This window comes from Legionella waltersii, assembly GCF_001468085.1.
GTDB lineage: Bacteria > Pseudomonadota > Gammaproteobacteria > Legionellales > Legionellaceae > Legionella > Legionella waltersii.
Genome location: NZ_LNZB01000041.1, coordinates 79,419 through 130,095 on the forward strand (window position 1 = coordinate 79,419; position 50,677 = coordinate 130,095).

A 50,677-nucleotide genomic window follows, 5' to 3' on the forward strand; every position below is an offset into this window, starting at 1 on the left:
TGGCAGATGACGATAATTCACAAGAAAAAACCGAACAACCCTCGGAGAAACGTTTAAAAGAATCGAGGGAGAAGGGCCAAGTTGCCCGATCAAAGGATTTTAATGCAACGGTTATTTTATTGATGACCACCCTCGGCCTTTTTATTTTTGGTAAACAACTTTCTATCCAGCTTGCATCAATGATGAAGTGGTCTTTTGAGTTCGATAGGTTGGTTTTATTAACGCCAACCATGGCCTTTGAGCGCTTGTTTTTTCTAGCTACTAAAGGATTCTTGGCACTGGTTCCTTTTTTAGTATTGGTATTTATTGTATCCCTTTTGGCACCTTTACTTGTAGGTGGTTGGATTTTTAGTGGTCAATCCTTGCAGCCTAAGTTTTCTCGCTTAAACCCTCTGAAAGGATTTAAGCGAATGGTATCGGTAAAGGGTTTTGTTGAAATGATTAAAGCGTTTCTCAAATTTGCCTTAGTCGCTGGAGTGTCAATTGTCGTATTGAGGATGCAAATTCCGCAATTGCTCTCTTTGGGCGGTGCATCTATAGAAACAGCAGTGGCATCAGGTGCTTTGATTCTCTTGAAGTCATTCCTATTTATCTGTTCAAGTTTAATTTTAATTGCTGTCATTGATGTGCCTTTTCAACTGTATGAGCACAGTAAGTCCATAAAAATGACTAAACAAGAATTAAAGGATGAATACAAGGAAACGGAAGGAAAACCAGAAGTTAAAAGTGCAATCCGTCGCGCTCAACATGAAGTTGCTAAACGACGAATGATGAGTGAAGTACCTAAGGCAGATGTTATTTTGACAAACCCTACTCATTATGCAGTTGCAATTAGTTATAAGAAAAATGGTAAGCGTGCTCCCGTTGTGCTTGCTAAGGGTAAAAATCTGGTGGCTTTTCAAATTTCTAAAGTTGCCAGCACTCATAAAATTCCGATTATCTCTGTACCTCCATTGGCACGCGCGGTTTATTTTTCTACAAAAATTAATGCTGAAATTCCAAGAGGACTTTATGTAGCAGTGGCTCAGGTACTGGCCTATATTTTTCAGCTACGCGATAAGCAAAGATACGATGCTAAACCGGAAATATTACAGAATGTACCAATTCCGCCTGATCTTATGCGCGAAGCAGAGGAGGATGAAGAATGAATAATGCACTCTATTATTTGCAGTTTTTAATGCGACAAGGGTTTGGAACTCCTTTGATGTTGATCGTGATGATCAGCATGATGATGTTGCCTTTGCCTCCTTTCTTGTTGGATATATTCTTTACTTTCAATATTGCTCTGTCTTTGGTCGTATTGTTGGCTGTCATTTATAGTGAACGTCCACTCGATTTTGCAGTATTCCCAACAGTGATTCTCATTGCAACCTTATTAAGATTAGCGTTGAACGTTGCTTCTACACGCGTTGTTTTGCTCAATGGCCATCAAGGCACTGATGCAGCTGGTCAAGTGATTAAATCGTTTGGCGAAGTTGTGATAGGGGGCAACTACACAGTTGGTATTGTGGTCTTCATTATTCTCGTGGTTATCAATTTTGTCGTGGTCACAAAAGGTGCTGGTCGTGTCTCAGAAGTAAGTGCTCGTTTTACATTAGATGCATTACCTGGAAAGCAAATGGCTATTGATGCGGATTTAAATGCCGGACTAATCAATCAAGAGCAAGCTATTAAACGCAGAACAGAAGTGGCTCAAGAGGCTGATTTTTATGGTTCCATGGATGGTGCGAGTAAATTCGTACGCGGAGATGCTATTGCGGGGATTTTGGTGCTCATTATTAATATTGTTGGTGGATTAATCATCGGTGTCTTTCAATTTAATATGAATTTGAATGATGCCTTACATAACTATGTGTTATTGACTGTAGGTGATGGCTTAGTAGCCCAAGTCCCCTCATTGCTCTTATCTACTGCAGCAGCAATTATTGTAACTAGAGTTTCTAGCGCGCAGAATATGGGCCAAGCAGTGATCAATCAAGTACTGGCGAATCCCCGATCTTTAATCATCGCTTCTTCTATTATTGGTTTGATCGGCATCATTCCAGGCATGCCGCATATTGCATTCATTATTTTGTCTGCTGGTCTTGCTGGAATCGCGTATTTGTTTATACGCAAAGAAAAAGAAAAGAAAAGAACTCAAGAAGTAACGCAGACTGAATCCATTCCAACTCCTGATCCAGCTGCTGCAGAATTATCTTGGGATGATGTAAATCCTGTAGACGTCATCAGTTTGGAAGTTGGCTATCGTCTAATTCCTATGGTTGATAGTGCACAAGGAGGTGTATTGTTAGCTCGAATTAAGGGAGTGCGTAAAAAGATCTCCCAGGAGCTCGGATTCTTAATCCCCACCGTCCATATTAGGGATAATTTAGATTTAAAACCAAATCATTACCGTTTGAGCTTGGCTGGGGTGGTGATGGGGGAGGCTGCAATTCACCCTGACAGGTGGTTGGCTATTAATCCTGGCCAAGTGTTTGGGGATTTGGATGGTATACATGATCATGATCCAGCATTTGGGATGGATGCCATTTGGATTATGGAAAACCAGAAAGAACAAGCAAATACTTTAGGATATACCGTTGTTGATGCATCAACGGTGATTGCTACTCATTTGAGTCAAATACTAGAACAAAATAGCCAACAATTACTTGGCTACGAAGAAACCCAGCAGCTTCTGGATAAGTTAGCAGTAAACTCACCTAAACTAGTGAAAGAACTCGTGCCTGATAATTTACCTTTAGGGGCAGTAAGCAAAGTGCTTCAGGGCTTGCTTTATGAACATATTCCTTTGACAGACATTCGTACTATAGTCGAAACATTGGCGGAATTTGCGCCAAAATCGAAGGATTCTGATTATTTAGTTAGCCAAGTCCGAATAGCTCTATCACGATTAATTACTCAAAAAATCAGTGGCTTGCATGAAGAGTTGCCAATCATTACCTTAAAACCAGAATTGGAACAATTATTGCACAATAGTATTCAGAATAGTGGACCAAGCGGTATCAGTTTTGAACCTGGTATGGCTGATAAGATTCAGCAATCTCTGATTCACTTCTCGCAGCAACAACAAGAGAAGCAAGAAAGCTCAGTCTTAGTGGTTCAGCCTGGGATTCGTTCGGTGTTGGCACGATTTGTGCGTACTATATCAAACGATTTCCATGTTTTGTCTTATCAGGAAATTCCTGATAACAAACAAATACGCATAGTTGGAACAGTCGGTTGAGGTGAAAAGAGTTCACTGAAAGTTAAAGAAATTGAGGACTGTAGGCAGGAGGCATTATGAAACTAAAACGTTTTGTCGCAGCAGATACACGCACTGCGATGCAACAAATTAAGGCCACTTTCGGTCCTGATGCCGTTATATTATCCAGCCATCATGTTGAGGGTGGAATCGAAATTGTTGCCGCCATTGATTTTGATGAAACCATATTGTCTGCTGAAGCGGCTGTTGCTGTTGCTGAACCCCCAAGCCAAGTGGATAAGAATGCAAACATGACTCCTTTGGACGATATGCGCCAAGAAATTTTGACATTAAGAGGAATGTTAGAGGCTCAGCTACGCGGAAATGTGGGAATAAATGAACCCTTGCATTCCGTTATGCTACAAAAATTGCTCTATTTAGGGGTAAGTCATAAAACAGGCAATTTATGGGCACGATCCGTTAAGCCTGATCTCAATGAACAAAGAGCATGGCAATCCATTTTAACATTAATGACAGAACAACTCCCTATCAAAGAATCCCAACGAATAGAGGAAGGTGGCGTATTTGCTTTTGTTGGCCCTACAGGTGTTGGTAAAACAACAACTCTAGCTAAGGTTGCGGCACGGTTTAGTTTGCGTTTTGGAGCAGATAAACTGGGTTTAGTCACTATGGATACCTACCGAATCGCAGCACAAGAACAGCTGGTTTTATATGGCAAAATTTTAGGTGTCAAAGTTTGTGTAGCCCAAGATGAAGTCGCTCTTGCTAGGGTTTTGCGTCAGTTAAGTGATAAAAAATTAATCCTAATTGATACAGCAGGGATGAATCCTTCGGATGAACGAGTGATTACACAAATGAATGCATTGAGTTCTCATTTGCAATCCATTACCAAAGTATTGGTTTTAGCTGCAACCAGTCATTATCAAGTATTGATTGATGCCGTTAAACGTTATCAGGCCAGTGAGGTGGATCAGTGCATAATCACCAAACTAGATGAGTCAATGGCTATAGGCGGAGTAATTAGTGCAGTCATTGAATCAGGATTGGCGGTGAGTTATTTAACCAACGGCCAACGAGTTCCTGAAGACATCAAAATTGCTACTCGTCACCAACTTGTTGAGGTGTTTGCTCAACAAGAGATTAAATTGTCCCAAGAAGAAAGGGACATTAGCAAGAGAAACCTGCTTGTTAGGAGAGATTATTATGTCGAAACTTAGCAATAGTATTAAAGATCAGGCTGCTGGATTAAGAAATTTAAACCGCACTAAGCCTGTCAAGGTGATTGCTGTGACCGCTGGAAAAGGCGGTGTAGGCAAAAGTAATGTCTCTGTGAATCTAGCAGTGGCACTATCTCAGCTCAATAAAAGCGTGATGCTTCTTGATGCAGATTTAGGCTTGGCCAACGTGGATATCATGTTAGGATTGCACACGAAGTACAATTTATCGCACGTGATTCAGGGACAGTGCCATCTTAGCGACATTATATTGCATGGTCCAAGCAATATTCGAGTAATACCGGCATCCTCCGGGACAGAGTTTATGACCCAATTAACCCCAACTGAACATGCAGGAATTATTGATGCGTTTAATGAGTTAACGGATGATTTAGATTATATGATCATCGATACTGCAGCAGGAATTTCTGAAACTGTACTGAGTTTTACTCGCTCTTCTCAAGAATTGATCGTAGTCGTTTGTGATGAACCTACTTCTCTGACCGATGCCTATGCTTTGATTAAAGTAATGAGTAAACGTTATGAATGGACTCATTTTCACATTTTGGTAAACATGGTGAGAAACCTGAAAGATGGAAGAGAGTTGTTTAATAAATTGTTTCGAGTATCTGAGCAATTTTTGGACGTTCAACTCAATTACTTAGGTACTATTCCATTTGATGAGCATATTCATAAAGCAGTAAAGCAACAAAAACCAGTATTATTGTCATATCCAGAATCACCTTCATCTCATGCTTTGAGGGAAGTAGCGGATACCATCAATCATTGGCCATATAAGCCAGCACTAGGCGGAAATACCAGTTTCTTTTTAGAAAGATTAGTGACAGGAGAATTTTAAAATTCTTCACTATACTTATTATGAAGCTGTAATGAGTTTGTTTTAGATTTACTACTTTAACAATAATAATTTTATGCTGTTATTCTTAGGAGAGTAACGTGGATGCTTTAGCGGCATACAGCAAAGTAAATCAACAAGCCCAAGAAGCCATGGTTAAAACTCATGCGATATTGGTTAAGAGAATTGCACATCATTTGATGGGTCGATTACCACAAAATGTGCAATTAGATGACTTAATTCAAGCAGGGATGCTAGGTTTGCTTGAGGCTGCGAAACATTATGACTCGAGTAAAGGAGCCTCGTTCGAAACCTATGCAGGGATTCGAATCAGAGGGTATATGCTCGATGAAGTCAGGCGCAATGATTGGGTTCCGCGCTCTGTCTATCGTAATTCCAGAATGATCAGTGAAGCTGTCAGGAATTTGGAAAATCGATATGGACGAGAAGCTAAAGATTCCGAAATTGCGGAAGAGCTTGGCCTTTCATTAACTGAATACCATAATATGTTGCAAGACTCAGTAGGTAGTCATTTGTATGGCTTTGATGACTTAGGCGTAACTGATGATGTTCTTTACGATGAAGATGTTGGCGCTGCCAATGAGCCGCATGTCAACGTTTTGCATTCAGACATGTTAAGTCATTTGACACAAGTCATTGATGGTCTACCACAGAAAGAGAAGCTGGTTCTTTCTTTGTATTATGAGCAGGATTTGAATTTAAAAGAAATAGGCGAAGTAATAGGGGTAAGTGAATCCAGAGTTTCACAAATTCTTACTCAAGCGACACACCGCATTAAATCGCGGTTACCGGAATAATAAGAAGAATGGATCCATTGAGTGTATTAGGACTATTATTGGGATTTGTGGCTATTATTGTCGGCCAAATGATTGAGGGTGGTGATATCCATTCCTTATTGAATTTCCCTGCCTTGCTTATTGTGCTGGGTGGAACTTTCGGGGCAGTTTTAGTCCAAACACCAATGCCTACCTTTAAGCGTGCATTCGTAATATTGCCTTGGGTCATTAAACCGCCTTATTACAATTACGATGAGTGCCGGGGTTACTTGGTTGAGTTATCTAAAAAAGCCAGACAGCTTGGCTTATTGTCATTAGAACACCAAATCGAAAAAGAAGAGAACCCATTAATCCAGAAAGGATTGGAGTTATTAGTTACTGGCGTTGATAAAGTCACCTTAAGGCAACTTTTAGAAGCAGAGCTCTCTCGGAATGAATCTTATGATATACATGCGGCAAAGGTATTTGAGAGCATGGGTGGATATAGTCCAACGATTGGCATTTTAGGCGCAGTTCTAGGTCTAATTCAGGTTATGCGTAATTTGGCTGATCCAAGCCAATTAGGTTTGGGCATTGCTGTAGCCTTTGTAGCTACCATCTATGGGGTAGGTTTTGCGAATCTTGTTTTTTTGCCAGTAGCCAATAAACTTAAAAGTTGCGTTTTGCAAAAATTGCATTTTGATGAAATGATTATTGAAGCGCTGGTTGGAATGGCAGGTGGTGAAAGCCCCAATATGCTAAAAATTAAATTAAATAATTTTGGGCACCATAAACAAAATGAAACACAAACCTCATAAAACAGAAGATCATGAGGACAGCCACCGCTGGGTTGTGTCTTATGCGGATTTTATTACCCTACTGTTTGCCTTTTTTGTTGTCATGTATGCCATTTCCTCAGTGAATGATTCAAAATACAAGTCCTTGTCTGAAGGAATGAAATCGGCCTTTAACCAAAAAGACAAGAACAAAGCCACCCAATCAACAGACAATAAAAAGGATGGTCCAGAAGTTCATAAAACAAAAGGCACCTACAAGGATGGTTTGGATGATCTCAACAAATCGTTATCGGATATAGAAGATGGTAGCTATAAAATTAATAGACAAGAGGGTTGGGTTGAAATCGATATTAAAGCTGAAGCTCTATTTGATTCTGGAAGTTCGGATATAAAAGCAGTCGCATTAATTAAATTAATGCAAGTAGCTGGTAAGATTAAAGAATTACCATTTCCTGTTGTAGTTGAAGGCTATACAGACAATATTCCAATTAACACGCCCCAATTTCCTTCTAATTGGGAACTGTCTGCTTCTCGAGCAGCAACTGTCGGGAGAATTTTAAATGGTTTTGGAATTACCGCTAATCGAATACTCGTAACCGGTTATGGCGATCAATACCCAATTGCTGATAACAGCACCGAGAGTGGACGAAACCAAAATAGGCGTGTCAGTATTCTTATTACTAAAAGTAAAAAGGTCGAGAGAATATTTAATCCAGATTTTAATCGTATTCGTGCAGCGGCTATTGTGATAAGTCATTAAAAGTCTGTATTATCAACTAATAAGGATTAAAAAGGACAATCCATGATTAATATCATTCTGAGTTTGAATGTCATTGTATTAGTGTTTGTAATCAATTTTTTACTTTTACACAGAAAGCGAATTATTGAGTTGCAGGAAAGGGCTAGTTCGTTAGAAAAAACGTCAAATCAAATCAACAAAGATCATCCGATGCTCATCAATGCGGATTTGTTTTTTTCAAAACAAATCAAAGAAATCACTCAACAATTAATTAGTATGGACAATCAGATTCAGGAATTAGCCAATGTAAGACAAAATGATGGGGCCTATGAACATGCTCTACGAATACTAGAGATGGGAGGATCCCGTGAAGAGATTGTTAACAGTTGCCATTTGTCGAACGCTGAAGCAGATTTGCTGATGAATCTGCAGGCTTATAGAACAGCCATCAATCAGCAAACCTAGCGTTTAAACTTAAATTTACCCTGGATACGAGCCTTGTTTCCTTGTAAAATCTCCTTTTTCATTTAAAAGTGATGCTTATGCTCGAAGTGAACCAAATTAATTTAAGCTTATTAGACCTTCATGATCGCATTAAAGCCCTTCGGGGGTATCTTTGACTTTGAAGGTAAAAGCGAGAAGTTAGAAGAAGTTGTTCGCGAATTAGAGTCCTCTAGTGTTTGGGACAATCCTGAAAGAGCTCAGGCATTAGGTAGAGAGCGTACCCAACTTGAAACAATAGTTCATAACTTAAGAGATTTAAGTCAATCTATAATTGATTTGCGTGACTTATTTGAAATGGCACGTGAAGAAGGCGATGAGCAAACCATCAATGATGTTGGGCAAGAGTTAAATACTATAGAACAAAAAGTAGCTGGTTTAGAGTTCAGGCGAATGTTCTCAGGAAAAATGGATGAATCCAGTGCCTATTTAGATATTCAATCGGGATCGGGTGGTACAGAGGCGCAAGATTGGGCTGAAATGCTTTTGCGTATGTATTTACGTTGGGGTGAACAACATGGTTTTACTACTGAACTGATTGAATGTTCGCCGGGAGAGGTTGCTGGAATTAAAAGTGCTACCATTCAATTTACAGGTGAATATGCTTTTGGATGGTTAAGGACCGAGACAGGTGTTCATCGCTTAGTCCGTAAATCGCCTTTCGATTCAGGAAATCGTCGACATACTTCATTTGCCGCAGTATTCGTTTCCCCTGAGATTGATGACGACATTGAGATTGAAATTAATCCTGCTGATTTGAGAATTGATACTTACAGAGCTTCAGGAGCAGGTGGACAACACGTTAATAGAACAGACTCAGCAGTGAGAATAACTCATGCTCCAAGTGGCATTGTTGTTCAATGCCAAAATGATCGAAGTCAGCATAAAAATAAAGATCAGGCGATGAAACAATTACGTGCAAAATTGTATGAGCTTGAAATGCAAAAGAAAAATGCAGAGCAACAGGCACTAGAAGCTACCAAATCGGATATTGGTTGGGGTTCACAGATTCGTTCCTATGTGTTGGATCAATCTAGAGTTAAAGATTTACGTACCGGTGTTGAAACCAGTAATACACAAGCTGTATTAGATGGGGCATTGGATCAATTTATTGTAGCCAGTTTAAAGGCAGGAGTAGGGCAACATGACTGAAGAACATTTGGATGAGAGTGAAGTTTATCATATCCGTAAACAAAAATTAGCTGAACTTAGGGAGAGTGGTTTCAATTTCCCAAATCAATTCAGACGGAATAATTTGGCAGAAGATTTAAACGAATCTTATTCTGAAACAGATAAGGAATCGTTGACCAATCAAAAGGTTAAAGTATCCGTGGCTGGACGAATTGTATTGCGTAGAATTATGGGTAAAGCTAGTTTTTTCCACATTCAAGACGTATCTGGAAGAATACAGGTTTATCTCCGTTCCAACGATTTACCTGAAATCTATGAACAATTTAAACATTGGGATCTAGGCGATATCGTCGGAGTTAAAGGTGAGTTATTTAAGACAAATACTGGCGAACTCACCATTAATGCAGAGGAAGTTGAGTTGTTAACAAAATCATTAAGACCATTGCCGGATAAATTCCATGGTTTGACTGATCAAGAGTTGAAATACCGCAAGCGTTATGTGGATTTAATTGCTAATGAAGAGAGCCGTAAAACTTTTTTAATTCGTTCACGGTTAATTCGTGCATTTAGAGAGTTCATGGACAGCAATCAATTTCTAGAAGTAGAAACGCCCATGATGCATCCTATTCCAGGCGGTGCAATCGCAAGACCCTTTATTACCCATCACAATACCCTCGACATGACGATGTATTTACGTATAGCCCCAGAACTTTATTTAAAGAGATTGGTAGTTGGTGGTTTTGAACGAGTGTATGAAATCAATAGAAATTTCCGTAATGAAGGAATCTCAACTCGCCATAATCCAGAATTTACGATGCTGGAGTTTTATATGGCTTATGCTGATTACAATGACCTCATGACTTTCACTGAAAAATTATTTCAGTACTTATGTGATCATGTTTTGGGCTCACGAAAAATGGAGTATCAGGGACAAGAGCTTGATTTTGATAAGCCGTTTGCTCGCCTCAGTGTTAGAGAAGCGATTTTAAAGCATCATCCTGAAATCAATGCAAAACAATTGGAATCCGTTGAAGATTGTAGAGCCATTCTTAGTAAATTAGGTTTACCTTATAAAGAGAGTGATGGCGTTGGCAAGCTGCAAATGACCCTATTTGAAGAAACGATCGAGCATCAATTGTTCCAGCCCACATTTGTTACAGAATACCCTACGGAAATATCACCGTTAGCAAGACGTAGTGATGATAATCCAGATGTAACGGATCGTTTTGAGTTCTTTATTGCTGGCCGAGAAATTGCTAATGGGTTTTCAGAGCTTAATGATGCGGAAGATCAAGCCGAGCGTTTTCGTAAACAGGTCGAGGATAAAGACGCAGGAGATATGGAAGCAATGCATTTCGACAGCGATTATATTGAAGCGCTGGAGTATGGTCTGCCTCCAACTGCAGGAGAGGGTATAGGAATTGATAGATTGGTCATGTTATTTACAGATTCCCAATCCATTAGAGATGTTATATTATTCCCTCAATTAAGGCAGTAGTCTTGGAGTGTCTGATCGGTAATATTTCTCTCAGGATGAGAGGCGAGGAGTAGACCGTTGATTGCCATTCGCAGGATTGTTTAAAAGGATGAGGACGGATGATTACAGGGATGTTGAGAAAGGGAATTCTCTATATTAAGGGGATCCAGGATGTAGGTTTATTTGCTACCATGGGCTATTCAAAGTGGTTTGCTGCATTTACTGGAACCCCATTGTTTTATGTCATGCTTCCATTTATTGGCGTATTGATGACCTTTTTAGCCATTATCAATGCGTATGAGTTAGCCACATCTAACAATAAAAACTTCGACGCTTGGTTCAATTTTATTTTTTCAGTGATAGCAGCAACGTGTGCGAGTGTCTCTTTGTATGGGACCGCGATAGCGACAGCGATGGGCATTACTTTTGCAGCGGGGCCATGGTTCTTTTTAGCCGGTGTATTATCTGGGGCAATCCACCAAAGTGTGATGTTAGCTCTCAATTTGTACAGGGCTTATGAATCTCGTGACGAATTAGCTCAGCGCTCTCATTTTATTCAGTCGGCATTGAATAATTTGTTTATCCTTGGGTTATTGTTGGCTATTACAGGAGCAATTACCTTTGTCCTGCTTACCCCAATAGCCCCTATTGTTGGTTCAATTTGTGCTTTTACGGCGGTTTCATTAACCACAGCTGATATTTTTTGGCATCTTACTCCTACGGTCTGGAAAAACTACATTAAAAATAAACTTGGTATTGTGCCTATAGATAGCAATATCTCCAATATCGGTCATGAAATGCATGCACCAGCAACAGAGCAAGCAACAATAAAGACAGCAAATGATACTACAAAACCATCTATTGCTAATCACCAGCAAAGATTGTTTTCCTATCCTGATTTGAGTGAAATAATTAAAGGTATGGATCAAAAAAGGGCTGAACAATATATTCGTAAATTGATAACGAATAAAATACAAGCATTAACGAGTAGAACTGCAGAAAGTGATAAGAATGCCCAAAAATTCTGTTTACTAACAGACGTGTTAGTGGGCTTGGATAATCATCAAATGATGAGTAAAGATCATGCCTTAGAGAATTATCCAGAAGCATTTCAGAGTTTTTGGGCTGAAGTTGGTGAAGTAGAGCAATTATTTAATGCCACTATGAAGTGCATTGGAAACAAATCTTTTGACTCAGAAGAGCAATTGGACATTGGACTAGCATAAACACGGCTGCAGTTTATACGCAGCCGTCATGATAAGTCATAGAGATTATTTGAGCTTAATTATGGACATGGGTGTGGCTATTGTGGCTATTGTGGCTATTGTCCATCCCCATTCCCGTTGGGTTAGTATGAACTCTTGTTGATGGGGGATGTTCGTGTTGACGACCGCTACTGGGATAGCCATGGACGTTACCTGATATAACAACTCTTTCTGAAGGGAAAAACGTAGGGAAAGGCGTGTATGAAGGTGGATAATGCGCACCAGTATATACCGATGTAGTTCTAGGGTAGGTGTAACCGCTACTACTCCCCGTACAAAATATAAATGGGAGTAAACAAACTGCCCCTAGAGCAATTAACAGCATAGGGCCAAGTATAAATGGAGCGATAGGTGCACTAGCTGTTGCACCAACAGCAAAACCTACAGCCGTAGCTGCGCTAGCTTTATACATAACTGCACCGACTATACCAGCGGTAATAACTGCTGCGGCGGTTAAGGCACCTAGGCATTTTAATAAAAAGTAATAATTAGTATTTTCGTTCTCTTTTTCAACTCTTGACTTCATGGTCTACCTCATTTGGTTTATGTATCTCCTAAAATCATACAAACTCAATGCAACAATGAATTCGATATGATTTACATCCTCAGGATAAAATTTGAGCGATGGCATTGTACCTGATCAATTTTGAATGTGGTATCAATTTTTATTCAAAGCGAATGTAACAGGACTTACGAAAAACCCCAAGGTCGAGGCAAAAGAACTTTTTAATGAGGGAGTTTAGATGGACTAAATGACCGAATTAAAAAGTTCTTTTAACAAAGAGATTGGGGTTTTTCGTAAGTCCTGTGGAAATGAAGTACAGGAAAAAGACCTAAGTCTTACTGTGAATAGAGCTAGTTATCCGCTCCCTCACGGTCTCGGCGCTGATTATTTTCATGGATCCAACCGAGGCGCGACCGTGAGGGAGTGGATAAGGAAGCGCGAACAACACACAGCATCCAACAATAAATAGCGATAAATCTAGCGAGAGCTTATACTATTTAAATATTCATTAAAACTCTTAAGCGACTGATTTATTTGAACTAATACATAATTTGCATGAGCTATAAATAACTGGGCAGAGCTATTCTCTCTTATGTGTGTTATTCGTATATCTTCGAGGAAGGGTAAAGTGGATTTTTCTGTTGTGGATAATTGTTCAATTAAGCGATTTATATTCACTTCAGTTTGTTTGATTTTTAACATAAAATCAGTTTTTTGATGCTCTGAAAACTCATTATTTCGGAAAGAGTAAATATTTATTAGAGCCAGTAACTGATGGCTGGAGATACGTAACAGTTCAATCAGGTGCTTGAATTGCTTATTTCTTTTGTGGTGTAAAATGAGAGAGTAGCTAATGTGGATCGATTGATTTAATAGTAGGTCTAACTCCATCATTATTTGAGTCATTAAGCTGGGCATAAGGTGTGGTGTTTCAAGAAAAGCTTGCATATAGGATCTAAGTTTTTCGAAGTAATTTATCAACAGTTGATTAGTATCAGGTTTCCTGGAAAAGAAAAAATAGCCGATAACTAAAGCTACAGTAGCTCCTAAAATGGTATCAGCAATTCGCTCCTCTAAGAGTTCTGAAGTCCAACCACTAAGCAAACCAAACAAAAAAACCACAAAAGCAGTCATTGAAAATAGTGATAGAAGCTGGGAGCTGATTGTAAAGAGTAACGAGAAATAAAGAAATGAAATTAGGCAGATAAAATAATACACTGGCATGGGGGGTAAGACAAAATAGAGTAAGGTCGCTGTCACTCCTCCAAGAATAGTCATGCTTATTCGCTCAATTGACCTTTTAATACTTTCACCCCAAGTTAATGAAGTTAGGCCCATAGCTGTTAGCGTAGCCCAATAACCTTTCTCAACTTTAAACAAATAACAAAGTGTTTCTGTGATAAATAGGGCTAGTGCTGTTTGTAAGGCGAGCTTTGTGTTTTCACGCATCAACAAAGCCCCCTCTTAATAACTGTTCGATTTGACTTTTCATCAATTCAAAACAATGGCTTACTTGGATTAAAGGACTAATCATTTCAGTCTGATCCATTTTTTGATGAACAATCATTGGCATCATGTTTATCAAAGTCATTGAATCCATTGTAGATTTAAATGCGATGTTTCGTTTCGATGATAAATAAGATAATGCATTCAGAATCTGGATGCTGTTGGCATGCACTGCTTCATTCATATCAGGTGACAAGTGGACTGTATTGATTCTATTTAAACTGTGTACCAGCATTGCATAAACATTAACTAGTGCATAAGAAATTTGCAGCACTTTTAACTGATGTGGTTTATTCCTATTCAATTGAATCGAATCGAGCAGGCGTTGATTTAAGGATAATAACGAATACATACGTTTTTCCAATCGCTGGCAAATCCTATAAACATCCTTTTTCATGTTTTGCTTTTCGAAATTCGGAGACATGAGTTCACTTATTCCCTGTCCTAGCAATAGGAAAAGTTTTTTCTTATTGTTTTGAAAAAGGGTCAAAGGATCAGGAGGTGGAAACAGAAAAAGAATGAAGGGAATTGATACACCAAATCCGTATAAAAATGATAATAGGGGTGTTGTAAAATTGGAAAAATCTTGAGTTGGTAGTAGAGTAGCTATAAACCCCAATAACCAGATCATAAAAGGAGCTGGGCTTCTTTCTAAGACATAAGATTTACAATAATTTACTGTAAATCCTAGTCCGGTCAAAAAGACTATGGTCAATAGCTCTGAGTTTTTAACAAAATATCCGAGATAAAATACACTAATAAAGAGTAAATCATAAATGATCATCTGATACAAACGTAACAAAAAAGGAGTCGCTGAAACGGTTTGTATCGACATACCAGTGCATATAGCTGCTAATAATTGCAAGCCAAGAGTTTCATTTCTCAATAAAAATAAAGTAATGAGAATCCCTAAAATTGTTTTAGATGCCTGCTTGAAGGCAGGGATTCCTGGTGAGAGATCTAGAAGATAATGCCTTAAGTTGAGTATGATATTCAAATGAAATTCCTTATCATCATTATCACAAGCCAAATTTTTCTATTTATAAATTAATTACTTATACGATTAAATTTCTAAGCAATGACCTCTGCTCCCTTCAGTCGCGGTTCAGTTTTGAGCTCTATTCACCGAGCCGCGACTGTGAGAGAGTGGATAACATCGCTAGGTAAAAGACTAAAATTAACCATCCATCTAAAAGCGGTATCTCCGACTCAAAACGGTTTCATAACCATCAGATAAAACACGACTATCAAGCTAATAAAGGCTGGCCATCCTAAAATAAACCACCATTTAAAGTAAACATGATACATTTCAGGTAATTCTGAATCGGTTTGAACAGCGACCATGGAAAGATCCCTAAGTTTTATCTGCAAATACACAACAACAAACCAACATATTGCTGCTATTAAATAACCTAGGATGCTTCCTAATATCCATAATGAACCTAAGGGATATCCTGCAATATACACCATGAGCAGACCGCTTATGGGTTGTATTGCTCCTGATGTACCAGTAAATATCCAGTCCACTATAACCACGTATCGATTGATAATGGCCATTGCTGAAATGTTGTTGCTGTAATAGCCATATAGCATTACCGTAGCAGTGCCTAAACCTGTTCCGAATAGAATTGTGGAACTAATAATATGAACTAATTTAAGCCACAAATACGCCATGAACTTACTCTTAAATACTGGGTAAATACTGGGGACGGACCCTACTGGGGTCCGTCCCCGTCCTGTACAGTCAGCTAAATGCTGCTAAATAAATGCTGGGGACGGACCCCAGTGGGGTCCGTCCCCATCCTGAGCTCTCCATCCTGAGCTCTGAGCTGTCCCCATCCTGAGATGTCACTTGTAAAAGACCATAAAAGCAAAAATACCCTTATCTACTAAAACTTCAAAGGCTTTCCAACCGCTTTTAGTTGCTCTATTTCGAAAGGAGTCGATGGTTTCAGGGAAGTCTCCAGATCGCGGATGTTCCATGCGTGTTGCCAGTTCCTCATCCGTCATGTCTGGGTGAGTAAAGTGAATACGGGCTTCTAGTTTATCCAACCATTCGTCTCTACTTTGATTGACTTCCAATACGCCATCTATCATTAACAGTTGACCATTGGTATTTAATTTGCTTTTGCAAACGTCAATAAACTCAGATTTTTCTTTTTCTGATAAATGATGTATGGCATAACTGGTATAAATCAAATCAACGGGTGTATTGATTGTCTTTATCGCATCCATCATATCATTGCAAATATACTCTTTTTCACAAGGTATACTTATTGCATTTAATTTTGATAGCTCTAGAACATCAGGAGCAGCATCAATACCGATGTATTTCTTGATGGAGCTATTTTTCAGTACAGGAGATATAGCACTACTATCTCCACAACCGACATCGACTAAAGTAAAGCTGCGGTTGTGATAATGCGTAGTTAAAAACTCATTAAGGCTCGACATCATTTCTTGATGGCAAAGTAAATTTTTATTAATGGAATTTTTGTATTTTTGCCAGTTTGCATTGAAATACATACTGGCTTCATTCTGTTTAAAATCGGTCATCTAATTATTCATCCCAGGTTAAAGTGCCTCCTGCTTGATATTCAATGACGCGTGTTTCAAAAAAGTTCTTTTCCTTTTTAAGATCAAGCATTTCGCTCATCCAAGGGAAAGGATTTGCTGCGCCAGGGAATTGATCAGCTAAACCGATTTGGTTGAGGCGGCGGTTAGCTATAAAATGCAGATATTCTTCGAACATATCGGCGTTCATCCCGAGTATACCATGAGGCATGGTGTCTTTTGCATATTGATATTCCAATGCAACACCCTCTAAGATGAGATGAATGATTTCATTTTTGAACTCAGGCGTCCATAAATCTGGATTTTCAATTTTAATTTGATTGATGACGTCAATTCCAAAATTCATATGCATAGACTCATCACGCAAAATATATTGAAATTGTTCTGAAGTACCGACCATCTTATTGCGTCGGCCCATCGATAAAATCTGTGTAAACCCGACGTAGAAAAAGATCCCTTCAAAAACAACATAAAATGCAATGAGATCGCGCAGTAAGCGCTGATCATTTTCAGGTGTACCGGTATGGAAGGTTTCATCACCGAGGCTTTGTGTAAAGGGTAAAGCCCAGGCTGCTTTAGTAGAAACAGAGGGTACTTCTCTGTACATATTAAAAACTTCGGCTTCATCCAGTCCTAAGCTTTCGATAACGTATTGATAGGCATGGGTATGTAACGCCTCTTCGAAAGCTTGACGCAATAAATACTGTCTGCATTCAGGATTGGTAATATGCCTATAAACTGCCAATACTAGGTTATTGGCTACTAATGAGTCTGCTGTAGAGAAAAACCCTAAATTACGTTTAATAATGAGGCGCTCATCTTCAGTGAGGCCATTGGGATCTTTCCATAATGCAACATCGGCACTCATGCTTATTTCATTCGGCATCCAGTGATTTGCGCAGGCTGTTAGGTATTTATCCCATGCCCATTTGTATTTAAAGGGGACAAGCTGGTTCAAATCAGCCCTACAGTTAATAATTTGTTTATCGTCTACATGTATTCTTGCTGCACCCATTTCCAGTGCTTCGAGACCTGTCGCTCCCACTCTTGTGGCAGCGACTTGCTCTAGAGAATTATAAGTTGACATAGGATTCTCCTTTTATTGGCATGCTTCGCAGTCAGGGTCAGTGATCAAACATGCTTTTGGTTCTGTATCAACAATTTTGACCGCATTGAGTGCACCATCAGTAACCGTTGATTTTTCAGCATTACTTGCACCTAAACTTCTCAAGTAATAAGTGGTTTTTAAACCGCGAGTCCACGCATGCATGTAGAGCTGATCTAGTTTTTTACCAGATGGTTGAGCCATGTATATGTTGAGTGATTGGGCTTGGTCAATCCATTTTTGACGTCGAGATGCTGCTTCTACAAGCCAAATAGGATCAATTTCAAAGGATGTTGCGTATCTGTTTTTCAATTCAGCAGGGATACGACTGATTGGTTGAACGCTACCGTTGAAATATTTCAGATCATTGACCATCACTTCGTCCCATAGATTCAGTGCTTTTAAATCAGCAACTAAATAGGGGTTTATCACTGTAAACTCACCAGATAGGTTCGACTTTACATACAGGTTTTGATAAGTGGGTTCAATAGACTGTGCTACGCCGCAAATATTGGAAATCGTTGCAGTAGGCGCAATAGCCATTACGTTTGAGTTACGCATACCTTGGGTTCGCACTTTAACTCGTAAAGGTTCCCAATCCAATTTTTGTGATCTATCTTGTTCTAAGTACTTATTTCTAGATTGTTGCAGTAAATTAATAGAATCGATAGGTAGTATGCCTTTGCTCCATAATGATCCTTCATAAGTCGAGTAGCTGCCTCTTTCTTTCGCTAAATCACAAGAAGCCTCGATAGCATAATAGCTGACTAGTTCCATGGAGGTGTCTGCAAATTCAACAGCCTCTTTGGAAGCATAATCCATTTTCAATTCATACAATGCATCTTGGAAGCCCATTATACCTAGACCGACTGGTCTATGTTGAAGGTTAGAGTGGCGAGCTTGTGGTACTGAATAATAGTTAATGTCTATGACATTATCCAGCATGCGAACAGCCGTTCTAATCGTTTGTTTGAGTTTCTCTTTATCCAACTTGCCATTTTTAATATGCGCAGGAAGATTGATACTACCCAAATTACATACTGCGATTTCTTCATTGGAGGTATTCAGAGTGATCTCTGTGCATAAGTTAGAACTATGTACTACTCCAACGTGTTGTTGAGGAGAGCGCAAATTACATGGATCTTTGAACGTCATCCAAGGATGTCCAGTTTCAAACAGCATGGACAGCATTTTGCGCCATAATTTAACTGCTGAAAGTGTTTTTACATTGCGGATAAGTCCTTGGCGTGCTTTTTCTTCGCACTCCACATAAAGTGTTTCAAATGCTTTACCGTATTGATCATGTAAATCAGGTACTTCATCGGGTGAGAATAAGGTCCAATCTCCTTCCTCACGTACACGTTTCATGAATAGGTCGGGTATCCAAAGTGCAGTATTCATGTCATGAGTACGGCGGCGATCATCGCCAGTGTTTTTTCTGAGCTCTAGAAACTCTTCTACGTCGCGGTGCCAGCATTCGAGATAAGCACAGACAGCTCCTTTACGTTTGCCGCCTTGGTTAACTGCAACAGCAGTGGCATCTGCAACATTCAAGAATGGAACAACCCCTTGAGATTTACCGTTAGTTCCCTGGATATGTGCGCCCATTGCGCGAACAGGAGTCCAGTCATTACCAAGACCACCGGCGTATTTAGACAGTAGAGCATTGTCTTTAATTGCGCTGTAAATGCCATCTAAGTGATCAGGAACGGTGGTTAAGTAGCAGCTGGATAGTTGGGGTCTAACTGTGCCTGAATTAAATAGAGTAGGTGTTGAGGACATGTAGTCAAAAGAGGACAACAACTGATAGAACTCAATTGCTTTTTGTTCTTTGTTTTGTTCACGTATTGCTAGCCCCATTGCTACTCGCATAAAGAAAGCTTGTGGAAGCTCATAACGAACACCATGCTCATGAATAAAATAACGATCATAAAGGGTTTGTAGGCTTAAGTAGGTGAACTTCATATCGCGTTCGGGCAATAAAGCTTTGCTAAGCTTATCTAAATCAAAATCAGCCATTTTAGGCTCAAGCATACCTTGAGCTATTCCCTTTTGAATATAGGCTTTGAAGTACGAAGGGTACAGTGTAGCCATTTCATCAAAGGTTGCATCGGATTTTATTTTAAGTTTAGTTAGAGCCTCCATTCGCATACTATCTAACAAGAGTCGTGCACTAACAAAGGTGTAATTTGGTTCTTTCTCAACCAATGCACGAGCTGACATAATGAGTGCTTTATGAACGTCTTCGAATTTTGCTTGGTTGTAAAGATTGCGCAAAGCATCTTTAATGACAGGCTCAGCTTGAACATTGTCTAAATTACGGCAAGACTCGTTAACAATTGTATTGACTCGTTCCATGTCTAAGGGTTCTACTTCACCATTAGGCATTGTAATTAAAAGTTCTTTGCTGTCCTTCGGACGTTGTTTGACTTCTTTTTCACGCGCTTGACGACGCTCTTCACGATATAAAACATAAGAACGCGCAACTTTATAGTGCCCACTGCGCATCAGTGCAAGCTCAACTTGATCTTGTATGTCTTCGATGTGAATTGCACCACCTGCAGGTAGGCGTCGCTTAAACACTTGCGAAACTTGCCGAGTTAGCTCCTCTATTTGTTGGTGAATGCGGTCTGAAGATGGTGCTGTACCACCTTCATCTGCAATAAAAGCTTTAGTAATGGCAATCTTAATCTTTGTGTCGTCATAGACAACCACTTTACCATTACGCTTGATTGTTTTAAGAGCGCCTGGTGCATTTGAGTTCAATTCCATTTGACTGGCTAGCGGTATATCCATTACCGGCTCGAGTATCTCGGACATTTTTCCTCCACGTAGTATGTATTTTTCAACAGTTGTGTGAAGCTTGTTCTACTGTTGATTTAAGTATAGCAAAAAACCCTATATATTGGGTTTTTATTGGGTGTTAATAACAAGATAATGTGTTTTTGATGCTTGGTCAATAGAATAATTTGGGATTAATTTGTGGATAACTTGTGAGTTAAAGTTTAGTAGACGCGATTTATATCCTTTTTACAATGATTGCATCACTAACATTGGAAAAACCATGTACATTTAGTTTAAAATGATTAAATTTAGCATACAGTTGGCTGGAGCTTCCACCGTCTAAATTAATAGCATTGGTACAATAGAGTGGATGAGACTTCATAATAGCGGCAAGTTCTTTAGTGGTCATTGCGGAATTATTAGAAACCAGAATAATTACTTTATTGTCTTCGGTAATCCCTAAAGCAGTTCGATCTGCTACTCCGGGTTTGAGTGAAGGGATTCGTCCGTTAATCAGTAATCGAGGTCCACTTTGCACGGCGAAATCGATGTCATTCGAATACTGAAAATGTCGAACATTGGTTATGTATGGCAAATTGTCTTTGATGTAAAAAATCCCCCACCAACTGATTCGCTTCATAGGGTTAAGTTGAACTTTATTAGCAATTCTTAATCCGAGTGGTTTAAATTCATGATCAAAAAAACCACCGTTTATGCTCAATAACGCTTTGCTAAATTCTCCAAACTGATCGGCGGATGCATTCTTTTGAGCAAGTTTTTTGGCTGTCAGTAAGGCAAATTTATTTTTATTTAAATCAATGCGAAACACATAAATATGGGACCATGGGTTTAAAACACCCCCCTGCAGATCTTGATACTCTAATCCAGGACTTAGTTCATGCCATTGATTGTTTGAATGTGCATTGAATGAAAGCATCATGCATAAGCATAACAAAAACCAAGTGCGTATTTTTAACTTGATTTCAGGATAAACATTGGTTTGATAAGACATGTTATTGTATCCTTATGTGCATTATTCTTCACAATGGAATCTTATATGCAAACTACAACGCAAAATAACAATAGTGCAGTATACAAGTCAACAACAGAATTCTCCAGAGTGATAGATGAAGTGTTGGCCTTGGCTAAGCGAGAAGGTGCCTCTAGTGCTTCAGTAGCAGTTAACTATGACAAAGGGTTTTCAGCGGATGTGCGTATGAGAGAAGTGGAAACGGTCACATTTAACGAAGACAAGGGGGTTGGTTTAACAGTGTATTTTGGTCAACGAAAAGGATCTGCAAGTAGTACTGATGTTTCAGCACATGCTTTGGAATCATTAGTCAAAGCGGCTTGTGACATAGCACAAGTGAGCGCAGAAGATCCCTGTTTTGGATTGGCTGATAAAGAGTTACTCACCAATCAATACCCTGATTTAGATTTATATCACCCCTGGGATCTTAAGCCCCAAGAAGCCATTGAATTAGCGTTGGAGTGTGAGAAATATGCATTATCTCTGGATAAACGCATAACCAACTCAGATGGAGTGAGTGTGTCTTCCTATGAATCTCACCATGGCTATGCCAATACTAATGGAGCTAGAGGGTTTATCCATACCACTAGACATGGAATTAGCTGTTCAGTAGTAGCTCAAGAGGGTGAGGATATGCAACGGGATTATGACTATACTACTGTGAGAAATGCTAAAGATTTGGTGAACCCAATGTTTATCGCTAAACAAGCCGTTGATCGAGCAGTTAGTCGTTTGGGTTCTAGACAAATTAAAACGCAATCAACACCAGTATTGTTCTCTTCAAGGGTTTCTAGTGGATTATTGGGTAGCTTTGTGAGTGCAATCAGCGGATCAAATTTATACAAAAAGAATTCATTTCTCCTAGATACAGTTGGACAGAGATTATTTCCTGATTTTGTTCGGATATATGAACAACCCCACCTAAAGGGTGCTCTAGGAAGCTCGCCCTTTGATGGAGAGGGAGTGCCGACTCGTGAAAATGTTCTGGTTGAAAATGGACAATTATTGCAATACGTTTTAGGAAGTTACTCTGCCCGAAAAATGGGCTTACAAACGACAGCCAATAGTGATGGTGTACATAATTTAACGATTGATCCAAACTGTGGGGGTTTTGAGGAAATACTAGGGATTATGGGTACTGGTTTACTAGTAACAGAATTAATGGGACAAGGTGTAAATGGTATTACAGGTGATTACTCAAGAGGTGCAAGTGGTTACTGGGTTGAACAAGGAAAAATTCAATTTCCAGTCGATCAAATTACCATTGCCGGAAATCTTAAAGAGATGTATCAAATGATAAGAGCTGTGGGGAGTGATATTAATCCCAACATACCTACTCGCTGTGGATCCCTATTAATTGATAAGATGATGGTAGCAGGGGAATGATCGGGGCCTGTTGGGCCTAGGCCCAACCTGCTTTATCATTAGCCTTTGTCTCTGAATATGATACGACCCTTTGTTAAGTCATAAGGTGTTAATTCAACTTTAACTTTGTCACCGGTTAAAATTCGAATGTAGTTTTTACGCATGCGGCCTGAAATGTGCGCGGTTACAATATGTCCATTTTCCAGTTCTACCCTAAACATGGTGTTAGGTAATGTGTCGATGACTGTACCTGCCATTTCAATATGATCTTCTTTCGCCATAGGTCTCTCAATGATGTGTCTTATTAAAATAATGTGAAATAGTGCACTAAAATTGCAAAAATGGCAATGCACGCTTACTTTCTTTGTATAACAACAAGGCTATTTAATTAAGCCAAAACCTTCATTAAGCCATCCTTGCAATCCTGTATTCAACGAGCTTACATTCATGTATCCCATTTTTTGTAAGCTTTCGGCAACTAGAGCACAACGGTATCCGCCGCTGCAATACACAACAATAGCTGTATTAGGGTCAGTGATTACTTTTTCAATGTCTCTTTCAATAACTCCTTTGCTGATATGAATTGAATTTGCAATATGTCCAGTTTCCCATTCACTCTCTTCACGAACATCGATGACGACGACTGGTTCTTGCTGGTCGATCTGTGACTTCAATTCTTTAGGACTTATTTCTTTAATGTTTGCTTTGGCTTCGTTTACAATTGTTAAAAACCTTGATGAATGTTGTTTCATAGTTTAATCCCAAATTAAATAGTCCATTTACCCACTTTATCTTCATTTTGCAATGATTCATGCAAGCGATACAAAAAATCTCTTCGATCGATTATTTTAGCCCCCAGAGAAATTAAGTGTTTATTAGGGAGTTGGCAATCAATAAAATCAAACTTCCATTGTTCCATTACTCTACACAAATAATACAACGCTATTTTAGATGCATCGGTTTTTTTATGAAACATCGATTCACCAAAAAATGCTTTACCTAAACTAATTCCATATAATCCCCCAACTAATTCATTGTCATTCCATAGTTCAAAGGAATGTGCGTAACCCATCTCATGCAGTTGAGTGTAGTTATCTATCATTTCAGGTGTAATCCATGTTTTATGTGTCCGGTCGGAACACGTTGAGCAATTGGATATAACTTGTTCAAATGCAGTATCTATTGTGAAAACAAAAGGTTTTTTAAGAGTTTGTTTTAGGCTTCTTGATAATTTAAACTCGCTGGGTATTAATAGAAGCCTAGGGTTTGGAGACCACCAAAGAACCGGATTTCCAGGCTCATACCAAGGAAATATACCCTGTGAATAAGCCTGGAGAATACGTTTGGGAGTTAATTCACCTCCAAAACACAATAACCCCTGATGATCACTGGTTTCTGGATTGGGAAATGTATAAAACTCGTCGTACGACAATTTACAAAGAATCCAGATATTCTTCAGCGTCAAGCGCTGCCATACAACCAAACCCAGCTGAAGTAATTGCTTGACGGTATACGTGATCTGCAACATCCCCACAGGCAAAAACCCCTGGTATTGAGGTGCTTGTGGCCATGCCATCTAAACCAGATTTAATTTGAATGTATCCCTCACGCATAGCGAGCTGATCTTTAAAGATTCCAGTATTTGGGGTGTGGCCTATTGCAATAAACACACCGTCTATAGTTAACTCTTCTCTAATATTCGTTTTGAGATTACGTATAGCCACACCAGTTACTTTTCGGTCATCACCTAATACTTCATCTAGAGTTGAATCCCAAATAATCTTCACATTGCCTGTGCGAGCTCTTTCAAATAACTTGTCTTGGAGAATTTTTTCTGCTCTAAGGCTATCTCTTCGATGTATAAGGGTAACTGAGGCTGCTAGATTAGACAAATATAAGGCTTCTTCTACTGCAGTATTTCCTCCACCAATAACACATACTGTTTTATTGCGATAGAAAAAGCCATCACAGGTTGCACAAGCGGATACCCCTCGACCTTGGTACGCTGTTTCAGAGGGTAAGCCTAAATAGCGTGCGGACGCTCCTGTTGCAATAATTAAAGCATCACAAGTATAGGTTGTTTCATCTCCATACAAAGTAATTGGTTTACTGGATAAATCAGTTTTCACAATATGATCAAAAATTATTTTTGTATCAAATCGTTCTGCATGCTTTTGCATGCGTTCCATGAGTGCAGGGCCTTGCAAACCTTCCACATCTCCAGGCCAGTTATCCACGTCGGTCGTTGTTGTTAATTGACCACCAGGTTCCATTCCAGTGATAAGAACGGGGTTAAGATTCGCTCTTGCGGCATAGACAGCAGCAGTATAGCCTGCTGGTCCTGAACCTAGTATGATTAAGCGGTGATGATTGCTTATGCTCATTGTCTCTGCCTTCCTATTTTTTTATGGTATGATGGCAAATAGTAAGATAAAAACAACCACATTAAAATACCTATGGCCAAACAACGTGTAGGGAAACAGGCAAGTTCCCCCCAAAAACATTTGCCTAACTTTATTATTAAGCGTATCAGTGAAGGCTGGTTTATTCTAACTTTAACGGCTGCTCTTTTTATTCTTTTGTCGTTATTGACCTACTCAGTGAATGATCCGGGGTGGTCACATGGTTCCATAAATGGTTCTCCGATTTTGAACTCAGGGGGGCAGGTAGGAGCTTATTTAGCGGATGCTCTGTATTTTGTGTTTGGCTATGTTTCCTATTTGTTACCGTTGACTTTTGTTTATATCGCTTGGGTTATCACTCGTGATCTTCATTCAATACGTGAGTTAGATAAAACTATTCTATATCTTAGAGTGACAGGCTTTGTACTGATGATTTGTGGAGCTTGCGGATTACTAAGTCTTAACACACAGATTAAGCAATTAGATCCTATTCACCGAACTGGCGGCATTATCGGTCAAACGGTTGGGGGTGGTTGGTCCCATATGCTTAACTCAGAAGGTGCTACACTAGTTCTTTTCGCAATGCTGTTAGTGGGGATTACCTGGTTAACGGGCATTTCTTGGATCAAGTTTGTTGAATTAGTTGGGTATTATACTTTAAAAGGGTATTCATTCATTGATAACTTTATACGAGATAAAGTAAGTACCTCTGTTCCTTCAAAACCTGAAGTTAAAATCACACCTAATCTCACAGTAGCAGCTGAATTAGAAACTAAATTTGAACGGAATAAAGATCTTGCTGTACCTAAAACGTTAAAAACTAAACAAGAGCCTATAAAAGAAAAAGAACGTTCATCTCCTATACTTATTGCCTCTGAAGAAAAGATTGAAACCGTTAAGGTAAGCAAAGAGCCAACTGAAATTCGTGCCCCAAAAATATCTGGAGATGGCAGTTTGCCTAATTTAAGTTTGCTCGATAAGGGGCAGCCAGGAAAGCCAATGGGAGGTTATACTCATGAGGAGTTGGAAAACCTATCCCGAGATGTAGAACAACATCTGCTGGATTTTGGTATTCAAGCTGATGTAGTAGCAGTTCATCCAGGGCCTGTCGTAACCCGCTTTGAATTGCAATTGGCTGCTGGGGTCAAAGTCAGTAAATTGACCGCTTTAGCCAAAGATTTAGCGCGCTCATTATCAGTGGTATCCGTTCGTGTTGTTGAAGTGATACCTGGTAAAACTGTAGTAGGTCTTGAGTTACCAAACCATTCACGAGAAACGGTTCGTTTATCCGATGTATTGTCTGCCGATGTTTATCAACAAGCACATTCCCCTCTTACTCTAGCACTAGGGGTAGACATCAGTGGGCACCCAATGGTGGTGGATTTAGCAAAAATGCCTCACTTGTTAGTAGCAGGTACAACAGGCTCAGGAAAATCCGTTGGCATTAACGCGATGATTTTAAGTATGCTATTTAAAGCCAGTCCTGAGCAAGTTCGCTTAATCATGGTTGACCCCAAAATGTTGGAGTTGTCGGTTTACGATGGTATCCCGCATCTATTGACTCCCGTTGTTACAGACATGAAGGAAGCAGCCAGCGCTCTAAGATGGTGCGTTGAGGAAATGGAAAGACGTTATCGATTAATGGCCGCTTTAGGCGTTAGAAATTTAGCGGGGTATAACGCTAAAATTGCTGAGGGATGTGCCTCTGGTAATCCAATTGTGAATCCATTGTGGAAGCCAGTTGACTCTATGGATGAAGTTGCCCCGGAATTACAAGCATTGCCCTATGTCGTTGTCGTTATCGATGAACTGGCTGATATGATGATGGTTGTTGGTAAAAAAGTAGAGCAGTTAATTGCACGAATTGCCCAAAAAGCTAGAGCTGCAGGAATACATATGATATTGGCAACTCAAAGGCCTTCAGTGGATGTTCTAACAGGACTAATTAAATCCAATATTCCAACGCGCATATCGTTCCAGGTTTCTTCTAAAATTGATTCTCGCACTATTTTGGATCAGCAAGGTGCTGAGCAATTATTAGGCCATGGAGATATGCTATACTTGGCTCCAGGTAGTGGGGCGCCATTGAGGGTTCATGGTGCCTTTGTTGATGATAAAGAGGTTCATCGAATTGCTGATGATTGGCGCTCAAGAGGTGAACCTGATTACATTGACGAAATTCTTAGAATGAGCGGTGAACCTGGAGAAGGTGGTATTGATGATGAGGGCGGTCAATCAGTAGAAGACGACGATCCGCTATATGATCAGGCAGTAGAGTTTGTTATCCAAACACGCAAAGCGAGCATCTCTGCGGTACAACGTCGATTAAAAATAGGTTATAACCGAGCTGCTCGTATGGTTGAGGAAATGGAAAGGACGGGTATTGTTGGACCTCTTGATGGTGGTTATAGGGATGTGTTGGTTACTTCAGTGACTGAGGAATAAGCATGAAAAAAGTATTGTTATTAGGTTTCTTCTTAATGAGTTGTAGCTTGTTTGCTGAAACACCAGCAGATCTATTGCAAAAAAAACTCAATGCAATACGCACTATGACAGCGCAATTTAATCAAATTGTAAAAGCAAAAAAGAAGGAAGTGTCTCGTTCTACAGGGGATATGGCTCTACAGAGGCCGGGACGTTTTCGCTGGGAAACAAAAGAGCCTCTTGAGCAGTTGATTGTTGCCGATGGTAAAAAAATGTGGATTTATGATGTTGATCTCGAGCAAGTAACCGTCAAAAATCAGGACAAAGGATTGGGGGGTACAGCTGCTTTATTTTTGAGTGGTTATGATGAGAGTCTAACCCATGATTTTGATGTGAAACAACAAACTAAAGGTCAAACAACGGTGTTTGATTTGAAGTCCAAATTAGCGAAAGAGAACTTTCAGCGTATCCAACTCATATTTACTAAAGATCTATTAACTGGTTTGGAATTGTATGATCAACTAGGTCAGGTGACTTCCGTTAAATTAGTTAAAATTAAATCTAATCCAAATTTGGCAGGAAAACTGTTTGAATTTAAACCTCCTAAAGGAGTGGATGTAGTTAGGCAATGAGTTTATTTAATGATACTCCCGAGGCTCCATTAGCTGAATTACTGAGGCCTAATCATATTGATGAAGTGATTGGTCAAAGCCATCTTCTAGGAGACGGAAAACCTTTAAGAGTATGTTTTCAAAGTGCTAAGCCACACTCGATGATCCTTTGGGGGCCTCCTGGAGTAGGAAAAACAACCATTGCTCGATTAACTGCTAAAGCGTTCGATTGTGAATGGATTGCACTTTCAGCAGTCTTCTCTGGGGTGAAGGATATTCGCGCAGCGATGGATAAAGCCCAAGAGAATTTAATTCATCAACGCAAAACCATATTATTTATTGATGAGATCCATCGTTTTAATAAAGCTCAACAGGATGCGTTGTTGCCTTATACGGAATCGGGATTAATTACTTTTATTGGCGCTACCACAGAGAATCCATCTTTTGAAGTCAATTCAGCATTGCTTTCTCGTGCACAGGTGTATGTTTTAACCCCATTGTCTGAAAGGGAATTACAAGCATTATTTGATCGTGCACAGCGTTTAGTTTTGAGTGATATGCGGGTATCCCGAGATGCCATTGAATATCTTATTACATATGCGGATGGGGATGGTCGACGATTATTAAATTTATTGGAACAAATAAAAACAGCGTCTCAAACCTTAAAAAAAGCATCCATCGATAAAGAATTCATTCAATCCACTTTGGTTCAAAGTGGAAGACGTTTTGATAAGAGCGGTGAGCAATTTTATGATCAGATTTCTGCATTGCATAAATCAGTGAGAGGATCTAATCCTGATGCATCCTTGTATTGGTTTTGTCGTATGATAGATGGTGGTGCTGATCCGCGATATTTAGCAAGACGAATAGTGAGGATGGCCTGGGAGGATATTGGACTTGCTGATCCCAGAGGTATTCAAATCGCTAATGATGCAGCTGAAACTTATGAGCGTTTGGGATCACCCGAGGGGGAGTTGGCATTAGCAGAGGCAGTAATCTATTTATCTGTAGCTGCCAAAAGTAATGCCGCCTATCTAGCATACAATGAAGCCATGGCCTTTATTAAAAATGATCAAAGCAGGAGTGTCCCTTTACATTTGCGCAATGCACCAACTCGATTAATGAAAAACTTGGGTTATGGCAAAGAGTATCGATATGCTCATGATGAAGATTACGGTTATGCGGCTGGGGAGAGCTATTTTCCAGATGGAATGCCCCAGGTAAATTGGTATAAGCCAGTAAATCGAGGTTTAGAAATAAAAATTTCAGAAAAATTAGGGTTTCTTCATGAATTGGATAAAAAATCCAAGTGATCATGGGCAACGCCCCTAATGGTTAAAAAAGCAAAATGTCGTCAATATTCTGTCGTGAAGTCTTATGAATGTGACAAAAATCCATTTTAGAACACCTTTTTATTTTTTAATATATTGAATATATTGATGATTTTAAATATGGCCCAAACTTTGCTAGAGTCTAGATAAACCAATAAAAAAAATTGAATCATGCATTATTCAAATCATCAAACATGTGCAGTTAAACCAGAGATAGAACTCTCTGAGTGGGATATTTTATCCAGTCTGCCTAATGCGTTAGTTATTTTGAATGCACAAGGTAGAGTAGTTTGGCTAAATCCTTCTGCTGAGGCCATGCTTGGTTATGGTTTGAATGGGCGTTTATGGTTGGATGTCATTCAAAAAGCATTTGTACCCCGAGAAGACGATGGCCATGAGGTTTCATTGGCTGACGGTCGCAAGGTCCATGTAGCTATTTCATCCTTAGAAAGCCTGCCAGGTATACTGATTACCTTGTCCGATATTACAGCGAGCAGAGATTATGAAGAGGCAAAGGAAAATGAAAAACGTCTTGTCTCAATAGGAACAATGACAGCTCAACTTGCTCACCAAATCCGAACCCCTTTATCGTCCGCTATTTTATACACTGAACACCTTACAAACCTTACTGAGATTGATGAGAGAACTAAAAACTGGATACGTCGACTACAAGAATGTCATGCTAGTATTGAACAACAAATACAGGACTTGTTGCTCTTTGCAAGAGGGACTTCTATAGAGCCTAAATTCATAGACATGGAATTTTGGTGTTCTCAGTTAATTCAAAGGGCACAACCCTATATCGAATCTTATTCAGCTCAATTGAAAGTCAATAATCATTTGATTACTCAAGAAGCGTCAATTCACGGGGAATCCTTAATAGGTGCTGTGCTTAATCTAATGATTAATTCGTTGCAATCAGAATCCAAGGAAATACAATTCACCATAACCAACACTGATGATATTGGTATTTTACTTACCGTAGTGGATAATGGAAAGGGCATGTCAGAAGAGGTGAAGAATCAAGCTTTTTTACCCTTTTATACGACAAAAGCTCAGGGAACAGGCTTAGGTTTGGCAGTTGTTTTTGCTGTAGTTAAGGCCCATGGAGGCCGAGTTACACTCGATTCTACTGAAGGAATTGGAACAGAAGTAAGTATCTATTTACCTTGTTTGAATAGAAATGTAGGATAAAACTAAAGAGAAAGGAATTTCTATGAGTCACGTTCTAATTGTTGAAGATGATCCAGTATTAAGAGAAGCTCTCGCTGAGACCATGACTATTGCAGGCCATACCTACATTACCGCGAAGGATGGGAAGGAAGCGCTTGTTTTGCTGGATATTCATAATCCTGGAGTTGTTTTAACGGACATTAGAATGGATAGGTTAGATGGTAACCAATTACTCAATGAAATTCAAAAAAAACGACCTGGATTACCAGTCATATTAATGACGGCCTATGGTTCTGTCGAGGATGCAGTGATTGCCATTAGGCATGGAGCTGTAGATTACATTCAAAAACCTTTTAGTGCCCAGGCGTTAACGGATAAAATTAACCAATACATGCAAGCGAGTTTTGGTGAAGATGAAAACGATCCTATCGCTCAAGACCCCAAAAGCCAGGCTCTCATGTCAATGGCATTAAAAGTTGCTCAATCAGATGTTGGAGTAATGATCAGTGGTGAAAGCGGAACTGGAAAAGAAGTGTTGGCACATTTTATTCACGATCATTCATCCAGAAAAAATCAACCTTTCATAGCCATCAATTGTGCTGCTATCCCAGAGCAAATGCTTGAAGCCACACTATTTGGTTATGAAAAGGGAGCCTTTACCGGTGCGTATAAATCAACTCCCGGAAAATTTGAACAAGCACAAGGCGGTACTTTGCTACTGGATGAAGTGAGTGAAATGTCATTGATGCTCCAAGCAAAGTTATTAAGAGTATTGCAAGAAAAAGAAGTTGAACGCATTGGTTCAAATAAAATGATTGATCTCGATGTGCGAATTATGGCAACAACGAATAGACAACTGAAAGATGAAGTACAGGCTGGTCGATTTAGAGAGGATTTGTTCTATCGACTCAATGTATTTCCTCTGCAATGGCATCCTTTACGAGAAAGAAAAAATGACATTATTCCTTTAGCGAATTATTTGATTCGTAAGCATTGCCAAAACAAGCAGCCCATTATTCCTGTAATTAGCCCTGCAGCACAAAAGGAGATGTTATCCTATCAATGGCCGGGTAATGCTAGAGAATTAGACAATGTGATACAAAGAGCCTTGGTTTTACAAAACCAAGGGATTATTGAGTCAGAACATTTGCAGCTATCTAAAATAATAGAGACTTCAGAAGAAGACCTTTCTAAGATTGGTATTAAAAACTTGCAACTTCATGAATACGAGTTAATTGAAAAAACCTTAACAGAAAATAAAGGAAACAGACAAAAAGTGGCTTCATTATTAGGGGTAAGTGAAAGAACACTGCGCTATAAATTAGCAAAAATGCGTGAAGAGGGTTACACCGTTTAATCACTTATTTCGAGTAAATGTATAGTTGTTGTTTGTTTTAATGAATCTCTAGGATGGAGAGCGAATAAAATGACCGACATAAATACCGTCAATTTAATCAATCAGTTGAGAGCTATGGCCGCTCAAGCAGAGGGGCCTAAGGTAGACAGTAGCTCAAATCAAATGCAATTTAGCATGGTTTTTCAACAAGCTTTAGATCAAGTCAATAATCTATCTCAAAATGCGGATAATTTAAAATCCAAGTTTGAAATGGGAGATCCCAATGTGAGTCTTGCAGAGGTTATGGTAGCGAGTCAAAAATCAAATTTAGGCTTTGAAGCAGCGGTTAGAGTAAGAAATAAGTTTGTACAAGCGTATCAAGAAATCATGAACATGCCCGTTTAGTCATGTTGGTAATACAGTCGTCTGCTTTAGTATTAATTGATTGAATGTAATGGATAAATTTAATTTAGTTTAATGACAGAGTAACTAAGAACAACTACAGGAGTCTATCATGGCACTGGCTGATAATGCTTCAACCGTTGCAGCAAAATTTGCAAGCTTATCGATCCCACGCCAAATTGGATTGCTTTTTGGATTAGCTGCGAGTGTTGCGGTTGGTATTGCTGTCGTAATGTGGTCTCGTGAACCCAGTTACGTTCCAATCTATGGGCAGCTCAATCCAAGAGATACCAATGAGATTTTAACTGTTTTAGAGCGTAATGGAGTTGATTTTGTAATCGACAAAACAAACGGCACCATTTTGGTTCCTGCGGATAATGTACAAAGCGCTAGGCTAAAACTAGCTGCTCAAGGTTTGCCTCGTGATTCAGACGTAAACTCCGAATTACTAGGCGGTACCGGAACTTTTAATACAAGCCAATTTATGGAGAACGCGCGATACAAGCAGGCCCTTGAGTCTGAATTAGCACGTACAATCAGTAAATTTAATGACATTAAATCAGCGCGAGTTCATTTAGCTATCCCTAGAGAGTCTGCTTTTGTTCGAGATACTCAAGAGCCAAGCGCTTCGGTATTTATAGATGTTTATTCTGGATATGAGCTTAAAAAACACACGATAGGTGCGATAGTTAATTTGGTTGCGTCAAGCATTCCAAATTTGAGTGCTAGTCGAGTTACTGTTGTTGATCAAGATGGTCAACTACTGAGCGAAGGAAGTGGACAAACTTTATTCTCAGAAACAGACCGCTTTATGGATTATCGCCAAAATTTAGAGCAGCAGTATGCACAGAAAATTCAAGACATTTTGACACCAATTTTAGGATTAGGTCGAGTAAGAGCTAAAGTATCCGCAGACATCGATTTTACCAGTTACGAACAAACTCAAGAAATGTTTAATCCCGAGTTACCAGCACTGCGAAGTGAGCATACCATTGAGGAAAAGAAAAGTGCTTCGAATGAAGCCAGTGGAGTACCTGGTACTGTATCAAATGTTCCTCAGGCAAATCCACAAGTACAACAAGGTGGTGGTGCTCAAGCATCCGCTAAACCAGGTGCTACTGGCCAGCAAACCACAAACGATCAATCTCAAGCAAAAGACATTCGAACTCAAAGTACTAAGAATTTTGAATTGGATAAAACGATCAGTCATACCAAAAAGCAACCGGGGACGATTAAACGACTTAGTGTTGCTGTATTAGTTGATAATAGGGCGGTTATGAATGAAAAAACTAAAAAACTAGATAAGAAACCTCTGTCTAAAAAGGAAATTGAGCAAATTAAATTACTGGTTTCTGATGCGATTGGATTGAACACCAAGAGAGGTGATAGTTTAAATGTGATCAACAGCAGTTTTGTCAAACCTGAACCAATTGAAGCCTTGCCAGAAGACCCATTTTGGAAAAAGGACAGCTTCTGGTCAATAATAAAACAGGTTGGCGGTGGATTATTTGTCCTTTTGATGATTTTGGGCGTGCTAAGACCCATGCTGAAAACTCTTGCGAGCAATAAAGACATGGAGCCTCTGAGCAAACCCACATCCGCTGGAGATGGGTCCTATGAGGGAAGCATATCCATAAAGGATGCAACAGATTATGACACACAAATTTCATTATTAAGGCAGGTTGTGGATAGAGAGCCTAAAAGGGTGGCACAAGTAGTCAAATCATGGGTTGACCGAGGATAATTATGGACGGGATAGAAAGAGCTGCTATCTTACTATTAAGTATGGGAGAGAAAAATGCTTCCGAGGTTTTAAAGCACTTGGAGCCTAGACAAGTACAAAAAGTCGGTATGGCTATGTCAAAGATGAACTCGGTAAGTAAGGCAAAAATGGAGTCAGTCCTCATTGATTTTATAAGTGCTATCGAAGATCAAACTAGTTTAACGGTGGACACTGAACATTATTTAAGAACGGTACTTATTGAGGCGCTTGGCGAAGAAAAGGCGAATCCCTTTATCGATAGAATATTAGTTTCAAACAAAGACAGTGGTTTGAATAAATTGAAGTGGTTGGATGGACGTCTTATTGCTGAGGTAATCCGAAATGAGCATCCACAGATTATTGCAACAATCCTTATTCATCTTGATAGTGAACAATCAGCAGAGGTAGTGAGTTATTTCAGTGCTGAAAAAAGAGCGGAGGTTCTGTTGCGCATGTGCAATATTGATACTGTAAAACCTGAGGCTATTTCAGAGCTTGGGCATGTTATTGAAAAGCAGTTGAGTGGTCAAACTACAGGTAAAACGTCATCTGTAGGAGGAATTAAAACAGTAGCTGATGTTATTAACTTCCTTGATGGTGCTATGGAGGAAGAAGTTCTTGATAAAATAAAGGATTGGGATGAAGAATTAAGTGAAAAAATCCGTGACAAAATGTTTGTGTTTGAAAACATTAAAGACATGGATGATAGGAGCGTACAAACTCTATTACGTGAAGTCACTTCAGATCAGTTAAAACTTGCTTTAAAGGGAACTACAGAAACAACGAGAGAAAAAATATTTTCAAACATGTCTAAACGTGCAGCGGATCTATTAAGGGATGATATTGAAGTACAAGGTCCAGTCAAAGTCAGTGATGTAGAGAGGTCACAAAGAGATATTTTAGCGGTAGCAAGAAATCTTGCGGAAGACGGTAAAATTAGCTTGGGCTCTAAAGGTGGAGATGAATTAATTTAACCTATTGATTCAACTCTTGAATTGAGCATGACTTAGGAAATATCAAACGGTTGAGAACATTGTTTTAATTTGGAATGGATAATAAACTAATTGATCGTATTATTTTATCTCTTAATGAAGAGAACGGGAGTATTTGTAAGTTCTGTGGATTTGATATGACTCAGGGGTGGCTATGGCTAACGAGTTTGAACCATTTGATAAGCAACTGAAAGTGAGTGAGTTTAGCGCATGGGAATACAAAGCCAATAATGAGAGTGCACCTGCAGAGGAAGAGCATGCAGAACTGATCACTGAATTAGAAGCCTTGAAGCAAAATGCCTATCAAGAAGGATATACCAATGGGATGCAACAAGCACAGAAAGAGATAGATGACATGAAGTCAGAGTTAGTTAAATGGTTGGATCTATTGCAAAAACCCGTCCATATCATTGACGAGCAATTGACACAGGAGATAATCACAACAGTGATATGGCTTTGCCAAAAATCGATTGCTGTAGAACTGTCCATCAGTCCAGATAAACTGCACTCCCTCTTTGAGAAAATCAAAAAAGAATTACCTTCTTTGCATGGAAAAAGAATTCTAAAAATGCATCCTGAGGATGTTGACTGGATTAAGGCAAATTTTTCTCACAATGAAATTGAAGGGTTGCTAGAGATCTTAGACGGTGATCCCTTGTTAAGCCGAGGGGATTTTTACCTACAAGGTGATCATAGCGAATTAGATGGACGGATTGAGACTAGACTTAGCATGTTATTTGATCAGTTTATCACTACAGAACATTTGCAAGTGCAACCTAATTCAGGAAAAGAGAATAATGAATGAATTCAAATCGCATTTGCGCACAATTTTACCTGAGGTAAGAGACAACCAACACTCAGGACTATTACATTGCGGAAGAATAAGTCGAGCAGTTGGTTTAACTCTTGAAGCGAAAGGGTTTAACCAACCGATTGGAGCACGTTGCTATGTGAACATTAACGAGCAGAATAAAGTTGAAGCTGAGGTGGTAGGTTTTAGTAATGACAGTGCCTATTTAATGTCTATAGGAAATATTCAAGGTATAGCTCCTGGAATGAGGATTATTCCTACAGGACGAGTAGCACAAGTAGCAGTTGGACCACAATTACTGGGTAGAATATTAAACGGCTCTGGTAACTTAATTGATGATGGACCTGTTATTGATACAGTGGATACATATCCATTAATGGGTGGTGTAATTAATCCTTTGAAACGAGCAGCAATTGATACTGCCCTTGACGTTGGAGTACGAGGAATAAATGGCTTGCTTACGGTTGGTCGTGGTCAGCGTATAGGTTTATTTGCAGGGAGTGGAGTAGGGAAGTCGGTTTTGCTAGGCATGATGACGCGCTTCACAGAAGCTGATGTAGTAGTCGTTGGTTTAATTGGAGAAAGAGGGCGTGAAGTTAAGGAGTTTATTGAGCATAATCTCGGAGTAGAGGGGCTTAAACGTGCTGTGGTTGTTGCTGCACCAGCTGATGAAAGTCCATTAATGCGCCTACATGGTGCAAAAGTAGCAACAAGCATCGCCGAATATTTTCGTGATCAGGGTAAGCATGTTTTACTCCTAATGGACTCCCTAACCCGATTTGCTCAAGCGCAGCGAGAAATCGGACTCTCGATTGGAGAAGCTCCAGCAACTAAGGGATATCCTCCCTCGGTATTTGCAAAACTGCCTAAACTGGTTGAACGGGCAGGGAATGGTAAGCCTGGCACAGGTTCAATTACTGCCTTTTATACGGTATTAACCGAAGGCGATGACATGCAAGATCCTATTGCTGATTCGGCACGTGCTATCCTAGATGGACATATTGTTTTGAGTAGATCTCTTGCAGAAGAGGGGCAGTATCCAGCGATAGACTTGGAAGCGTCCATCAGTCGTGTTATGCAGTCCATTGTTTCCGAACAACACATGAAGGATATGCTACAGTTCAAGAAATATTTATCGATATATCAAAAAAATAAAGATTTGGTTTTGCTGGGTGCATATACCAAGGGAAGCGACCCAGAATTAGACATGGCCTTATCAGCGATTAACAGGCTTAGAGATTATCTTATTCAAAACATGAATGAACAGGTGAATTATAATCATAGCATTGAACTTTTGGAGGAATTAGTTGCAACATGCTTAACTAGGACTAAACCATGAGTGAGCGATTGGGACGTTTAACATTGCTTTTACAAATTAAACAGGAACATACTCATACAGCTTATTTGGAGTTGTTAAAGGCCAAGGATTTATTCAATCAAAATAAGGCCAGGCATGAGCAACTCGTTGGATATAGGCAAGAATACATGAAGCAATTAGAAACTATGGGTCAGCAAGGTACTACGTTAGGCCCTCTTCGGAATCGTCTCAATTTCATTAATCACTTGGATACAGCTTTAATTCAGCTTAATACCCATTTAGCTCAATTAGCAAAAGCAAGAACTAAAGCTGATTTGAGTTACAAGCAAGCTAAAACGGCAGAAGAAGGAATTAAAAAGCTCATTGAGCGCGTAAAAAAAGCAGAAGAATACATCCTTCAGCGCCAAGAACAAAAAGAAATGGATGAGTATGCACGGAAGCAATGGTATAATAAGTTAAACAAGGATCATGAAAAACCTTTGGGTGAATAGATTATTTAAACAAGCTTGGCTAGCATTAGCCATACTCATTATCTTAGCGGCTGTGATTTCTAGCATATTCCGTTCTCTTACCCCATGGGCGAAACAATACAAAGGTGAAGTTGAACAAAGGCTCACAAGTATAATAGGGCAACCAGTCACTATCGACAGCATGGAAACTGGATGGTATTGGTTCGAACCAGTAGTCAAATTAAAGCATGTATCTATAAAAAGTAATGATCAGCGTCCAATCGAAATTGGACAATTATTCGTGGGAATTAATTTATTGAAGTCACTTTGGCATTGGCGCATCCAGCCAGGTGTCCTTTATATTGATTCTCTTGATTTAAGTATAAGAAAATCAGGAAATCAATGGAAGATTGATGGTTTATCGTCTAATGAAATTGATGCTACTGAAATCAATGAGAGTAAAACTCAGCAGCTATTGCTTTGGTTGTCTCAGCAAGAAAGCTTAATTTTAAAACATGTTTCTGCGCATACCCATCTTCAAGATGGTGCTTTAATACCTATTAACAATTTAAATTTATCCATAGTGAATAAAGGTGGATATTATAAAATTAAGGGAGAAGCTAGTCTTTTACAGACCAACGCAACGAAATTTGAAATTCTTGGTCATATCGATTTCGATCCAACTGAACTTGATCAAACGAAGGGGCAATTGTACTTTTCCGTAAAAAAATTCCTTCCGGCCCAATGGCAAAGTATTCTGCCTAATTCACTTGTACAGATTGAAGGGGGCAAAGGAGATATTGAGCTATGGGCGGATCTTAATAAGGGTACCTTAACTAATGTTCAAGCACATGTTAAATTCAAGCGTTTAGCATGGAAATTAATCAATCAAACTAAAAGTGAGTTGATCCAATCGTTTTATGCTAATTTGGGCTGGCAGCCTGAAAAAATGGGGTGGAAATTTCAGGCTGACCATGTCAAATTTAGAGCGGCAGGGGTAAAATGGCCGGAAAATCAATACTTGGTTCGTTTTAATAAAGAGCAAAATACCTATCAAGTATTTGTTAAATCACTTTTAGTAGAATCATTAGTAAACCAAGCGATTGAGTGGCCTGATTCTTTTTATCAGATTTTACAATTAAAGCCTCATGGTGTCCTCACCGACACACAATTATTATTCAAGCAAAATCAAGTACTCTATTTCTTAACTCGTTTTAGCAATCTCGGATGGAGTGGAAATCCCACTATCCCTGCAGTAGAGAATATTTCTGGCGTGTTGAATTGGCAACCGGACGAGGGTCGTTTAGAGTTGGATTCTGAGAATAGTCAAATTGAGGTCAATGGATACCCAGCTCAATCAGTAGATATCCTAAATGGTGCGCTTGATTGGAAGCGAATAAGTAATGGTTTACGAGTTAGTATTGATCGTTTTGTACTTAGCCAGCCAGATCTAACACTGAGTGCCAATGGAAGTATTGATGAGGTAACACGCGATTCATTGGGCCATATACGGTTTGAAATGGATTTCACGGGAAAAAATTTACAAAAATGGATAGCCTTTTTGCCTAAACATCGTATGAAGCCTAAATTATTTATGTGGTTGAACAATGATGTCAAACGTCTTGGACAGGCTACTGGCAGAGTCTTGGTAAATGGTATGGCTAAGGATTTTCCCTTTGACAACAATCAGGGTGAGTTTTCAATTCAGAGTCACGTTCTTGGCGGAGACCTATTAATCACCCCAAAATGGCAATTATTAAAGAATTTAGGTGGCTACATTAGGCTACATAACAGGAATTTAGAAATAGATGTTTTGGAAGGGTATGTAAAAGATGTACCTATAAATCAATTAAATCTGAGAATTGATGACATTGGAAAAGATAGAGAGACTTTATTGTTGCATACCATCGTGCAAGGAAGTGCTCAACAGATGCTCAATTTTATTCTCAACTCACCTTTGAGAGATAAACTTAATGCCTTAAAAATGTTAACGATAAAAGGGATATTATCAATCAATCTACGCCTTGAAATTCCTCTTTATCCCGAAAATGATGATAATTTAGCGAGAGGAGAAATACTGTTTAAAAATAATACAGTTCAAATTCATCATCAACTAGGTAATCTAAGTTTAGATCACTTAAAGGGTAATCTGTCATTCAATGAAAGTGAAATAGTGGATAGCACTCTCTTAGCTAGAGCATTTGGATATCCTTTAAACATAAGAGTTAAGTCAGAAATACTGCCTCAACCATTGACCAAAATCTCCATTGAAGGGGAAACATCCATTGAATCCTTAAAAAGAAAGGTTGATATGCCTATATTTTCAATACTTCAGGGAAGGATAGCTGCTAAGGCATTGATTAAAATAACGGATAATCCCAATGATTTGGATAACGTTGTATTTCATTCTGATTTACGTGGTCTAGCTGTTAATCTTCCTCAACCTTTAGGTAAAAATTATAAAGACAAAGTTCCTTTATTGGTGAATTTAGATTTCAATCCGAAAAAAGCATTTCGCTTGAGAACAAAATTAGCTAACCGGCTTAGTGCAGATATCATGTTCCAGCAAAAAAATGGTGTATTTTCATTGGACTCGGGTCAGATTCAATTAGGAGACTCACTAGCAGTCGTCCAAAAAAGACCAGGGCTTGGACTAGTAGGTAAACTGAAAGGATTAGATATAGAGGCGTGGAGAAAAGTGGTCAAGCAATTCGCAACAGTGAATAGCCAATACTCCATACTCCATAAACTCAGCTATATCGATCTCAAATTGGTTCATTTTGATTGGATGCATCAAAAACTGGATAATCTGTCCATTTTCGCTAAAAAAATGCCAGACAATGATTGGTCCATTTTACTTAAACAGCTAAATATAAATGCTGATCTTTTGTATCATGCTTCAACAAATACCCTAACTGGGTTTGTAAAACGTTTGCACATGGAAAAAATAACTGGTTCACCTGTTGGAGCATCGAGTGCTGCAAATTCAAATCCCGACGAAATTCCCAATTTAAATTTGCGAATTGATAATTTATCCATCGGTCAATTAATGATTGGTAATGTGACACTTAAAAGTCATTCTACTCCAGAACAATGGAAAATTGATTATTGTCGAGTAGACTCCCCTTACTATCAGATTAATATTGAGGGTGATTGGAACAAAAAGAACAATAAACACCAAACCACTCTTCAAAGCAGAATGAATCTAAAAGATCTCGCTAAAAGCTTAAAATATTGGTCTATTTCGCCAGCAGTGGATGCTAAAAAGGGATATATGGAGTTCCGTGGAGGATGGAATGGAAGACTATATGACTTTTCTCTTTCCAATCTTAATGGCACGATGTATATGCAATTAAAAAATGGTAGAATCACCCATTTAAGCCCCGAAACTGAGGAAAAACTAGGACTAGGTAAGCTTTTGAGTATTCTGAGTTTGCAAACCATCCCTAGACGATTAAAACTTGATTTTAGTGATCTTTCAAACGAAGGCTATAGCTTCGACGTCTATAAAGGTAATTTTAATATCAAAAGAGGGATAATGACTACGTCGAAGAGTTATATCGATGGTCCCGTCGCTTATGCCGACATGAAAGGGGACTTGGATTTAGTTCACAATCTGTATGATTTAAATTTGAGGATTTCACCACATATAACAGCCAGTCTTCCTGTTGTTGCAACGATTGCTGGAGGACCAATTGCAGGCTTAGCAGCATGGGTGGCGAATAAAATCATCAATCAAAGCATGCAAAAGATTACTGGTTACACCTATAAAGTATCTGGACCATGGGATAACCCTATCGTACAGCAATTAACCATAGAAAAACAAACTAACGATACGTAACAATGGTGTATAAATGAAACACATTCATATTTTAGGCATTAGTGGGACCTTCATGAGCGCTTTAGCCTTAATGGCTCGAGATTCAGGGTTTAAAGTAACTGGAAGTGATGCCAATTGTTACCCTCCAGTCAGTGATTTACTGACTGCTAAGGGAATCTCATGGACTGAAGGGTATGAAGATGCAAGTTTGGCTCTACAGGCGGATTTAGTCATTATAGGAAATGCAATAAAACGTGGGATGCCTGTTCTTGAAGCGGTGATGGAGTCAGGGAAGCCATACACTTCAGGTCCTCAATGGCTGGCAGAGACTATTTTAGAAAAATATCAGGTCATTGCTGTAGCAGGTACGCATGGTAAAACAACGACTACTTCAATGATTTCATGGATTCTTGACCAAGCGGGTTTAAAACCGGGTTTCTTAATCGGTGGTGTTGCTTCAAATTTTAATACAAGCTCTTGTCTTGGTGCTGGGAACTGGTTTGTAATTGAAGCAGATGAATACGACAGTGCATTCTTCGATAAAAGACCTAAATTCATGCATTATAGACCACGAATCGCTGTATTAAATAATTTAGAATTTGACCATGCAGATATTTATCAAGATTTAGCAGCCATCCAAAAGCAATTTCATTACTTATTAAGAACGATTCCACCTAAAGGCATAGCTATTAAGCCTCGAGATGATAAAGCATTAAATGAAGTACTTGATCGTGGTCAATATTCTCAAGTTGAAGAAACCGCATTTGATGGACAAGCTGAATGGGTAGCAGAATTACTCGATGATAGTGGTTCATCTTTTAAAGTCTTGCACCATGGAAAGGTGGCTGCAGAAATTCACTGGCCTTTAATTGGACGGTTTAATGTAGAAAATGCGCTAGCTGCAATTGCTGCTAGCTATCATGCAGGAGTCGAAATCAGAATAGCAGCAAAAGCTTTAGAGCAATTTATTCCTGTAAAGCGTAGACTTGAAGTCAAATCCAATCAATTTGGTGTAACAGTGTATGATGATTTCGCCCATCATCCTACGGCTATCACTAAAACCATAGATGCACTTAAAAAAAGTAAAAGACATCTACGTATTTTTGCTGTGATGGAGTTTGCATCTTATACGATGCGGACTGGAGTACATGCAGCAGATATGGCAGAAGCATTGGCTCCTGTTGACGGAGCTTTTGTTTTAGAACCGCAGGATTTTAATTTGCAAAAAACAGTTGCAGATTGGATTTGTCCTTATAAGCTTTGCAAAAGTAACGAAGAGATAATCCAGTCTGTTGTATCTCAGGTTAGAACAGGGGATGCAATATTAGTGATGAGCAATAGAGGCTTTAATGGTATTCATCAACAATTGGTGAGTTCTATTGAGAAGCGATTTAGTTGAGTTGTAATCACAGTCATTTGATTTTTCTGCATATGAGGTATCTCCAAGCCCCGACCATCAGGGGGCGGATAACTAATTTGCCATTGAATCCCAAATGTCCCCTCTGTTTTTGAATCAAAATAAACCAAACCTTAAAGGTAGATCCATTTAAATTACCTTTGTGAGATTTTTGTTTGCAAATAGTTGAATTAGTAGTTGCAATATTAGTTCTAGGATGATAAAAAAATTAAATGTGATTTGAATTTGTGACCAGTTGCTCGCTGCATTTGATGCGGGAAAACCTTGCTGGAGGGATGCCGTGCTAGAGTTTGCCAAATTTCAGCAGAACGCTTTGAGTTTATCTGACAAACTAATGCGGCGATTTGTTTCATCATTAGGATGTTGTAGCTTTTTTTATACCAATTCAATAAATGACGAGAGAATTCAGGATTGTCTTTTAATTAGTTTAGTGGCAAAGAGTTTGCATAAGGATAATGATTCTGTTCTTCTCGAATACCTTAGAAGCAACTTTTTGAATGCGAGGGTTACTCAAAGGGACTTAGCTGAGTTTAAACAAAAAACCTTAGCAGGAATATATATTTTGGTGTGGTCGCGTTATAGCTCGACTATTTCAACTTACCTGAATCAATCAATGATTGAATTGTTTCAAAGAGATTTGGAGGTGCTGTCACTCAATGATATGAATTCGCAGTTGTCTGACGAAAGTTTGTATGCCTTAAGCCAATATTGTTCATTTGCATATGAAAACCAGCAGATAAAAATTTACTCTGATTTAATGAGACATTTAGGTGAAAGTATTCAAGTAGATATATATACGCTACGCTCTTCAAAACAAGAAAGCAGTTCATCATTCTATGATGTGTATTTAGGAGTTAAGCGTACTTTGGGACTCAATTTTCTGTTTTAAGCAGGAGGCTATATGGCATATACCCCACTAGATTTCGCTTTGTTCCTGGCTAAGACTCGTAATTTAGAGATTCAGTACTCAACGCTTTTGGGCCGATATAAAATTAAGTCGGAGGCACCTGTTCAAGTAAAGCAGCCACCTGTACAAGAGCAGGTTGTTCAGAGCGGTCTTGAAATTCTTCTTGCGAGAGTTCATGAGGTTAATACATGTAAAACAGAACGCAAAACCGCTCAAGATGTATTCATCAAATTAACTACTGAGCTACGTGATGTGTTGAAGGAAAATAATGAGGAAAGAAATAGGCAAGCTAGTTTATACCTTTTGGGAGCACTTCTTCATCGCTACTTTCGTATTATAAAAGAATATCAAAATAAAAACTCATACACCTATTTTAGTCTTTTTGCAGCAAATGAAAAAAATTGTAACTTATTTAAAGCCATCAGAAGTGCTTTGGGTCTCCCCCCTGAAATGGACGAGAACTACCGTGCACAAGATTTAAAAATTCTCGATGAAGTCACAATCGTTAAAGCCTTGGAGATCTTTAAAAAAAATATGCTAGCTACTGGTGGAAAGGAAACGCCAAAATACAAAAGTTATCCTCACTTTGCGCAAGATAGAAATTTTGAAGAGTATTTGCAGGACATTATTGATGAGCATAAAAAAAAGGGGGGAGATCTTTTAAAAGAATTCCAAGCCATTGGCTTTATAGAATCCTTGGCACTTTATCTTGATGAGGAACAAAGACGTGTTGTTGATGATATAAACAAATGGAGTGTTTTGCTCAAAAAGGAACATCCAGACTTCTCTAAGTTAAATCAGTCCTTATTGCTTGAGAGCTTAAAGAAAAATGTGGCCAATTCTCAATCCCAGTACGACATTGCAAACCTACTTTCAACAGCACAAATTCAAATTAATTTTGAGAATTTTGACCACACGACTTTTGTTGAAACTATGCAAGCTTTGCAAATTAGTTTGGCCAGTCATCGATTGCTCGGGGGATATTGCCTGCTTCTTCAATCCAAATTTGTAAGTAAGGGATTAAAGGGATGTATCTATCAAGTTTTAGGAATAGAGGAGAATATTAAAGAACTTACGGATAAAGACATATTACGATCTATAAAATTATTAAAGCAATACATTGAGTTTAAACCTTCTTTGAAAATCAACACCGAGTTCTTCGGTGGTTTTGATAAATTTAAAACGAAAGTATACCAGGTCGAACTTGCCTTGCTCAACGTGGGTGAGGAACCTAAGCCTGAAGAAAAATCCGCTCTGTTGTTGTAGGAATACTTCAGCAATAAAAGGCCTTTTTATAAGCCAACATTCAACGAATGCTCGTTTAATGGTGTCTTTCTACCATTTAGTCTATACAAATAGTGCAGGACTGGATTATTATCCTTTGTTCCATAGCGCTTGTTTATTGAATAAGGTGCTGTATAGGAAGTGGACATTGAATTGAATCATCAAGGAGATTTTGGAATTGGATATTAATGTAAGGAAACTAGCAGCTCAAGCTATTTCAGGTTGTATAATGACTTTATCCGCATCGCTTGGTTATAGTGGGGCAATGGGACCAGCATCTATAGCATCACCAGGTAAAATTTACATTGGTGCATTTGGTGGTGCTGGTGCAATGACAAGTGGTGACATAGGACAATACGGAACTGCTTTTATTCTGGATGTGAATGGTCCCTTAGCGGTGAATGCGTTTGGCACTTCTGAAAGTAGCTCAATGGGCGTAGTGGGAGGTCATATCGGATTTGCTGGGCCTAGCAATCTTGGCGTGCATTTAGCGGTAACACCGGCTATTGAACTTGAGGGGTACTATATGGGTGGGGCTGAAATAGAAGGCCACGACATTAATAACGAAACCACAAGACTTCCGGAACATGATTTTTTAGTAAAATATCCCTTGAGAACAGGGGTTTTTCTGGTCAACGCTGTGCTAAATGCTAACAATACAATGTTTGGGAAAATTAAGCCTTATGTTGGTGTTGGTATTGGGTCGGCTGTGGTATCTATTCATGGCGCTTCCGCAATCCAGCTAAGTCCTCCCGAGCCAGGTTTGAATCATTACAATTCTGATTCTGATGACACATCAGTTACATTTGCTGCACAACCAAAGATTGGTTTCCATTATGATTTAGGCTCTAGCACAAGCATTTTTGCTGAGTACCGATTTTTATATCTTTCTGAAACCAACTATGTATTTGGCTCTACTGTTGCTGCAGGACATGTTGCTACTGCTCCTTGGCAAGTAAAGATAAAGCCGCAATGCTACAATATGGGTACAATTGGAATTGATTTTGATGTGTAAATAAATCGCATTTTTGGATCTAAAAAGGGCGCAAAACGCCCTTTTATTATAAACTTAGTTACTTTCCATTAAAGACCAGATTTCCGTCTTTATAGCTAACTGTAATACTGTCACCAGATTTAAATTGCCCGGTAAGTATAGATTGAGCTAAGGGATTTTCTAATTGTTGTTGAATGACACGTTTTAGTGGCCTTGCACCATAGACTGGGTCAAACCCTGCTTCAGCTAGATGATTTAAAGCTTCATCACTCACGTGCAGGTTCATGTTTTGTTGCTTTAATCGATGATGTAAATAATTAATTTGTATCGAAGCAATTTTAGCAATTTGTTCCTTGGCGAGGGAATGAAACACTACAGATTCATCGATTCGATTAATAAACTCAGGGCGGAAATGCTGTCCTACGAGTTCCATTACGGCTGATTTAATTTGTTCATAATTGTATTTATTGCTCATTTCTTGAATTAAGTGAGAGCCTAAATTTGAAGTCATCACTATCACTGTATTACGAAAATCTACTGTGCGACCTTGTCCATCAGTTAAGCGGCCATCATCCATAACTTGAAGTAAAATATTAAATACATCACTATGTGCTTTTTCTACTTCATCCAGCAAAATGACCGAATAGGGGCGTCGACGAACAGTTTCAGTTAAATAACCGCCTTCTTCATAACCCACATAACCAGGCGGCGCTCCAATTAATCGTGCTACAGAGTGCTTTTCCATGAATTCAGACATATCGATTCGTACCAAAGCTTCTTCGGTATCAAAGAGGAAAGAGGCGAGGGCTTTGCATAATTCTGTCTTACCAACTCCCGTTGGACCGAGAAATAGAAAGGATCCGATTGGGCGATGAGGATCTGACAACCCAGCTCGAGAGCGTCGAATGGCATTCGATACTGCATCAACAGCTTCATTTTGGCCTATTAAGCGATTATGGAGAACTTCTTCCATTTTTAATAACTTCTCTCTCTCTCCCTCCATCATTTTTGATACAGGTATTCCTGTCCACTTAGAGACAACCTCAGCGATTTCATCTTCGGTTACTTTATTGCGTACAAGTTTGGTTTCCATGTTTTCAGCAGAGGCTACTTGGCTTAGGCGTTTCTCCAGTTCTGGAATTCGTCCATATTGCAATTCAGACATGCGGCTCAAATCACCGGCTCTTCGAGCAGTTTCTAACTCCAATTTGGCTTTTTCTAGCGCTTCTTTAATTTGTGTCGAGCCTTGCATGGTGGCTTTTTCAGCTTTCCATATCTCTTCAAGATCAGTGTAATTTTTTTCTAATTCATCGATATTTTTCTGCAAGTCACCTAAGCGTTTTTTAGAGGCCTCATCGTTTTCCTTCTTCAAAGCCTCTCGTTCTATTTTCAATTGAATTAATCGACGCTCAAGTTTATCCATACTTTCTGGTTTTGAGTCAATTTCCATTCGGATTAGACTTGCTGCTTCGTCAATCAAATCAATTGCTTTGTCAGGAAGCTGTCGATCGCTTATGTATCGATGAGAAAGTGTTGCAGCTGCAACAATGGCGGGATCAGTAATTTCAACCCCATGGTGAACCTCATAACGCTCCTTCAATCCTCTTAAGATAGCGATGGTATCCTCAACATTGGGTTCATCGACCAATACTTTTTGAAATCTTCTTTCTAATGCGGCGTCTTTTTCAATGTATTGCCGATATTCATCAAGAGTCGTGGCACCAATACAATGCAGTTCACCACGAGCCAAGGCTGGTTTTAGCATATTTCCTGCATCCATAGCTCCCTCTGCCTTTCCAGCACCAACCATCGTGTGTAACTCATCGATGAAGAGAATAATTTGACCTTCCTGTTTAGCAAGGTCATTCAGTACAGCTTTTAATCGCTCCTCAAATTCACCCCGATATTTAGCTCCCGCAATTAAAGCACCCATGTCAAGAGAAAGTAGGCGTTTATTTTTTAAGCCTTCAGGCACTTCTCCATTGATGATACGTTGCGCTAAACCTTCAACAATGGCTGTTTTTCCAACACCAGGCTCGCCAATTAAAACAGGGTTGTTTTTGGTTCTTCTTTGCAAAACTTGAATGGTTCTACGAATTTCATCATCGCGACCGATTACAGGATCTAGTTTACCTAGCTCTGCACGCTCCGTTAGATCTAGGGTGTATTTTTCCAAAGCCTGGCGCTGATCTTCGGCATTGGGGTCGTTCACTTGTTCACCCCCTCGAAGCTCGTCTATGGCTTTCTCAATTTGTTTGGGATCAGCATCTGCTTGTTTTAAAATGGACTTCAAGGAACCATCTTCCGTGATCGCCGCCAATAAAAAGAGTTCGCTTGAAATAAAATTATCTTTTCGTTGTTGAGATATTTTATCCGTTAAATTAAGTATACGGGTTAGTCCATTAGAGATGTGAATGTCACCTCCAGTCCCAGATACTTTTGGCAATTTATCCAAAGCTTGATCAATAAGCGTTCGTAAAAGAGGAATGTTCACACCTGCTTTACTAAGCAAAGGCCTACAGCTACCACCTTGCTGATCCAATAGTGCTTTCAGGACATGTTCGGGCTCAATAAATCCATTGTCCCTACCTAAGGCTAATGATTGAGCATCGGCTAGAGCCGATTGAAATTTTGATGTCAGTTTGTCCATTCTCATAAGAACACCTTTTAATTAATTTTGGTATTATTTTTAGTTTACTTATCCTAAAATGGGTATGATTTTATATTTTTCAAGAGCCTACTTATGAATAATGATAACTCTTCAGATTCTCAAGACCTTCTTAAACAGTTAGTGATGGATTATATTCAGGATAAGAAGAAACAACGTAAATGGAAATGGGTTAGGCGATCCATTATAGCAATCGTGATCCTGTATTTAGGTTATGAATTTTACGATCTTACCAACGAAGCGGAGGAGTCTACAAAGAAGGAGCATGTTGGCTTGATAGACTTAGAGGGTGAAATCACCGATTCAAGCTCGGCAAGTGCTGATAATTTTATTAAAGGAATTGATAAGGCATTTAAAAACGCTTCGATGAAGGCTGTTATCTTCCGTATTAATAGCCCAGGGGGAAGCCCTGTTCAAGCAGAATATATGTATAACACCATCAAATACTATAAAAGTCTAAGGCCAGAAGTAAAGACCTATTCTGTTTGTGTGGATATGTGTGCATCTGCAGCTTACTATGTTGCTGTAGCAGCAGATGAAATTTATTCTAGCCCTGCAAGTATGGTTGGTTCAATTGGTGTTATTTATAATGGATTTGGTTTTGTTGACGCCATTCAAAAAATTGGAGTGAGTCGACGTTTACAAACTTCTGGCATAAATAAAGGGTTTCTTGACCCATTTTCACCGACTTCAGAATCGCAGCAACAGAAATTGCAGACCATGCTGGACTTAATTCATAAACAATTCATCAATCGAGTCAAAGAGGGAAGAGGAGATAGACTCCATATCAATGAGGACACCTTCTCAGGACTATTTTGGACAGGTGAGCAAGCCTTAGACATTGGATTGATTGATGGTTTTGCTAGCAGTGGACAAGTAGCCAGAGACGTTATTAAAATTAATAGAGTGGTTGATTACAGTTATAAGCAAAATGTTGTTGATCGTTTCGTCAAAAACTTGGGTACAGCCATTGCTGATCAATTGCCTGTCAGTTTGGGTTTAAAACCAGGACTAAAATAACATGACTAACATTAGGGCACGGACCCCACTGAGGTCCGCGCCTGAGGGATCGACTAATTTTTTAAATGGGGCATTTATACCAAAAGTTGGGTGTTTCGACTAATGGCGCTGCCTTAAGCGGTGTCATTAGATTCTCCTAGACGGCCTGCAACGGTCCGCTTGCTGGCGCGCGCGGCTCGGTTTCTTCTTTGCTGTGTGAATCAAATCTTAGTTACAGCAGGGAGTGAGTCGGTCCGCTTGCTGACGCGCGCGGCTCGGTTTTTTCATTGCTGTCTGAATCAAATCTTAGTTCAGCAGGGAGTGAGTTGGTCCGCTTGCTCGGTTTCTTTTTTGCTGTCTGAATCAAATCTTAGTTCAGCAGGGAGTGAGTTGGTCCGCTTGCTGACGCGCGCGGCTCGGTTTCTTTTTTGCTGTTTGAATCAAATCTTAGTTACAGCAGGGAGTGAGTTGGTCCGCTTGCTGACGCGCGCGGCTCGGTTTTTTCATTGCTGTCTGAATCAAATCTTAGTTACAGCAGGGAGTGAGTTGGTCCGCTTGCTGACGCGCGCGGCTCGGTTTCTTCATTGCTGTCTGAATCAAATCTTAGTTACAGCAGGGAGTGAGTTGGTCCGCTTGCTGACGCGCGCGGCTCGGTTTCTTTTTTGCTGTCTGAATCAAATCTTAGTTACAGCAGGGAGTGAGTTGGTCCGCTTGCTGACGCGCGCGGCTCGGTTTCTTTTTTGCTGTCTG

The 50,677-nt window shown here is 39.3% G+C and carries 43 protein-coding genes (1 of these 43 running past the window's edge); 30 read left to right on the forward strand and 13 right to left on the reverse strand.

What is annotated here, in order from left to right; genetic code table 11:
* The 11 genes from flhB to Lwal_RS09070 form a co-directional block, all read left to right on the forward strand.
* A protein-coding gene (gene flhB, locus Lwal_RS09020) for a flagellar biosynthesis protein FlhB (RefSeq protein WP_058480473.1) crosses the window boundary here: on the forward strand, nucleotides 1-1,148 show its 3' portion. It extends 1 nt beyond the left edge of the window; the window shows 1,148 of its 1,149 coding nt (coding positions 2-1,149); its start codon straddles the left edge of the window (only 2 of its three bases are visible, at nucleotides 1-2); it ends in the stop codon at nucleotides 1,146-1,148.
* Nucleotides 1,145-3,223: a flagellar biosynthesis protein FlhA gene (flhA, locus tag Lwal_RS09025; RefSeq protein WP_058480474.1), complete on the forward strand. Its 2,079-nt coding sequence runs from the start codon at nucleotides 1,145-1,147 to the stop codon at nucleotides 3,221-3,223. Before flhB ends, flhA begins: the two co-directional genes overlap by 4 nt.
* A 56-nt stretch (nucleotides 3,224-3,279) precedes the next feature.
* Nucleotides 3,280-4,419: a flagellar biosynthesis GTPase FlhF gene (gene flhF / locus Lwal_RS09030; protein WP_058480475.1), complete on the forward strand. Its 1,140-nt coding sequence runs from the start codon at nucleotides 3,280-3,282 to the stop codon at nucleotides 4,417-4,419.
* The gene (locus Lwal_RS09035; RefSeq protein ID WP_058480476.1) at nucleotides 4,406-5,275 is read left to right on the forward strand and encodes a MinD/ParA family protein; all 870 of its coding nucleotides are present in this window, start codon (nucleotides 4,406-4,408) and stop codon (nucleotides 5,273-5,275) included. The genes flhF and Lwal_RS09035 overlap by 14 nt, the downstream gene beginning before the upstream one ends.
* 98 nt (nucleotides 5,276-5,373) lie before the next feature.
* A complete protein-coding gene (locus Lwal_RS09040; protein ID WP_058480477.1) occupies nucleotides 5,374-6,090 on the forward strand; it encodes an RNA polymerase sigma factor FliA in 717 nt (238 codons plus the stop codon).
* Between the two features lie 8 nt (nucleotides 6,091-6,098).
* Entirely contained in the window at nucleotides 6,099-6,866 is a 768-nt protein-coding gene (locus Lwal_RS09045; protein WP_058480478.1) for a flagellar motor protein, read from the forward strand.
* Nucleotides 6,847-7,605, forward strand: coding sequence for a flagellar motor protein MotB (locus Lwal_RS09050; RefSeq protein WP_058480479.1), 759 nt, complete (start codon nucleotides 6,847-6,849; stop codon nucleotides 7,603-7,605). Before Lwal_RS09045 ends, Lwal_RS09050 begins: the two co-directional genes overlap by 20 nt.
* A 42-nt stretch (nucleotides 7,606-7,647) precedes the next feature.
* Nucleotides 7,648-8,049, forward strand: a complete 402-nt coding sequence (locus Lwal_RS09055) for a DUF2802 domain-containing protein (RefSeq protein WP_058480480.1) — start codon at nucleotides 7,648-7,650, stop codon at nucleotides 8,047-8,049.
* Nucleotides 8,050-8,126: 77 nt separating this feature from the next.
* Nucleotides 8,127-9,237, forward strand: a protein-coding gene (prfB, locus tag Lwal_RS09060) for a peptide chain release factor 2 (RefSeq protein ID WP_133141220.1) whose coding sequence is annotated in 2 segments (ribosomal slippage) — nucleotides 8,127-8,201 and nucleotides 8,203-9,237 — 1,110 coding nt in all. Because the reading frame shifts where the segments join, the coding sequence is not laid out codon by codon here.
* The gene (lysS, locus tag Lwal_RS09065; RefSeq protein WP_058480482.1) at nucleotides 9,230-10,714 is read left to right on the forward strand and encodes a lysine--tRNA ligase; all 1,485 of its coding nucleotides are present in this window, start codon (nucleotides 9,230-9,232) and stop codon (nucleotides 10,712-10,714) included. Before prfB ends, lysS begins: the two co-directional genes overlap by 8 nt.
* 98 nt (nucleotides 10,715-10,812) lie before the next feature.
* A complete protein-coding gene (locus Lwal_RS09070) occupies nucleotides 10,813-11,919 on the forward strand; it encodes a hypothetical protein (RefSeq protein WP_058480483.1) in 1,107 nt (368 codons plus the stop codon).
* A 55-nt stretch (nucleotides 11,920-11,974) separates the two neighbouring features.
* On the opposite strand, the gene Lwal_RS09075 is transcribed toward Lwal_RS09070, so the two are convergent.
* Complete coding sequence (locus tag Lwal_RS09075) at nucleotides 11,975-12,484, reverse strand: hypothetical protein (RefSeq protein ID WP_058480484.1); 510 nt, start codon at nucleotides 12,482-12,484, stop codon at nucleotides 11,975-11,977.
* 226 nt (nucleotides 12,485-12,710) lie between these two features.
* On the opposite strand from Lwal_RS09075, the gene Lwal_RS09080 reads away from it, so the two are divergent.
* Nucleotides 12,711-12,932: a hypothetical protein gene (locus Lwal_RS09080; protein WP_058480485.1), complete on the forward strand. Its 222-nt coding sequence runs from the start codon at nucleotides 12,711-12,713 to the stop codon at nucleotides 12,930-12,932.
* A gap of 8 nt (nucleotides 12,933-12,940) precedes the next feature.
* Here Lwal_RS09080 and Lwal_RS09085 read toward each other — a convergent pair whose 3' ends face one another.
* The 7 genes from Lwal_RS09085 to Lwal_RS09115 form a co-directional block, all read right to left on the reverse strand.
* Nucleotides 12,941-13,912: an FUSC family protein gene (locus Lwal_RS09085; protein ID WP_058480486.1), complete on the reverse strand. Its 972-nt coding sequence runs from the start codon at nucleotides 13,910-13,912 to the stop codon at nucleotides 12,941-12,943.
* Nucleotides 13,905-14,966, reverse strand: a complete 1,062-nt coding sequence (locus tag Lwal_RS09090) for a hypothetical protein (protein WP_133141221.1) — start codon at nucleotides 14,964-14,966, stop codon at nucleotides 13,905-13,907. The genes Lwal_RS09085 and Lwal_RS09090 overlap by 8 nt, the downstream gene beginning before the upstream one ends.
* 212 nt (nucleotides 14,967-15,178) lie before the next feature.
* Nucleotides 15,179-15,643 (reverse strand): DUF2269 family protein, encoded by a 465-nt coding sequence (locus Lwal_RS09095; protein ID WP_058480488.1) that lies wholly within the window; start codon nucleotides 15,641-15,643, stop codon nucleotides 15,179-15,181.
* 174 nt (nucleotides 15,644-15,817) lie between these two features.
* A complete protein-coding gene (locus Lwal_RS09100; protein ID WP_058480489.1) occupies nucleotides 15,818-16,525 on the reverse strand; it encodes a class I SAM-dependent methyltransferase in 708 nt (235 codons plus the stop codon).
* Between the two features lie 4 nt (nucleotides 16,526-16,529).
* A complete protein-coding gene (locus Lwal_RS09105; protein ID WP_058480490.1) occupies nucleotides 16,530-17,630 on the reverse strand; it encodes a ribonucleotide-diphosphate reductase subunit beta in 1,101 nt (366 codons plus the stop codon).
* Nucleotides 17,631-17,642: 12 nt separating this feature from the next.
* Nucleotides 17,643-20,468 carry a ribonucleoside-diphosphate reductase subunit alpha gene (locus tag Lwal_RS09110; protein WP_058480491.1) on the reverse strand — a complete coding sequence of 942 codons (2,826 nt, stop codon included), beginning with the start codon at nucleotides 20,466-20,468 and terminating at the stop codon, nucleotides 17,643-17,645.
* Between the two features lie 199 nt (nucleotides 20,469-20,667).
* Nucleotides 20,668-21,444, reverse strand: a complete 777-nt coding sequence (locus Lwal_RS09115) for a phosphodiester glycosidase family protein (RefSeq protein WP_058480492.1) — start codon at nucleotides 21,442-21,444, stop codon at nucleotides 20,668-20,670.
* Nucleotides 21,445-21,489: 45 nt separating this feature from the next.
* Between Lwal_RS09115 and pmbA the strand changes: the two genes are divergently transcribed.
* Complete coding sequence (gene pmbA / locus Lwal_RS09120; protein WP_058480493.1) at nucleotides 21,490-22,848, forward strand: metalloprotease PmbA; 1,359 nt, start codon at nucleotides 21,490-21,492, stop codon at nucleotides 22,846-22,848.
* Between the two features lie 38 nt (nucleotides 22,849-22,886).
* On the opposite strand, the gene infA is transcribed toward pmbA, so the two are convergent.
* The 4 genes from infA to trxB all read right to left on the reverse strand — a co-directional run bounded on the left by infA (nucleotide 22,887) and on the right by trxB (nucleotide 25,211).
* Nucleotides 22,887-23,108: a translation initiation factor IF-1 gene (gene infA / locus Lwal_RS09125; RefSeq protein ID WP_035890790.1), complete on the reverse strand. Its 222-nt coding sequence runs from the start codon at nucleotides 23,106-23,108 to the stop codon at nucleotides 22,887-22,889.
* Nucleotides 23,109-23,207: 99 nt separating this feature from the next.
* Nucleotides 23,208-23,579, reverse strand: a complete 372-nt coding sequence (locus Lwal_RS09130; protein ID WP_058480494.1) for a rhodanese-like domain-containing protein — start codon at nucleotides 23,577-23,579, stop codon at nucleotides 23,208-23,210.
* 14 nt (nucleotides 23,580-23,593) lie between these two features.
* Entirely contained in the window at nucleotides 23,594-24,259 is a 666-nt protein-coding gene (gene aat, locus Lwal_RS09135; protein WP_058480495.1) for a leucyl/phenylalanyl-tRNA--protein transferase, read from the reverse strand.
* Nucleotide 24,260: 1 nt separating this feature from the next.
* Nucleotides 24,261-25,211 (reverse strand): thioredoxin-disulfide reductase, encoded by a 951-nt coding sequence (trxB, locus tag Lwal_RS09140; RefSeq protein WP_058480496.1) that lies wholly within the window; start codon nucleotides 25,209-25,211, stop codon nucleotides 24,261-24,263.
* 72 nt (nucleotides 25,212-25,283) lie between these two features.
* On the opposite strand from trxB, the gene Lwal_RS09145 reads away from it, so the two are divergent.
* From Lwal_RS09145 to Lwal_RS09220, 16 genes are all read left to right on the forward strand, one after another.
* Nucleotides 25,284-27,674 (forward strand): DNA translocase FtsK, encoded by a 2,391-nt coding sequence (locus Lwal_RS09145; RefSeq protein ID WP_058480497.1) that lies wholly within the window; start codon nucleotides 25,284-25,286, stop codon nucleotides 27,672-27,674.
* Between the two features lie 35 nt (nucleotides 27,675-27,709).
* Nucleotides 27,710-28,285: an outer membrane lipoprotein periplasmic chaperone LolA gene (lolA, locus tag Lwal_RS09150; protein WP_408607319.1), complete on the forward strand. Its 576-nt coding sequence runs from the start codon at nucleotides 27,710-27,712 to the stop codon at nucleotides 28,283-28,285.
* The gene (locus Lwal_RS09155; RefSeq protein WP_058480499.1) at nucleotides 28,282-29,577 is read left to right on the forward strand and encodes a replication-associated recombination protein A; all 1,296 of its coding nucleotides are present in this window, start codon (nucleotides 28,282-28,284) and stop codon (nucleotides 29,575-29,577) included. Before lolA ends, Lwal_RS09155 begins: the two co-directional genes overlap by 4 nt.
* Before the next feature lie 189 nt (nucleotides 29,578-29,766).
* The gene (locus Lwal_RS09160) at nucleotides 29,767-30,789 is read left to right on the forward strand and encodes a sensor histidine kinase (protein ID WP_058480500.1); all 1,023 of its coding nucleotides are present in this window, start codon (nucleotides 29,767-29,769) and stop codon (nucleotides 30,787-30,789) included.
* A 22-nt stretch (nucleotides 30,790-30,811) separates the two neighbouring features.
* Entirely contained in the window at nucleotides 30,812-32,125 is a 1,314-nt protein-coding gene (locus tag Lwal_RS09165) for a sigma-54-dependent transcriptional regulator (RefSeq protein WP_058480501.1), read from the forward strand.
* A gap of 69 nt (nucleotides 32,126-32,194) precedes the next feature.
* On the forward strand, nucleotides 32,195-32,509 hold the full coding sequence (gene fliE / locus Lwal_RS09170; protein ID WP_058480502.1) for a flagellar hook-basal body complex protein FliE: 315 nt from the start codon (nucleotides 32,195-32,197) through the stop codon (nucleotides 32,507-32,509).
* A gap of 109 nt (nucleotides 32,510-32,618) precedes the next feature.
* The gene (gene fliF, locus Lwal_RS09175) at nucleotides 32,619-34,250 is read left to right on the forward strand and encodes a flagellar basal-body MS-ring/collar protein FliF (protein WP_058480503.1); all 1,632 of its coding nucleotides are present in this window, start codon (nucleotides 32,619-32,621) and stop codon (nucleotides 34,248-34,250) included.
* A 2-nt stretch (nucleotides 34,251-34,252) separates the two neighbouring features.
* Nucleotides 34,253-35,242 carry a flagellar motor switch protein FliG gene (fliG, locus tag Lwal_RS09180; RefSeq protein ID WP_058480504.1) on the forward strand — a complete coding sequence of 330 codons (990 nt, stop codon included), beginning with the start codon at nucleotides 34,253-34,255 and terminating at the stop codon, nucleotides 35,240-35,242.
* Between the two features lie 172 nt (nucleotides 35,243-35,414).
* Nucleotides 35,415-36,065, forward strand: a complete 651-nt coding sequence (locus Lwal_RS09185; RefSeq protein ID WP_058480505.1) for a FliH/SctL family protein — start codon at nucleotides 35,415-35,417, stop codon at nucleotides 36,063-36,065.
* The gene (gene fliI / locus Lwal_RS09190) at nucleotides 36,058-37,410 is read left to right on the forward strand and encodes a flagellar protein export ATPase FliI (protein ID WP_058480506.1); all 1,353 of its coding nucleotides are present in this window, start codon (nucleotides 36,058-36,060) and stop codon (nucleotides 37,408-37,410) included. The genes Lwal_RS09185 and fliI overlap by 8 nt, the downstream gene beginning before the upstream one ends.
* Nucleotides 37,407-37,880 carry a flagellar export protein FliJ gene (fliJ, locus tag Lwal_RS09195; RefSeq protein ID WP_058480507.1) on the forward strand — a complete coding sequence of 158 codons (474 nt, stop codon included), beginning with the start codon at nucleotides 37,407-37,409 and terminating at the stop codon, nucleotides 37,878-37,880. Before fliI ends, fliJ begins: the two co-directional genes overlap by 4 nt.
* The gene (locus tag Lwal_RS09200; RefSeq protein ID WP_058480508.1) at nucleotides 37,858-41,679 is read left to right on the forward strand and encodes a YhdP family protein; all 3,822 of its coding nucleotides are present in this window, start codon (nucleotides 37,858-37,860) and stop codon (nucleotides 41,677-41,679) included. Before fliJ ends, Lwal_RS09200 begins: the two co-directional genes overlap by 23 nt.
* A 13-nt stretch (nucleotides 41,680-41,692) precedes the next feature.
* Nucleotides 41,693-43,057: a UDP-N-acetylmuramate:L-alanyl-gamma-D-glutamyl-meso-diaminopimelate ligase gene (gene mpl / locus Lwal_RS09205; RefSeq protein ID WP_058480509.1), complete on the forward strand. Its 1,365-nt coding sequence runs from the start codon at nucleotides 41,693-41,695 to the stop codon at nucleotides 43,055-43,057.
* 298 nt (nucleotides 43,058-43,355) lie between these two features.
* Nucleotides 43,356-43,964, forward strand: coding sequence for a hypothetical protein (locus Lwal_RS09210; protein WP_058480510.1), 609 nt, complete (start codon nucleotides 43,356-43,358; stop codon nucleotides 43,962-43,964).
* Between the two features lie 12 nt (nucleotides 43,965-43,976).
* Nucleotides 43,977-45,248, forward strand: a complete 1,272-nt coding sequence (locus tag Lwal_RS09215) for a hypothetical protein (RefSeq protein WP_058480511.1) — start codon at nucleotides 43,977-43,979, stop codon at nucleotides 45,246-45,248.
* Nucleotides 45,249-45,444: 196 nt separating this feature from the next.
* The gene (locus Lwal_RS09220) at nucleotides 45,445-46,281 is read left to right on the forward strand and encodes a hypothetical protein (RefSeq protein WP_231950949.1); all 837 of its coding nucleotides are present in this window, start codon (nucleotides 45,445-45,447) and stop codon (nucleotides 46,279-46,281) included.
* 58 nt (nucleotides 46,282-46,339) lie between these two features.
* On the opposite strand, the gene clpB is transcribed toward Lwal_RS09220, so the two are convergent.
* A complete protein-coding gene (clpB, locus tag Lwal_RS09225; protein WP_058480512.1) occupies nucleotides 46,340-48,916 on the reverse strand; it encodes an ATP-dependent chaperone ClpB in 2,577 nt (858 codons plus the stop codon).
* Nucleotides 48,917-49,003: 87 nt separating this feature from the next.
* On the opposite strand from clpB, the gene Lwal_RS09230 reads away from it, so the two are divergent.
* Entirely contained in the window at nucleotides 49,004-49,948 is a 945-nt protein-coding gene (locus tag Lwal_RS09230; RefSeq protein WP_058480513.1) for a S49 family peptidase, read from the forward strand.
* The last annotated feature ends 729 nt before the right edge of the window (nucleotides 49,949-50,677 follow it).

Coding starts and splice junctions, on each gene's coding strand:
- fliJ (WP_058480507.1), top strand. CDS start 37,407: ATGAGTGAGCGATTGGGACGTTTAACATTGCTTTTACAAATTAAACAG.
- lolA (WP_408607319.1), top strand. CDS start 27,710: ATGAGTTGTAGCTTGTTTGCTGAAACACCAGCAGATCTATTGCAAAAA.
- Lwal_RS09230 (WP_058480513.1), top strand. CDS start 49,004: ATGAATAATGATAACTCTTCAGATTCTCAAGACCTTCTTAAACAGTTA.
- Lwal_RS09200 (WP_058480508.1), top strand. CDS start 37,858: ATGAAAAACCTTTGGGTGAATAGATTATTTAAACAAGCTTGGCTAGCA.
- Lwal_RS09130 (WP_058480494.1), bottom strand. CDS start 23,579: ATGAAACAACATTCATCAAGGTTTTTAACAATTGTAAACGAAGCCAAA.
- pmbA (WP_058480493.1), top strand. CDS start 21,490: ATGCAAACTACAACGCAAAATAACAATAGTGCAGTATACAAGTCAACA.
- Lwal_RS09075 (WP_058480484.1), bottom strand. CDS start 12,484: ATGAAGTCAAGAGTTGAAAAAGAGAACGAAAATACTAATTATTACTTT.
- Lwal_RS09115 (WP_058480492.1), bottom strand. CDS start 21,444: ATGTCTTATCAAACCAATGTTTATCCTGAAATCAAGTTAAAAATACGC.
- fliE (WP_058480502.1), top strand. CDS start 32,195: ATGACCGACATAAATACCGTCAATTTAATCAATCAGTTGAGAGCTATG.
- Lwal_RS09215 (WP_058480511.1), top strand. CDS start 43,977: ATGGCATATACCCCACTAGATTTCGCTTTGTTCCTGGCTAAGACTCGT.
- Lwal_RS09185 (WP_058480505.1), top strand. CDS start 35,415: ATGGCTAACGAGTTTGAACCATTTGATAAGCAACTGAAAGTGAGTGAG.
- trxB (WP_058480496.1), bottom strand. CDS start 25,211: ATGAGCATAAGCAATCATCACCGCTTAATCATACTAGGTTCAGGACCA.
- mpl (WP_058480509.1), top strand. CDS start 41,693: ATGAAACACATTCATATTTTAGGCATTAGTGGGACCTTCATGAGCGCT.
- Lwal_RS09105 (WP_058480490.1), bottom strand. CDS start 17,630: ATGTCAACTTATAATTCTCTAGAGCAAGTCGCTGCCACAAGAGTGGGA.
- Lwal_RS09155 (WP_058480499.1), top strand. CDS start 28,282: ATGAGTTTATTTAATGATACTCCCGAGGCTCCATTAGCTGAATTACTG.
- Lwal_RS09145 (WP_058480497.1), top strand. CDS start 25,284: ATGGCCAAACAACGTGTAGGGAAACAGGCAAGTTCCCCCCAAAAACAT.
- flhA (WP_058480474.1), top strand. CDS start 1,145: ATGAATAATGCACTCTATTATTTGCAGTTTTTAATGCGACAAGGGTTT.
- Lwal_RS09035 (WP_058480476.1), top strand. CDS start 4,406: ATGTCGAAACTTAGCAATAGTATTAAAGATCAGGCTGCTGGATTAAGA.
- Lwal_RS09110 (WP_058480491.1), bottom strand. CDS start 20,468: ATGTCCGAGATACTCGAGCCGGTAATGGATATACCGCTAGCCAGTCAA.
- infA (WP_035890790.1), bottom strand. CDS start 23,108: ATGGCGAAAGAAGATCATATTGAAATGGCAGGTACAGTCATCGACACA.
- Lwal_RS09100 (WP_058480489.1), bottom strand. CDS start 16,525: ATGACCGATTTTAAACAGAATGAAGCCAGTATGTATTTCAATGCAAAC.
- Lwal_RS09055 (WP_058480480.1), top strand. CDS start 7,648: ATGATTAATATCATTCTGAGTTTGAATGTCATTGTATTAGTGTTTGTA.
- fliG (WP_058480504.1), top strand. CDS start 34,253: ATGGACGGGATAGAAAGAGCTGCTATCTTACTATTAAGTATGGGAGAG.
- Lwal_RS09070 (WP_058480483.1), top strand. CDS start 10,813: ATGATTACAGGGATGTTGAGAAAGGGAATTCTCTATATTAAGGGGATC.
- lysS (WP_058480482.1), top strand. CDS start 9,230: ATGACTGAAGAACATTTGGATGAGAGTGAAGTTTATCATATCCGTAAA.
- Lwal_RS09160 (WP_058480500.1), top strand. CDS start 29,767: ATGCATTATTCAAATCATCAAACATGTGCAGTTAAACCAGAGATAGAA.
- fliI (WP_058480506.1), top strand. CDS start 36,058: ATGAATGAATTCAAATCGCATTTGCGCACAATTTTACCTGAGGTAAGA.
- Lwal_RS09085 (WP_058480486.1), bottom strand. CDS start 13,912: ATGCGTGAAAACACAAAGCTCGCCTTACAAACAGCACTAGCCCTATTT.
- Lwal_RS09045 (WP_058480478.1), top strand. CDS start 6,099: ATGGATCCATTGAGTGTATTAGGACTATTATTGGGATTTGTGGCTATT.
- fliF (WP_058480503.1), top strand. CDS start 32,619: ATGGCACTGGCTGATAATGCTTCAACCGTTGCAGCAAAATTTGCAAGC.
- Lwal_RS09050 (WP_058480479.1), top strand. CDS start 6,847: ATGAAACACAAACCTCATAAAACAGAAGATCATGAGGACAGCCACCGC.
- Lwal_RS09095 (WP_058480488.1), bottom strand. CDS start 15,643: ATGGCGTATTTGTGGCTTAAATTAGTTCATATTATTAGTTCCACAATT.
- clpB (WP_058480512.1), bottom strand. CDS start 48,916: ATGAGAATGGACAAACTGACATCAAAATTTCAATCGGCTCTAGCCGAT.
- Lwal_RS09165 (WP_058480501.1), top strand. CDS start 30,812: ATGAGTCACGTTCTAATTGTTGAAGATGATCCAGTATTAAGAGAAGCT.
- Lwal_RS09080 (WP_058480485.1), top strand. CDS start 12,711: ATGACCGAATTAAAAAGTTCTTTTAACAAAGAGATTGGGGTTTTTCGT.
- flhF (WP_058480475.1), top strand. CDS start 3,280: ATGAAACTAAAACGTTTTGTCGCAGCAGATACACGCACTGCGATGCAA.